The 57,671-nt window shown below is 31.7% G+C and carries 50 protein-coding genes (2 of these 50 cut by a window edge); 21 read left to right on the forward strand and 29 right to left on the reverse strand.

All coding sequences use genetic code 11. The features are described 5' to 3' along the window. From L0U77_RS01830 to L0U77_RS01845, 4 genes are all read right to left on the reverse strand, one after another. Positions 1–687: the beginning of a NupC/NupG family nucleoside CNT transporter gene (locus L0U77_RS01830; protein WP_233896828.1), read on the reverse strand. Its footprint begins 1,128 nt before the window's first position; only the first 687 of its 1,815 coding nucleotides appear in the window; the start codon lies at positions 685–687; the stop codon falls past the left edge of the window. A 31-nt stretch (positions 688–718) separates the two neighbouring features. Then, positions 719–1,321, reverse strand: coding sequence for a bifunctional nuclease family protein (locus tag L0U77_RS01835; protein ID WP_193699587.1), 603 nt, complete (start codon positions 1,319–1,321; stop codon positions 719–721). Positions 1,322–1,463: 142 nt separating this feature from the next. Further along, positions 1,464–2,417: an electron transfer flavoprotein subunit alpha/FixB family protein gene (locus L0U77_RS01840; RefSeq protein WP_233896826.1), complete on the reverse strand. Its 954-nt coding sequence runs from the start codon at positions 2,415–2,417 to the stop codon at positions 1,464–1,466. A 94-nt stretch (positions 2,418–2,511) separates the two neighbouring features. Next, complete coding sequence (locus L0U77_RS01845; RefSeq protein ID WP_233896824.1) at positions 2,512–3,252, reverse strand: electron transfer flavoprotein subunit beta/FixA family protein; 741 nt, start codon at positions 3,250–3,252, stop codon at positions 2,512–2,514. A 215-nt stretch (positions 3,253–3,467) separates the two neighbouring features. On the opposite strand from L0U77_RS01845, the gene L0U77_RS01850 reads away from it, so the two are divergent. The 12 genes from L0U77_RS01850 (at position 3,468) to L0U77_RS01905 (ending at position 17,636) form a co-directional block, all read left to right on the forward strand. After that, the gene (locus tag L0U77_RS01850; RefSeq protein WP_193707140.1) at positions 3,468–4,451 is read left to right on the forward strand and encodes a pyruvate dehydrogenase complex E1 component subunit beta; all 984 of its coding nucleotides are present in this window, start codon (positions 3,468–3,470) and stop codon (positions 4,449–4,451) included. 125 nt (positions 4,452–4,576) lie between these two features. Next, on the forward strand, positions 4,577–7,081 hold the full coding sequence (locus L0U77_RS01855) for a DUF5686 family protein (RefSeq protein ID WP_233900660.1): 2,505 nt from the start codon (positions 4,577–4,579) through the stop codon (positions 7,079–7,081). Between the two features lie 124 nt (positions 7,082–7,205). Then, positions 7,206–7,733, forward strand: a complete 528-nt coding sequence (locus tag L0U77_RS01860; protein ID WP_233885332.1) for an inorganic diphosphatase — start codon at positions 7,206–7,208, stop codon at positions 7,731–7,733. Between the two features lie 289 nt (positions 7,734–8,022). After that, positions 8,023–9,351, forward strand: a complete 1,329-nt coding sequence (locus tag L0U77_RS01865; protein ID WP_233900661.1) for an anthranilate synthase component I family protein — start codon at positions 8,023–8,025, stop codon at positions 9,349–9,351. Positions 9,352–9,415: 64 nt separating this feature from the next. Continuing rightward, positions 9,416–9,649, forward strand: coding sequence for a hypothetical protein (locus tag L0U77_RS01870; RefSeq protein WP_058885970.1), 234 nt, complete (start codon positions 9,416–9,418; stop codon positions 9,647–9,649). Positions 9,650–9,660: 11 nt separating this feature from the next. Next, positions 9,661–10,551, forward strand: coding sequence for an alpha/beta hydrolase (locus tag L0U77_RS01875; protein WP_233896818.1), 891 nt, complete (start codon positions 9,661–9,663; stop codon positions 10,549–10,551). A 2-nt stretch (positions 10,552–10,553) separates the two neighbouring features. Further along, entirely contained in the window at positions 10,554–11,879 is a 1,326-nt protein-coding gene (gene tilS, locus L0U77_RS01880; protein ID WP_233900662.1) for a tRNA lysidine(34) synthetase TilS, read from the forward strand. A gap of 44 nt (positions 11,880–11,923) precedes the next feature. Further along, positions 11,924–13,900, forward strand: coding sequence for a protein-disulfide reductase DsbD family protein (locus L0U77_RS01885; protein WP_233896814.1), 1,977 nt, complete (start codon positions 11,924–11,926; stop codon positions 13,898–13,900). Between the two features lie 117 nt (positions 13,901–14,017). Beyond that, positions 14,018–15,556, forward strand: a complete 1,539-nt coding sequence (locus tag L0U77_RS01890) for a YifB family Mg chelatase-like AAA ATPase (protein ID WP_101918145.1) — start codon at positions 14,018–14,020, stop codon at positions 15,554–15,556. A gap of 61 nt (positions 15,557–15,617) precedes the next feature. Then, positions 15,618–16,625: a TlpA family protein disulfide reductase gene (locus L0U77_RS01895; RefSeq protein WP_233896813.1), complete on the forward strand. Its 1,008-nt coding sequence runs from the start codon at positions 15,618–15,620 to the stop codon at positions 16,623–16,625. A 191-nt stretch (positions 16,626–16,816) separates the two neighbouring features. Continuing rightward, positions 16,817–17,026 (forward strand): hypothetical protein, encoded by a 210-nt coding sequence (locus L0U77_RS01900; RefSeq protein ID WP_058885975.1) that lies wholly within the window; start codon positions 16,817–16,819, stop codon positions 17,024–17,026. A 103-nt stretch (positions 17,027–17,129) separates the two neighbouring features. Beyond that, positions 17,130–17,636, forward strand: a complete 507-nt coding sequence (locus tag L0U77_RS01905) for a ferritin (RefSeq protein WP_233900663.1) — start codon at positions 17,130–17,132, stop codon at positions 17,634–17,636. A gap of 89 nt (positions 17,637–17,725) precedes the next feature. Here the strand turns inward: L0U77_RS01905 and ahcY are convergent, their stop codons facing one another. Next, positions 17,726–19,042 (reverse strand): adenosylhomocysteinase, encoded by a 1,317-nt coding sequence (gene ahcY, locus L0U77_RS01910; RefSeq protein ID WP_101918148.1) that lies wholly within the window; start codon positions 19,040–19,042, stop codon positions 17,726–17,728. Between the two features lie 63 nt (positions 19,043–19,105). Here ahcY and L0U77_RS01915 point away from each other — a divergent pair, with 63 nt between their 5' ends. The 6 genes from L0U77_RS01915 (at position 19,106) to L0U77_RS01940 (ending at position 24,333) form a co-directional block, all read left to right on the forward strand. Beyond that, entirely contained in the window at positions 19,106–19,732 is a 627-nt protein-coding gene (locus tag L0U77_RS01915; protein ID WP_233896809.1) for a 4'-phosphopantetheinyl transferase family protein, read from the forward strand. A gap of 68 nt (positions 19,733–19,800) precedes the next feature. Next, complete coding sequence (locus L0U77_RS01920) at positions 19,801–20,061, forward strand: hypothetical protein (protein ID WP_233900664.1); 261 nt, start codon at positions 19,801–19,803, stop codon at positions 20,059–20,061. After that, positions 20,045–20,695 (forward strand): nicotinamide riboside transporter PnuC, encoded by a 651-nt coding sequence (pnuC, locus tag L0U77_RS01925; RefSeq protein WP_233900665.1) that lies wholly within the window; start codon positions 20,045–20,047, stop codon positions 20,693–20,695. Before L0U77_RS01920 ends, pnuC begins: the two co-directional genes overlap by 17 nt. Then, a complete protein-coding gene (locus L0U77_RS01930; protein WP_233900666.1) occupies positions 20,656–21,276 on the forward strand; it encodes an AAA family ATPase in 621 nt (206 codons plus the stop codon). Before pnuC ends, L0U77_RS01930 begins: the two co-directional genes overlap by 40 nt. Further along, complete coding sequence (arfB, locus tag L0U77_RS01935) at positions 21,254–21,661, forward strand: alternative ribosome rescue aminoacyl-tRNA hydrolase ArfB (RefSeq protein WP_233896804.1); 408 nt, start codon at positions 21,254–21,256, stop codon at positions 21,659–21,661. The genes L0U77_RS01930 and arfB overlap by 23 nt, the downstream gene beginning before the upstream one ends. A gap of 296 nt (positions 21,662–21,957) precedes the next feature. Further along, positions 21,958–24,333, forward strand: coding sequence for a TonB-dependent receptor (locus L0U77_RS01940; protein WP_233900667.1), 2,376 nt, complete (start codon positions 21,958–21,960; stop codon positions 24,331–24,333). An 86-nt stretch (positions 24,334–24,419) separates the two neighbouring features. Here L0U77_RS01940 and L0U77_RS01945 read toward each other — a convergent pair whose 3' ends face one another. The 13 genes from L0U77_RS01945 to L0U77_RS02005 form a co-directional block, all read right to left on the reverse strand. Beyond that, positions 24,420–24,686 (reverse strand): heavy-metal-associated domain-containing protein, encoded by a 267-nt coding sequence (locus L0U77_RS01945; protein WP_233896800.1) that lies wholly within the window; start codon positions 24,684–24,686, stop codon positions 24,420–24,422. Between the two features lie 36 nt (positions 24,687–24,722). Continuing rightward, the gene (locus tag L0U77_RS01950) at positions 24,723–25,109 is read right to left on the reverse strand and encodes a rhodanese-like domain-containing protein (protein ID WP_233896798.1); all 387 of its coding nucleotides are present in this window, start codon (positions 25,107–25,109) and stop codon (positions 24,723–24,725) included. 36 nt (positions 25,110–25,145) lie between these two features. Further along, positions 25,146–26,552 carry an MBL fold metallo-hydrolase gene (locus L0U77_RS01955; protein WP_233896797.1) on the reverse strand — a complete coding sequence of 469 codons (1,407 nt, stop codon included), beginning with the start codon at positions 26,550–26,552 and terminating at the stop codon, positions 25,146–25,148. Between the two features lie 54 nt (positions 26,553–26,606). Then, the gene (locus tag L0U77_RS01960; protein ID WP_101918158.1) at positions 26,607–28,340 is read right to left on the reverse strand and encodes a SulP family inorganic anion transporter; all 1,734 of its coding nucleotides are present in this window, start codon (positions 28,338–28,340) and stop codon (positions 26,607–26,609) included. A gap of 1 nt (position 28,341) precedes the next feature. After that, complete coding sequence (gene ruvB, locus L0U77_RS01965) at positions 28,342–29,400, reverse strand: Holliday junction branch migration DNA helicase RuvB (protein WP_193699580.1); 1,059 nt, start codon at positions 29,398–29,400, stop codon at positions 28,342–28,344. A 207-nt stretch (positions 29,401–29,607) separates the two neighbouring features. Further along, positions 29,608–31,377, reverse strand: coding sequence for a cytochrome c oxidase subunit I (locus L0U77_RS01970; protein WP_233885398.1), 1,770 nt, complete (start codon positions 31,375–31,377; stop codon positions 29,608–29,610). A 27-nt stretch (positions 31,378–31,404) separates the two neighbouring features. Next, positions 31,405–32,412: a cytochrome c oxidase subunit II gene (locus L0U77_RS01975; protein ID WP_101918161.1), complete on the reverse strand. Its 1,008-nt coding sequence runs from the start codon at positions 32,410–32,412 to the stop codon at positions 31,405–31,407. A gap of 31 nt (positions 32,413–32,443) precedes the next feature. Then, positions 32,444–33,985, reverse strand: coding sequence for a quinol:cytochrome C oxidoreductase (locus tag L0U77_RS01980; RefSeq protein WP_233896794.1), 1,542 nt, complete (start codon positions 33,983–33,985; stop codon positions 32,444–32,446). 25 nt (positions 33,986–34,010) lie between these two features. Then, positions 34,011–34,556: a c-type cytochrome gene (locus tag L0U77_RS01985; RefSeq protein ID WP_233885402.1), complete on the reverse strand. Its 546-nt coding sequence runs from the start codon at positions 34,554–34,556 to the stop codon at positions 34,011–34,013. A 9-nt stretch (positions 34,557–34,565) separates the two neighbouring features. Beyond that, positions 34,566–35,093 carry a DUF3341 domain-containing protein gene (locus L0U77_RS01990; protein ID WP_101918163.1) on the reverse strand — a complete coding sequence of 176 codons (528 nt, stop codon included), beginning with the start codon at positions 35,091–35,093 and terminating at the stop codon, positions 34,566–34,568. After that, positions 35,083–36,483, reverse strand: a complete 1,401-nt coding sequence (gene nrfD, locus L0U77_RS01995; protein ID WP_233896792.1) for an NrfD/PsrC family molybdoenzyme membrane anchor subunit — start codon at positions 36,481–36,483, stop codon at positions 35,083–35,085. Before nrfD ends, L0U77_RS01990 begins: the two co-directional genes overlap by 11 nt. A gap of 27 nt (positions 36,484–36,510) precedes the next feature. After that, a complete protein-coding gene (locus L0U77_RS02000; protein ID WP_101918165.1) occupies positions 36,511–39,651 on the reverse strand; it encodes a TAT-variant-translocated molybdopterin oxidoreductase in 3,141 nt (1,046 codons plus the stop codon). Between the two features lie 31 nt (positions 39,652–39,682). Beyond that, complete coding sequence (locus L0U77_RS02005; RefSeq protein ID WP_101918166.1) at positions 39,683–40,978, reverse strand: c-type cytochrome; 1,296 nt, start codon at positions 40,976–40,978, stop codon at positions 39,683–39,685. Positions 40,979–41,193: 215 nt separating this feature from the next. Between L0U77_RS02005 and L0U77_RS02010 the strand changes: the two genes are divergently transcribed. After that, positions 41,194–41,556, forward strand: a complete 363-nt coding sequence (locus tag L0U77_RS02010; protein ID WP_233885408.1) for an SPOR domain-containing protein — start codon at positions 41,194–41,196, stop codon at positions 41,554–41,556. A 119-nt stretch (positions 41,557–41,675) separates the two neighbouring features. Here the strand turns inward: L0U77_RS02010 and L0U77_RS02015 are convergent, their stop codons facing one another. From L0U77_RS02015 to L0U77_RS02035, 5 genes are all read right to left on the reverse strand, one after another. Further along, on the reverse strand, positions 41,676–42,758 hold the full coding sequence (locus tag L0U77_RS02015; RefSeq protein ID WP_233896791.1) for a CNNM domain-containing protein: 1,083 nt from the start codon (positions 42,756–42,758) through the stop codon (positions 41,676–41,678). 101 nt (positions 42,759–42,859) lie between these two features. Continuing rightward, complete coding sequence (locus L0U77_RS02020) at positions 42,860–43,774, reverse strand: DUF3078 domain-containing protein (RefSeq protein ID WP_233885410.1); 915 nt, start codon at positions 43,772–43,774, stop codon at positions 42,860–42,862. An 87-nt stretch (positions 43,775–43,861) separates the two neighbouring features. Further along, positions 43,862–44,377, reverse strand: coding sequence for a DUF2480 family protein (locus tag L0U77_RS02025; RefSeq protein WP_233896788.1), 516 nt, complete (start codon positions 44,375–44,377; stop codon positions 43,862–43,864). Position 44,378: 1 nt separating this feature from the next. After that, positions 44,379–44,699 (reverse strand): DUF59 domain-containing protein, encoded by a 321-nt coding sequence (locus tag L0U77_RS02030; protein ID WP_101918170.1) that lies wholly within the window; start codon positions 44,697–44,699, stop codon positions 44,379–44,381. Positions 44,700–44,750: 51 nt separating this feature from the next. Then, positions 44,751–45,176 (reverse strand): SufE family protein, encoded by a 426-nt coding sequence (locus L0U77_RS02035; protein WP_101918171.1) that lies wholly within the window; start codon positions 45,174–45,176, stop codon positions 44,751–44,753. Between the two features lie 73 nt (positions 45,177–45,249). On the opposite strand from L0U77_RS02035, the gene L0U77_RS02040 reads away from it, so the two are divergent. Both L0U77_RS02040 and L0U77_RS02045 read left to right on the forward strand, forming a co-directional pair. Next, positions 45,250–46,176 carry a PfkB family carbohydrate kinase gene (locus L0U77_RS02040; protein WP_101918172.1) on the forward strand — a complete coding sequence of 309 codons (927 nt, stop codon included), beginning with the start codon at positions 45,250–45,252 and terminating at the stop codon, positions 46,174–46,176. An 83-nt stretch (positions 46,177–46,259) separates the two neighbouring features. Next, the gene (locus L0U77_RS02045; protein WP_233898097.1) at positions 46,260–48,158 is read left to right on the forward strand and encodes an amidophosphoribosyltransferase; all 1,899 of its coding nucleotides are present in this window, start codon (positions 46,260–46,262) and stop codon (positions 48,156–48,158) included. 186 nt (positions 48,159–48,344) lie between these two features. On the opposite strand, the gene L0U77_RS02050 is transcribed toward L0U77_RS02045, so the two are convergent. From L0U77_RS02050 to hflX, 6 genes are all read right to left on the reverse strand, one after another. Then, positions 48,345–51,215: a TonB-dependent receptor plug domain-containing protein gene (locus tag L0U77_RS02050; RefSeq protein ID WP_233900668.1), complete on the reverse strand. Its 2,871-nt coding sequence runs from the start codon at positions 51,213–51,215 to the stop codon at positions 48,345–48,347. A 39-nt stretch (positions 51,216–51,254) separates the two neighbouring features. Then, the gene (locus tag L0U77_RS02055) at positions 51,255–51,962 is read right to left on the reverse strand and encodes an energy transducer TonB (protein WP_193699575.1); all 708 of its coding nucleotides are present in this window, start codon (positions 51,960–51,962) and stop codon (positions 51,255–51,257) included. A 155-nt stretch (positions 51,963–52,117) separates the two neighbouring features. Then, complete coding sequence (locus tag L0U77_RS02060) at positions 52,118–54,817, reverse strand: TonB-dependent receptor (protein ID WP_233900669.1); 2,700 nt, start codon at positions 54,815–54,817, stop codon at positions 52,118–52,120. A gap of 119 nt (positions 54,818–54,936) precedes the next feature. Further along, positions 54,937–55,683, reverse strand: coding sequence for an energy transducer TonB (locus L0U77_RS02065; protein WP_233861294.1), 747 nt, complete (start codon positions 55,681–55,683; stop codon positions 54,937–54,939). A 137-nt stretch (positions 55,684–55,820) separates the two neighbouring features. Further along, positions 55,821–56,507, reverse strand: a complete 687-nt coding sequence (locus L0U77_RS02070; protein ID WP_233896784.1) for an energy transducer TonB — start codon at positions 56,505–56,507, stop codon at positions 55,821–55,823. A 295-nt stretch (positions 56,508–56,802) separates the two neighbouring features. Beyond that, a protein-coding gene (gene hflX / locus L0U77_RS02075; RefSeq protein ID WP_101918179.1) for a GTPase HflX crosses the window boundary here: on the reverse strand, positions 56,803–57,671 show its 3' portion. It continues 337 nt past the right edge of the window; the window shows 869 of its 1,206 coding nt (coding positions 338–1,206); the start codon falls outside the window, past its right edge — the gene reads right to left on this strand; it ends in the stop codon at positions 56,803–56,805.

Here is a 57,671-nt window from a genome sequence, read left to right on the forward strand (position 1 = left end):
TACAAATCCTTTTCCGATAAATTCAAAAATAGCTTGTACAAAAGGAACTTTTAAAACACCAATCGCAATTATTAATTGAAAAGCCAATCCTAGCCCGACTATTTTCCAATCAATTCCTTTTCTATTTGCCGAAAATAAAAAGGCAATCAATACTAAAGAAATCATTCCTAAAAGACCACGCCATAAACTCTGCATTGAAAATCCTTGACTAGGTTTTATTTTCGCTGTATTTATGGTATCAGTTTCATTGTCTTGGTTGCCTTGGTTGTCTTCGGATACTTTTAAAACTGCAACTTCAGCTATAATTTCTTGAAGAGTTTCTTGAGAAGTTTCTTGAGGATTTGAAGTGAAATTATATAAAATATTTTGTTCTGATATTGTTAAAACACTATCGGTCAATTGGATAATATTATAATAACGAACGGTATCTTTTGGTTCTTTATACTTAAAAATCAATAAATTATTTTGATGAATATAATTTCCTGAAGCTTGTAAATTATCTTTATTGATTATTAAATAATTGAATTCACCTTTTGATAAATTTAAAACATCTTTGGTATCGGCAGGTGATGCTAAAGATGTTCCTTTTATGGTTGTTGTTGATGAGAAGTTCCAATTTTTCTCTATACTTTGACCAAAAGTTAGTACTGATGCACAAAGCATTAGAAGCGTAAATAATCTCTTCATTTTAGGTGTTTTATATTTTATTAGGAATTTATTAAGAACGTTTACTAATTTCATCACGAATTTGTGCAGCTGATTCATAATCTTCGTTTGCAACTGCTTCATTAAGTTTTTCGTGTAATTCTGCTATTGTTATTTTCGCTGTTTCTTCTTCGATTTCATCTTCTAAGGAAAATGCTATTTCATCAGTTTCTAAATCTTCTTCAATAATTAATTCTTCGTCTAATTTTAGATATACACCTGCTTTGTCTAAAATATTTTCGTAGGTAAAAATCGGTGCATTAAAACGAACAGCTAATGCGATTGCATCGGAAGTTCGTGCATCGATAATTTCTTCTACGTTATCTCTTTCACAAATTAAGCTCGAATAAAAAACACCATCTACCAATTTATGAATCACAACCTGTGTTACTTTGATAGAAAATCGATCAGAAAAGGTTTTAAATAAATCGTGTGTTAGCGGGCGTGGCGGACGAATCTCTTTCTCTAAAGCAATCGCTATAGATTGTGCTTCAAAAGCGCCAATAATAATAGGTAATGTTCTTTCGCCGTATATTTCACTTAGCACTAACGCATACGCGCCACTTTGAGTTTGACTATACGAAATACCTTTAATAGTTAGTTTTATTAAACTCATATATAAATTTCATAAAATAAATAACAACAAATAACAAAAAAGCTGTCTAATTTTTGGCGATATGCTTCAAATTATTAGACAGCCTTTTAAATGGGGGCAATTTAGTAAAATTTTTACTTAAATAAAAATTCTGGTATTTTTATTACGCTTGTTTAAATGCTTTTAATTTTTCTATTAATTGTGGTACTACTTCAAAAGCATCACCAACAATTCCATAATCTGCTGCTTTAAAGAAAGGCGCATCAGGATCGGTATTGATAACAACTTTTACTTTTGATGCGTTAATTCCTGCTAAATGCTGAATTGCTCCAGAAATACCAATCGCAATATATAAATTAGAGGCTACCGGCTTTCCTGTTTGCCCTACGTGTTCACTATGAGGACGCCATCCTAAATCAGAAACTGGCTTAGAACAAGCGGTTGCTGCTCCTAAAACACTTGCTAATTCTTCAATCATTCCCCAGTTTTCAGGACCTTTTAATCCTCTACCTGCTGAAACTACAATATCAGCATCGGCAATAGTTACTGTTCCGCTAGCTTTGCTTATACTTTCTGATTTTACACCTAATTCAGGTAAAAAAGCTTCAAAACTTTCTACCGAACCACTTACTGGATTTTCGTGTGCTCCGTAAGAATTTTTAGCAACGCCAATTACTTTTTTATCCGTAGAAATCTCCGTATTATTAAATCCTTTGTTCGAAAAAGCAATTCTTTTTACGACAAAAGGACTCGTGCTACTTGGCAAAGCAACTACATTTGAAGCATATCCTGCTTCTAAGGCTACCGCTACTAAAGGCGCTACGGTAAAACCATCAATACTTGAATCGATAATTACTGTATCTGCATTTTTTGCTTGGGCAACTTGCGTTATTATTGATGCGTATGCTTTGGCATTGAATGATGCTACATCATTTTTTACCTCCACAACTTTTTCAGCTCCGTAGGTATATAATTCAGAAGCATCACCTGCATTTATTGTTAAAACAACCAAATCGCTTGCTAATTGTTCGGCTACTTTTTTTCCGTATGAAACTACTTCAAAAGCAGTTTTTTTAAATTTCCCTTCCGATGAATCGGCAAAAACTAATACAGACATATTTTTATGTTTTTTAGATTATCACAAAAATAATTTTGCAATAATATGGTTTTAAATCTTGATTTTTAAAATGACTCTTTACTTCAAAAGATACTTAAATTGCCTTTGCTTCGTTATGTAATAAATCAATTAAAGTATCTACGGTATCTACTAATTTTACAGCGCCTTTTGCTACTGGTTTTTCAAAGTTTTTGGTTGAAGTACTTGCTGTAACGCCTGTTGCTTCGACTACTGATAATGGTTTTTTACGCGCCATCATAATTCCACGCATATTAGGGATACGTAAATCTTTTTCTTCTACCATTCCTTTTTGACCTGCAATAACCATTGGCAAAACTGAAGAAACTTTTTCTTCTCCACCATCAATTTCTCGCTCTAAAGTTACGTTTGTTCCATCAACCTCAACACCTACACAAGCGTTTACAAAGTTAAAATCTACTAAAGAAGCTAACATTCCTGGTACCATTTGCCCGTTATAATCAGCAGATTCTTTTCCTGCTAATACCAAATCATAACCACCATTTTTAACGACTTCAGCTAATTCTTTAGCCACCATAAAACCATCGGTAGGATTAATATTTATACGAATTGCATCATCAGCACCAATTGCTAATGCTTTACGTAAAGTTGGCTCTGTTGAAGCCTCTCCAACGTTTACAACCGTTACACTTGCGCCTTGTTTTTCTTTAAACCACATGGCACGAGTTAAACTAAATTCATCGTACGGATTTATAACATATTGAACGCCGTTTGTATCAAACTTTGTATCGTTATCAGTAAAGTTAATTTTCGAGGTAGTATCAGGTACATGGCTAATACAAACTAATATTTTCATATATCGTTGTTTTTAAGAAACTTAATTTTGAGCCCACAAGTTACGTTTTTTTTTTAAAATTTACTATGCGTGCATAATAAATTATCGTTTACCTTACATTTTAACAACAGTAGCCTATACTATAAGTGATGATTTGTTTATCTTAAAAACCTATTTCTTATCTGTATTTTTATTATTTTTGCTATCTTGATAAACAACAACGACTAATATAAGGTATGAAAACTATACAATTTAGAGAGGCTATTTGCGAGGCCATGAGTGAAGAAATGCGAAGAGATGAAAGCATTTACTTAATGGGCGAAGAAGTAGCTGAATATAACGGAGCTTACAAGGCTTCCAAAGGAATGTTAGATGAATTTGGTGCAAAAAGAGTTATTGATACTCCTATTGCAGAGTTAGGTTTTGGTGGTATTGCAGTTGGATCGGCAATGAATGGAAATCGCCCAATTGTTGAATACATGACTTTTAATTTCTCTTTAGTTGGTATTGATCAAATTATCAATAACGCAGCGAAGATTCGTCAAATGTCAGGTGGTCAATTTAATTGTCCGATTGTTTTTCGTGGACCAACAGGTGCTGCGGGTCAATTAGGAGCAACACATTCACAAGCTTTTGAAAACTGGTTTGCAAACACTCCTGGTTTAAAAGTAATTGTTCCTTCGAATCCTTACGATGCAAAAGGTTTATTAAAAGCAGCAATTCGTGATGATGATCCCGTAATTTTTATGGAATCAGAACAAATGTATGGCGATAAAATGGAAGTTCCTGAAGGAGAATATATCATTCCTATTGGAGTTGCTGACATTAAAAGAGCAGGTACCGATGTTACTGTTGTTTCTTTTGGAAAAATCATCAAAGAAGCTTACAAAGCTGCGGATGAATTAGCCAAAGAAGGTATTTCTATTGAAGTTATTGATTTACGTACCGTTCGTCCGATGGATCATAAAACGATTTTAGAATCGGTAAAGAAAACTAACAGATTAGTTATTTTAGAAGAAGCATGGCCTTTTGGAAGTATTTCTTCAGAAATTACTTTTAGAATACAAGATGAAGCATTTGATTATTTAGATGCGCCTATCAAAAGAATTACAACGGCTGATACTCCAGCGCCATATTCTCCTGTTTTATTAGCAGAATGGATGCCAAACGCAAACGATGTTATTAAAGCAGTAAAAGACGTATTATATATTAACAAATAATTGTTTGTAAATTAATTCAGATATTAAATTTTAAACATATATTTTTTTGATATATTTTAGTATTTTTTGAATAAAAATAAAAATCCTTTTGGCGACTGTCAAAAGGATTTTACAGTCATAAAAAGATGAAAAATAAGCTATTAATACTTCTATTACTCATTACCAACATCTTATACGCACAACTTACGCTAGAAGGAACAATTGTTGATGAATTTAACAATCCGATGCCTTTTGTTAGTGTTTATTTAAAAAATACGGTTCACGGAACAACGACCAATAATGATGGTGAATTTTATCTAAAAACAAAGGCAAAATCTGGGATATTAGAAATTTCTTTTATCGGATTTCAAACTCAAACCCTCCCCGTAAATCAGCAAACAAAAAACTTAAAGATTATCATCAAAGAAGACGCAAACGAACTTGATGAAATTATTATTGTTACCAAACCGAAAAAACGGTTAAAGAAAAAAGAAAATCCTGCCTATCGTATTTTAAAAGAAATCTGGAAACGAAAACGAAAAAATGGACTTGATTTAGTCGATTATTATCAATACAAAAAACACAGTACCACCGAAATTGGACTGAATAATTTAGATACCACTTTTTTAAAAAGAATCTTTAAATCGGAATATCAAGAAACCAAAAACAATGTCAAATACGACAGCGATGGCGTTAATTACTACATTCCTATTTATATCAAAGAACAAATTTCGAACGTTTATGCTGACAATAAAAACAAAACTCTTAGAGAAGATATTGAAGCCGAAAAAATAGAAGGATTAGGCGCAGAAGGCTTTGTTTTTAATCGAATTGCCAATACTTTTGAAGAAATTGACATCTTTAAAAACAACATTACCTTGTTAGAAAAATCATTTGTAAGTCCGTTATCTACGGATGGTTTTGCCACCTACGATTACGTTTTATACGATAGTATCGTTCAAAATAAGAAAAAATTATACAATATTTATTTCTTTCCTATTAGAGATGGCGATTTAGCTTTTCAAGGAAATTTTTGGGTTACCGATACCGCTTTTTCTATCAATAAAATAAAAATGAAAGTACATGAAAGTATCAATCTTAATTTTGTGCGAAGTTTATCTTTTGAAAAAGAATTTAAAGTAAAAAATGATAGCATTTATATTTCCACTAAAAACGGATACGAAGGTGATTTTACGGTCATCGATAAAAGTGATAAAAATAAAGGTTTAACGGTTAAAAAAAATACGATTTTCGAAAAACATGTATTAAATAAGCCGTTGGCGAAAAATTTTTATACGCAAAAACGCGTAAAAATAAAGCCAAATCAATATAAAAAAGAAGCACGTTATTGGGAAGAAAAACAAGATGAAGATAAAAAATCAACCTATAAACTGATTCAAGAAGTTAAAGAAAAAAAGCAAATAAAAAATATTACAGGACTTATCAATATGCTCGCAAGTGGGTATGTTGATACAAAATATGGTATTCAATTCGGTTCGTTATGGAATGTTATTGGAAACAATCAAGTGGAAGGATATCGGGTTAAATTCGGCTTCAGAACCTACAAATCAAGAGAGGATAGGTTTCGTTTAAAAGCACACTTAGCCTACGGATTTAAAGATAAAAAAATAAAATATGGCGCAGAAGCACGCTATCTTTTATCGTACACACCAAGAATTGCCGTGGGTGTGGCGTATCAAAAAGATATCGAACAATTAGGAAGCGTTTTATTAAATACTTCGCAACTTTTAGGAGGAAGCATCGGTACGGGTGGCTTACTTTCAAGAGGTGATAATTTCTTTTTATCTAAAGTTGAAAAAATAGCGACTAATTTTGATTATCAGCTACAAAAAAACCTGCATATTGGTATTAATTTTGCACATTCGCAAATACAATCGGCAGCGCCTGTTGATTTTTCAATCAATTATAGGGATGAAAATAACAACACACAATCTAAAATAACCGACGTAACCTCAAGCACTTATATTTCTTTCACTCCTGGAAGATATGTGTATGGACTTGGTGTTGAAAGAAGTTTTGGAGGAAGCATCTACCCTACTTTTTTAGTAAATTATCGCCGAGGATATAAAGGTTTTTTCAACGGTTCGCATAATTATGATAAACTACAATTCAAATATAATCAGCCTGTATTGTTGGGCAAATTTGGTATTTTTGATGCTACTTTTGAAGCTGGAAAAACATTCGGAACTGTGCCGATAGCCTTGCTAAATATAATTCCTGCCAATCAAACTTTTACCTTGGTTGAAAACACGTTTGCCTTGCTAAATTACTACGATTTTGTAACGGATAAATATGTAGCATCGCATTTTGAGCACAATTTTAACGGTTTTATTTTAAATAGAATTCCGTTATTAAACAAATTAAAACTGCGAAGTTTGCTAACATTTAGAGCTGCTTACGGAACTATTTCTGATAAAAATATTGCGATTAATAAATCGAATATTAATTACAACGCTCCTAATAAAGTGTATTATGAATACGGCGTTGGATTGGATAATATTGGATACGGAAACTTACGTTTTTTACGAATTGATGCGATTTGGAGAAGTAATTATACGCCTCCAGCGGGTTCAATAATAGCGCCTACGCCGAAATTTTCAATACGTTTGGCGATAAAACCAAGTCTTTAATTAGCTTGTAAAATAGGTTTTAGAAATTGAATTAATAATAAGATAACGTTATTTTTTAATTAAAAATGACAATAAATTAGTATTTTTGCAATCCGATTTTAGATAACGAAGAAAAGAAATATATATGACTTCAAAAGAGAAAAAGACAGTAGATGTCTTAATAGAAATTCCTAAAGGAAGCAGAAATAAATACGAATACGATTTTGATTTAGGAAAAATCCGTTTCGACAGAATGTTGTTTTCATCAATGATGTATCCTGGTGATTACGGTTTCATTCCAGAAACATTAGCCTTAGATAATGATCCGTTAGACGTATTAGTTTTAAGTGCAGAACCAACATTTCCAATGTGTGTTATGGAGGTAAAACCGATTGGAGTTTTCCACATGTCGGACGAAAAAGGACCAGATGAAAAGATTATTTGTGTACCTGTTTCAGATCCTATTTGGAATAAATACAATGATTTATCGGACTTAAATCCTCATTTACAAGACGAAATTACCCATTTCTTTAAAGTTTATAAAGACTTAGAAAAGAAGGAAGTAATTATCGGAGCTTGGGGAAATGCTGATGAAGCGTACGAGATTTTAGATACGTGTATCAAGCGTTATGAAGATAGCGAGCACAAAGCAAAAGGAGATTTTAAGATATAAGAATTAAATAAATTCTTATGTATCAGAATAAAAAAAACCATGTAGTTTACGCTAGATGGTTTTTTTTGGTTTTAAAATTATTTGAAGCTATTTCCCGCTTTCCGCACTCGCTTTTTTTGAAGAAAAATCAAAAAAGAGCTCAAACAATTGCTTCAATCGGGGCTAAGTCTATTTATGATATTTCGTTTTTATTTTCTAGAATTGTTTATTTTTATAGTATTTCTGAGAAAACAAAAAAGATAAAAAGAAAGAGATAAGAAAGAGTCAAAAAACCAATTATTTTTGCAAAATGACTAAAAGAACCCAATTTAATTTTGAAGTAACAACACCAACAGTTTTTAAGGAACAATTATTTGCTTGGTCTGCACAATTTGATACGGCTATTTGGTTAGATTCCAACAATTATGAGCAACGTTATTCTTCTTTTGACGCTTGTTTGGCTGTCGAAGAATTTACGGCTATCAAAACAGATACTCACAATGCTTTTGAAAAATTAAAAGAATATCAATCATACACGAAAGATTATCTTTTTGGATATATTTCTTATGATGTAAAAAATGATGTTGAAAACCTTACTTCTACTAATTTTGACGGTTTACATTTTCCTGATTTGTATTTTTTTCAACCTCAAAAATTAATTTTCATCAAAGGAAATACGGTTGAGTTTCATTATTTACAAATGATTGATGATGAAATTCAGCAAGATTTTGAACAAATAAAAAATAGCAATAGCCATAAAATAAGGGTTGCGAATACATCAGAAAAGTATCCGAAGAAAGAAAAAATAACCATAAAATCTCGCATTCAAAAAGAAGAATACCTACAAAAAGTAAGTACTATTTTAACGCATATTCATCGAGGTGATATTTATGAAGCTAATTTTTGTCAAGAATTTTATGCCGAAAACACAAGTATCAATCCGTATGAAATTTACAAGAATTTAAACGAAATATCAACACCACCTTTTGCTACTTTTTTTAAACATGAACATTTTTATCTGCTATCGGCAACGCCCGAAAGATATTTGAAAAAAGAAGGCTGTAAAATAATTTCGCAACCCATAAAAGGAACAGCGAAACGCTTAAAAAATAGTATCGAAGATAAAAAAAATGCCTTCAATTTGGCAAATGACCAAAAAGAACGTGCCGAAAATATTATGATTGTCGATTTGGTACGCAATGATTTATCGAAAACAGCCAAAAAAGGAAGCGTTCAAGTGGAAGAACTTTGTAAAATATATCCTTTTAAACAAGTGCATCAAATGATTTCGACCATTGTATCGGAAATTACACCAAATACACATCCTGTTGATGTTATAAAAGATACCTTTCCTATGGGAAGTATGACGGGCGCTCCTAAGGTATCGGCAATGAAAATAATGGAAAATTTAGAGCAAACAAAACGGGGTTTATATTCAGGAACTGTAGGGTATTTTACACCGAACGGCGATTTTGATTTTAATGTAATTATCCGAAGTATTTTATACAATTCAGACAGCAAATATGTGTCTTTTTCGGTGGGTGGTGCAATTACCGCAAAATCTGTTCCCGAAAAAGAATATGAAGAATGTTTGCTAAAAGCAAAAGCAATGAAATATGTGTTACTTCATTCAAAATAGTTGCCTATATTTCAATAAATAAGAAGAAAACCCTTACAAAAACGTACCTAAAAAAATAGAATTAATGATTATTGACCAAGAAGAAAAATTTAAAGCAGTACTTCCAACTATAGAAGGAAACGTGAATGAACAAAGCTTTTTTAATGCTTTTTTAGACTTGTATCCTGAGGCTTGGAAACAACATAAAATTACTTTTTCTAAATTTAAGAGAAGTAAACAATTTGGAAAAACAATACCTTTGCCAAAACCTGAAGTTTCTTTACGTAAAGATATTAGACAGTGGTTGCAAAAACAATAAAATAATCAAAAATGACGCATCAAGAATTTAATTTCGATTTTTATGATACTAATTTTTACGGTCAATTTTGGAAACCCGAAAATGAAAAATCTATAAAAGCCGTCGTGATAATTGTTCATGGAATGGGAGAACATTCGGGGCGTTATCAAGATGTTGCCCAAAAATTAACCGATGCTAATTTTGGTGTGATTGCTTTTGATCATTTTGGACACGGAAAAACTACGGGAAAAAGAGGACACAATCCTGGTTTTGATGTCGTTCTGGAAAGTATTTCGAAAGTAATCGAAAAAGCATCTGAAGTTTTTGGCGATAAACCACAGTTTTTATACGGACATTCGATGGGTGGAAATGCCGTTGTAAATTATGCGCTTCGAAAAAAAAATCTTCCAAAAAATATTCTGAAAAATAAAAATTTAATAGGCGTTGTTGCGACAAGCCCAATGCTGAAATTAGCCTTTACTCCGCCCGCTTGGAAACTTACATTAGGACGTATTTTACAGAAAATCGCCCCGTCTTTAACGCTAAGTAATGAGCTAAATCCAGCGGATATGTCTCGAGATACATTCGAAGTTCAAAAATATTTGGATGACCCTTTAGTTCACAATAAAATCAGCCCAAATTTTTCGTTGTCATTTATTGATTCAGGAAAATGGGCGATTGAAAATGCAAAATCCTTAGAAATTCCAATGCTCGTTGTACACGGAACTGCCGATAAAATTATCGATTATAAAGGTTCAGAAGCTTTTGCAAATGCGACAAATAACGCAAATTTAAAGCTTTATAAAGGCGGATATCACGAATTACAACATGATTTATGCAAAGATGAAATGCTACAAGATGTCGTTTATTGGCTGGAAAATCAACTGAAAAATCAACTAAAAATTAAAAAAGCTTCGAAATAAAAATGCTACAAGAATTAGCAAAACATATTAACACTGATTTTCCTTTTTTAAAAGATAAAAAACTTTTAATCGCTATTTCTGGCGGTTTAGATAGCGTGGTTTTAACCCATTTATTAGCACAATTAAAATACGATATTTCACTAGCACATTGCAATTTTCAATTGAGAAATGAAGCAAGTAATTTAGATGAAGTTTTTGTTGAAAATTTAAGTGAAAAATTAAAAATACCGGTGTTTTCAATTCAATTTGATACGCTTGAATATGCTAAAAAACAACAATTATCAACCCAATTATCCGCACGGAAATTACGCTACGATTGGTTCGAAAAATTAAGTGAAAATCATGCGTTTGATTATGTTTTAACAGCACATCATGCCGATGATAATTTAGAAACTTTTTTAATCAATTTAACAAGAGGAACAGGCTTGGACGGTTTAACAGGAATCCCTGCGGTAAACGGAAATATCGTGCGTCCATTATTGAAATTTTCAAGAGCCGAAATTCAAAAATATGCCCTAGAAAATAATATAAAATGGCGAGAAGATGCCAGCAATGCCGAAACAAAATACGTGCGAAATAAAATAAGACATCAAATTATACCCGTTCTCAAAGAGCTAAACCCAAGCTTGTTAAAAACGCATCAAAAAACAACCGATTTCTTACAACAATCACAAGAAATTGTTACTGATAAAATACAAGAAATAACCGCTGAAATTATCACTAAAGAAACAAAGCACGGAAATGATTTTATCAAAATTAATATCGCAAAATTAGTAAAACTATCCAACCCAAAAATATATTTATATCAACTTCTAAAAAATTATAAATTTACCGCTTGGAACGATGTTTATAACTTGATGTATGCACAATCAGGTAAAAAAATAATAACAAAAACACATACACTACTAAAAAACAGAAACTTTTTAATACTTTCATCAACAAATAAAACAGAAAACACTACTAATCAAAATATTAGCATCAACAAAAACATCAGAAAAATTACAAATCCAATCCAATTAGTATTTGAAAATAGTTCTGAAAAAATAATTAGTACCGAAAATAGTATTATAGTTGCTGAAAATTTATTAAATTACCCCCTTTACATTAGAACTTGGAAAACTGGTGATTACTTTTATCCAAAAGGAATGACTGGCAAAAAAAAAGTTAGTAAATATTTTAAAGATGAAAAATTATCTGTTTTTGATAAAAATAATACCTGGTTGCTCTGTACAGCTGATAATCAGATTATTTGGATTATTGGAAAACGACAAGACAGACGCTTTTTATCCAATGAAAAAACAACCAAATTAGTAAGAATAACAAATTAAGAATAACCCTTTAAATAAAAACAACCCCTTATAAACTAACTCGAATGAAAAAATTATGTACGCTATTTTTATTATTCTTAGGTTTAACGGTCTTTTCCCAATCCGATGACAATCCAATTGTTATAACACCTACCGTTGAAAAAGTTTCGGAGACAGAATATGACTTGATTTTTGATATTGAAATCGCAGAAGACTGGCACTTATACTCACAATATAATCCTGAAGATGCCTCTTTACCAATGACTATTTCACCTGCCGAAGGACAAAGTGGATACGTTGTAAAAGGAAAAGCAATAGAAGGAGAAACTGAAACAGAATTTAGTGAAATTTGGGGAAAAGAAGAAATTTTCTTTGTCGATCAGGGGAAACTAGTTCAAAGAATTAATGTTTCCGACAGCACTTTAACACAAGTAACGCTGAATTTAGACGCGCAAGTTTGTAAAGAATATTGTTTACCTTTTGATGAAGATTTTACATTTTCGTTAACTGGTGAAAAAGTTTTACAAACCGTGACAGAAGTTGATGATAAAAGTAAAGCAATGTCGCAATCTTTAAACTTAAATTTAAAGAACACTGCTTTATTAAAAAGTACATCAAAAAAATCTAGCGAAAATGGAAAAGAAGGTGAAGAAGCTAGCTTATTTAATATATTTTTACTAGGATTTGTTGGTGGTTTATTAGCTTTCTTAACACCTTGTGTATTTCCAATGGTACCTTTAACTGTATCATTTTTCACAAAACATACCGAGAAAAGAGGAAAAGGAATTGGAAGTGCTATCTTATATGGTTCTTTTATCATCTTAATTTATGGTTTATTAAGTTTGCCTTTTCACTATTTAGATACCTTAGATCCAGAGATTTTAAATAGTATTTCGACCAATATGTGGTTGAACTTATTTTTCTTTACCATATTAGTATTTTTCGCAGGTTCTTTCTTTGGATTTTACGAATTAACATTACCTAGCTCTTGGAGTAATAAAGCGGATACCGCTTCAAATATCGGAGGTGTTATTGGAATATTTTTCATGGCACTAACCTTAGCAATTGTATCATTTTCTTGTACAGGACCAATTTTAGGTTCTTTATTAGCGGGATCTTTAGGAACTAACGGTGGTGCTATGCAATTATCAGCAGGGATGATTGGTTTCGGACTTGCTCTAGCGATGCCTTTTGCTTTATTTGCCATGTTCCCAGGTTGGTTAACTTCTTTACCAAAATCGGGTGGTTGGTTAAATACCGTTAAAGTTGTTTTAGGGTTCCTAGAATTAGCATTCGCTTTTAAATTCTTATCAAATGCCGATTTAGTAGGACATTGGAATTTCTTCAAAAGAGAAATTTTTATCGGAATATGGGCGATAACCGCTTTACTAATGTCACTCTATCTACTAGGGCTTATGGGGAAAAAATATGGTAAAATATCTTTTTTCAGACTTTTATTAGGAGGAAGTTGTTTAGCCTTATCAATATATTTAGCACCTGGTGTTTTAAAAAATCCTACATGGAATCAGAATAAATTATTAAGTGGTTTTGCGCCACCTAAATTCCATAGTATTTATGTAAAAGATAACAAATGTCCGTTAGGATTAAATTGTTTTAAAGATTTTGAAGAAGGAATTGCCTACGCAAAATCGGTGAACAAACCCGTTTTATTAGATTTTACAGGTTGGGCATGTGTAAACTGTCGTAAAATGGAAGAAAATATTTGGGTAAAACCAGAAATTTATTCATTAATAAATGATGATTATGTCTTAATTTCATTATATGTTGATGATCATGAAAGACATTTACCTAAAGAAGAACAATTCGATTTTATCAAACCAAACGGTAAAGTAAAAAGAATTAGAACCTATGGTGATAAATGGGCAACCCTACAAGTTGCAAACTTTAAAACAGCTTCGCAACCATTTTATGTATTAATGAGTCCTGAATTAGAATTATTAAATTCACCACAACAATATAGCAGTCATTCTGAATATTATGACTGGTTGAAAACAGGATTGGATAATTTCAATAAAAAATAATCATAAAAATTATTGAAAATTATCGAATAACAAAAAAAGCCTCTTTATAAATATATTTATAAAGAGGCTTTTTTTATGTTTTTTTCATGAATTTTCTTGAATAAAAAATAAAAAAATATGCTTACAAAAACGTATGGATCGGCTGTTTTTGGTATTGAAGCCACCACAATTACTGTAGAAGTAAATATTGATAAAGGAATCGGATATCATTTGGTTGGTTTACCCGATAATGCAGTTCGAGAAAGTTCGTATCGAATTTCGGCTGCCTTAAACAACAACGGATTTAAACTTCCTGGGAAAAAAATAATTATCAATATGGCTCCTGCCGATATTCGAAAAGAAGGTGCTGTGTATGATTTAACCTTAGCCGTTGGAATTCTTGCTGCCTCCAATCAAATTGACGCTAAAAATATTGACGACTATATTATTATGGGCGAGCTATCTTTAGATGGAAGCGTACATCCTATTAAAGGAGCGTTACTTATCGCCATAAAAGCCCGTGAGGAAGGTTTTAAAAATTTCATATTACCAATTGCAAATGCAAAAGAAGCCGCTATTGTTAACGATATAAATATATTAGGTGTTGAAAATCTTTCACAAGTACTTCAGCATTTGGAAGGCACAAAATTAATTGAGCCAACCATTGTTGATACCCGAGCTGAATTTTATAAACACATCGATTTTCCTGAATTTGATTTCTCTGATGTAAAAGGTCAAGAAAGTATCAAACGCTGTATGGAAATTGCCGCAGCTGGCGGACATAATATTATTTTAATCGGTCCTCCTGGAGCAGGGAAAACAATGTTAGCCAAAAGATTGCCCTCAATATTACCACCGATGACACTACAAGAAGCCTTAGAAACGACCAAAATACACTCGGTTGTCGGAAAAGTGAAAAATACAGGATTGCAATATTCTCGCCCTTTTAGAGCACCACACCATAGTTGTTCGGATATCGCTTTAATTGGCGGCGGAAATAACCTGCCACAACCTGGTGAAATTTCATTAGCTCATAATGGCGTACTTTTTTTAGATGAATTACCAGAATTTAAACGCGGTGTTTTAGAAGTGATGAGACAACCTCTCGAAGATAGAGAAGTTACCATTTCAAGAGCAAAATTTACCGTAAATTATCCTAGTAGTTTTATGTTAGTGGCAAGTATGAATCCTAGTCCATCTGGTTTTTTTAATGATCCTGATTCACCAATGACCTCATCTCCTGCCGAAATGCAACGCTATTTAAGTAAAGTTTCAGGACCTTTATTAGATAGAATCGATATTCATATTGAAGTAACTCCCGTTCCTTTTGATAAATTATCCGAAGAAAGAAAAGGAGAATCAAGTGTCGAAATTAGAAAACGAGTAACAAAAGCACGTGAAATTCAAACAACTCGATTTAATAACTCTGAAACCGTTCATTATAACGCACAAATGAACGTGAAACAACAACGTACATACTGTAAACTCTCAGAACAAAGCAATCAATTACTCAAAATTGCCATGGAGAAATTAAACCTATCCGCAAGAGCATACGACAGAATCTTAAAAGTAGCAAGAACTATCGCCGATTTAGCATCCGAAGAAAATATAAATTCCGATCACTTAACAGAAGCAATACAATATCGAAGCTTAGACCGTGAAGGTTGGCTTGGCTAAAAAAAAATTAGTAATTTAGTAAATTCTTTTAAATCAATTAAATTACCAAAAAATAATCAAAATGAAAAAAATAATCTATTTAATGGCAATTGCCATCACCATGATTTCTTGTAAAAAAGAACCTAATAATTTTGTTACTTTTTCAGGAAAAATAAACAATAAAAATGCCGAATCTGTTGTAATTTCGAATCCACAATTAGAATTTGAAAAAATCATTAAACTTGACGAAAATGGCGCTTTTAAAGATACATTAAACGTAAAAAGTGATTTTTATCGACTTTCTAACGGACAAAAAGCAACAACCTTATATTTAAAAAATGGCGATGATATCACCCTAAATATTGATGCCAAAGATTTTAAAAATACCGCCAAATTTGCAGGAAAAGGTGCTAATGAAAATAATTTCTTAGCAAAAGTAATCCTATTACAAGAAGATTTTTTTAAAGATAAAGATTTATATAATTTATCTAAAGAAAAATTTGATGCCAAAGTAAACAGCTTTGTGGATGATTTTAATACTAATATGAAAAATACGACATTAGATTCTGCATTTGTTGCTTTTCAAGAAAAAAATATCACAGGATTAACAAATTATTTAAACAAAACCTATGCTGATAAATCATATTCAGCAACGAAATTAATAAAAGGAGCAGTATCTCCTAAATTTGTTAATTATGAAAATTATAAAGGCGGAACCACTTCTTTAGATGACCTAAAAGGAAAATATGTATATATTGATATGTGGGCAACTTGGTGCAATCCATGTAAACAAGAAATCCCTTTTTTACAAAAAGTTGAAAAAAAATATCATGGTAAAAAAATTGAATTTGTAAGTATTTCTGTTGATAGTGAAAGAGATTATGAAAAATGGAAAGAAATGGTTGCCGATAAAAACCTATCTGGAGTTCAATTGTATTCTAAAAGAGATCAAACTTTTTCTGGAGCGTATAAAGTAAATAGTATTCCTCGTTTTATTTTAATTGATCCGCAAGGAAATATCGTAGATGCGAATGCACCTAGACCTTCTAGTCCTAAATTAATTGAATTATTTGAGTCTTTGAATATTTAATTCGAAACTGAAAATTTAATGCAAAAAATCCTGTAACTAAGTTGCAGGATTTTTTGCATTAAATTTTATAAAATAAATCATTCTTCTTTAGATTGATTAAAAATAAGTATCTTTGTAGGGTGAATTGTACCGTTAAACATACCTCCTCTCAAATTTTAGTATCTAAAGCTAGAAATAGCTATCGGTTAAACTTGGGCTATAAAGTAATTGATTTTACTTTTTGTCAACTATTAGCCTTTCGAAAAAAAATACTAGACAATTCTTCTTGCCTAGCACTAGAGAATATCATAGCAACAGATAATTTTATACTAATTTTTGTAGCCGATAACAATCATGTTTTGTTACTTGATGTTCCTCAAATTTTAGCACTAAAAGAAGCTTTATTATCTACCTTTAAATAAGTTTTAACAAGTTTACTAAGATTGCTTTTAAATTACAACCTCAATGCTTTTTAATCGCTTTATTGAGTATCTTTATAGTGCCTAATAAATAAAAAAAACTACTATGGAAATTTCAGTAAGAAGAGATATAATTTTGAATCTAGAAGTTGTAGATTTACTAAATAATCAAGTAATGATGGAGCAACAAGCTTCTTCTAAATATTTAGCAATGGCATCATGGTGCGATCAAAGAGAACTTAGAAATAGTGCTACTTATTTTTACAATCAGGCAGAAGAAAAAAGAACTCATATGATGAAAATATTTAAGTTTATTAATGATAACGGAGGAAACGCACAGTCTCCTAGGGTATCAGAAATTACACATGAATATGAAAGTTTACGTGCTGTTTTTGAAGCTTCTTTAGATGCAGAAATTGAAGTAACTAACGCTATTCATCACACATTTAAAACTGCTAGAAAAGTTAGTGATTTTACTTCAGAAATATTTTTACAATGGTTTATCACCGAACAAGCTGAAGAAGAAGAAAAAGTAAGAGATATTTTAGACATGATTAGTTTAATGGGAGATATGCCTTTAAAAATGATTGACGAGCGTATTCCTACTGCTTAAAAGTAATATCAGAAAAACATATTACATAAAAAAAAGGTTCATATTTTCATACGAACCTTTTTTATTTTTAAACTATTAAATACTAATTATTAGTATCTGTAATGCTCTGGCTTAAATGGCCCTTGAACAGTTACACCAATATAAGAAGCTTGGTCTTCACGTAATTCAGTAAGCTCTACGCCTATTTTAGCTAAGTGTAAGTTTGCTACTTTTTCATCTAAATGCTTTGGTAACATATAAACTTCATTCTCGTAAGCAGCTCTGTTTGTCCAAAGTTCAATTTGTGCTAACGTTTGGTTTGTAAATGAATTACTCATTACAAAACTTGGGTGTCCTGTTGCACATCCTAAGTTTACTAAACGTCCTTCTGCTAAAACAATAATATCTTTCCCGTCGATCATATATTTATCAACCTGAGGCTTAATAGTATCTTTTGTATTTCCGTGGTTTTTATTTAACCAAGCCATGTCAATTTCGTTGTCGAAATGACCAATATTACAAACAATAACCTTGTCTTTCATCGCCTCAAAATGACGCCCTTGAATAATATCTTTGTTTCCAGTAGTGGTAATAATAATATCAGAATTACCAACAACAGTTTCTAAACGCTTAACTTCAAAACCATCCATTGCCGCTTGTAACGCACAAATAGGGTCGATTTCAGTAACAGTAACAATAGAACCAGCACCTTTAAAAGAAGCCGCTGTACCTTTACCAACATCACCATAACCACAAACAGTTACACGTTTTCCTGCTAACATAATATCAGTTGCACGACGAATTGCATCAACTGCAGATTCTTTACATCCGTATTTGTTATCAAACTTCGATTTTGTTACAGAATCGTTTACGTTAATTGCTGGCATTGGTAACGTTCCTGCTTTTACTCTGTCGTATAAACGGTGAACTCCTGTAGTAGTTTCTTCTGATAAACCATTGATTCCTGCCGCTAATTCTGGGTAACGATCCAAAACCATGTTTGTTAAATCTCCACCATCATCTAAAATTAAATTTAATGGTTTTTTATCTTCTCCAAAAAATAAAGTTTGTTCGATACACCAATCAAATTCTTCTTCGGTCATATCTTTCCAAGCATACACAGGTGTTCCTGCAGCAGCAATTGCAGCAGCAGCCTGATCTTGTGTAGAGAAAATATTACAAGAACTCCAAGTAACCTCAGCACCTAACGCTTGTAAAGTTTCAATTAAAACCGCAGTTTGAATGGTCATGTGTAAACACCCTGCAATTCTTGCACCTTTTAATGGTTGTTCGTTTTTATACTCTTCACGCAAACTCATTAATCCTGGCATTTCAGCTTCTGCCAATCTAATTTCTTTTCTTCCCCAATCAGCTAAAGAAATATCTTTCACTTTAAAAGGGACGTATGTAGCGGTTTTTTTGCTCATATTTATGTATATTTATGTGTCTAAATTTTTATACTGCAAAATTACGAAATAACTTTCTAAAATATGCCTGTTCACAAAACAATAACAGTAAACCAAAACACTAACGTATTGATTTGGAAGATTGAAGAATCTTTTGAAGAATTATCGGAAAATATTACACTTAACCAACGAAGTATTGATAGGCTTAACAGCATGAAATCGGACTTGCATCGTAGAGGATTTTTAAGCGTTCGTCAGTTATTAAAACAAGCAGGATATACGGATGACGATTTAATATATGATGAATTTGGAAAGCCACATTTAAACGATGGAAAATTTATTTCAATCACACATTCCTTTACTTTTTCGGGGATTATTATTTCTGATGATAAGCCTGTTGGAATCGATATTGAAAAACAGCGGGATAAAATTGTAAAAATTGCTCATAAATTTACGCCGATTGAAGCCTATAAATCTATAGCAAATCATGATGCTTTGGTTAGTAAATTAACCGTTGTTTGGGGTGCGAAAGAAAGTTTATATAAAATTTACGGAAAGAAGAAATTACACTTTTTAAAAAATATTTACATTGATGATTTCTCTTTTGAAACCAATAAAAGTTTAGGAAGAATTTTATACGAAGGAATTACTGATGAATATAGAATCCACTTTTTAGAAACCGAAGGCTTTACTTGTGTGTATGCTATTTAAAGTATCTTTGTTGTTTTAAATTTTTATTATAAAGTATATCAAAAACACAGAAAAACATCAAAAAACACATGAAAATATCCGTAGAACTTACTTTAATGCCACTTCAAAATGAATTTGAAGCACCGATTATCAATTTTATCAAAAAACTAAGAACTTCAGGTTTAACAGTTCTTGAAAACCCATTAAGTACGCAAGTTTATGGCGATTATGATGTTGTTATGAAATTATTAACTTCGGAAATAAAAGATGCTTTCGAATTAATAGACAGCGGAATAATTTTGTTAAAAATTGTAAAATCTGACCGTAGCAAATATGAGCCTACTTTTTAATTTTAATACTGTTTTTGATTTTCTTTTTAGTCAATATAAAAGTTATGATGCTCTAGATATTTGGCTTGAAATTATCGCCGTTATTTTCGGATTTCTATCGGTTTGGTATTCTAAAAAGAATAAAATTTGGGTATTTCCAACAGGAATGATTAGCACAATTATTTTCGTCTATTTATTGTACAAATGGCAATTATTAGGCGATATGATGATTAACGCCTACTATTTTATAATGAGCATTTACGGCTGGTATCTTTGGACGAGAACTGTGGATAATTCACAAGCAAATCCAATTTCAAAAACAACATCAAAAGAAAAGAAAACCAGTGTTTTTATCTTTTTAGGAACGTTAGTTTTTGTCTATGCAGTTTATACTTATTTTGATAAATGGAACAATTGGACAGCTTACGTTGATACTTTTACCACCGCAATTTTCTTTGTAGGAATGTGGCTGATGGCAAAGCGAAAAATCGAAAATTGGATTTATTGGATTATTGGCGATATTATTTCCGTTCCGCTTTATTTTTACAAAGGATTTACCTTTACCTCTTTTCAATATTTAATATTTACTTTTATTGCCGTTAGCGGTTATTTAGCATGGAAAAAAGACTTAAACAACAAAAAAGCAATCTTGTAAAAGTTGTTTTATTCGGACCTGAATCAACTGGAAAAACAACTCTTTCTGGGCAATTAGCACGACATTACAATACTGTTTGGGCTCCAGAATTTGCCCGTGAATATTTACAAGATAAGTGGAATAACGAGCGTAAAATTTGCGAACAAAAAGACATTATTCCCATTGCCGAAGGACAAATAAAACTAGAAAATGAGTTATCAAAAAAAGCTGATAAAGTACTAATTTGCGATACCGATTTACTTGAAACAAAAGTATATTCCGAAGAATATTACGGTGGTTTTGTAGATGCTAATTTAGATGAAGCAGCCATTAAAAACACCTACGACATCTATTTTTTAACCTATATTGATACTCCTTGGGAAGCCGATGATTTACGTGACAAACCAGGCGAACGCTTAGAAATGTTTCAAGCTTTTGAAAATACGTTGATAAAATATAAGCGTCCGTACGTTTTATTAAAAGGCGATAAAGAAACTCGTCTTAAAAAAGCTGTTGCCATTATTGATGAATTACTTGCTAATAAAAAAGATTTATATTCTTTTTCTACTCTTTTAAACGATGAATATTCCCGAACTAATTAAAGAATTACATTTTAAAGCCACTAGAAGTTCTGGCGCAGGCGGACAGCATGTTAATAAAGTATCTTCTAAAATTGAACTTTCTTTTGATATTTTAAATTCAAAGGAATTATCCGAAAATCAAAAAGAAATACTTTACACAAAACTCGCTTCTCGCCTAACAAAAGAGCAGATTTTAATACTTTTTTCTGATGAAACTCGCTCGCAACACAGAAATAAAGAATTAGCGATTAAACGTTTTTTATATATCATTAAAGAAGGTTTGAAAAAACCAAAAATAAGACGTGCAACAAAACCTAGTAGAAATTCAGTGCTAAGAAAACATGAAAATAAAAAACGGCAAGCATTCAAAAAATCACTGCGAAAAAAACCTGATTTAGAATCATAATTCACTTAATTATATCTTCAAAAAATAAATAGCAAAAAATTACGCCGTTCTTTTTATGCCATTCAAAAATTGAATGATACCTTTGCAATGTTCTCTTTAAGGGGTGCCAAATATCGGCTGAGATCACACCCAATGAACCTAGAACAGGTAATGCTGTTTAGGGAGGCGATAATCGCCATTTTGTAAAACAAGTCATTAAAGATTTTCATCTGTTAAATCTTTGTGATGACCTAAATTATTCACTATTAATTACAAGAATAATTGCCTCTTTTTATTCGATTTTTATTCCTAAAAAAATGAGACAACTGTATTTTATTCAACAACTTAAAAGCATTGCTTTTATAATCGTATTATGTACCAGTTTTGCCGTAAATGCGCAAAGTTTTATTTTATCTGGTAAAATAATTAACAACAATCAAGAACCTTTAAATGGCGCTTCTATTGTTCTTAAAAACTCAAAAAAAGGAGTTTCTTCGGATAAAAAAGGAAACTTCAAACTGAATTTATCCAAAGGAACACATCTTTTAGAAGTTTCTTATATCGGATTTAAAACCGCAACAAAAGAAGTCGAAATCAATAAAAACAAAGAAGTTATTATTCAATTATCCGAAGAAAAAAAAGTATTAGATGCTGTTTTAGTAAATGCGGTTCGTGTACAAGCAAATGCTCCTGTAACACACTCTAATGTATCAAAAAAACAACTTGAAAAACGTAATTTAGGGCAGGATATTCCTGTTTTATTAAACTATTTGCCAAACGTCGTTTCTTCTTCGGATGCTGGAGCTGGCGTTGGTTATACGTACATGAGCGTTCGTGGTTCAGATGCTACTCGAGTAAATGTAACGATTAACGGAATCCCGTATAACGACAGTGAAAGTCAAGGAACTTTTTGGGTTAATTTAGGCGATTTTGCATCCTCAACCCAAAGTTTACAATTGCAACGTGGTGTAGGAACTTCTACAAACGGTGCAGGTGCTTTTGGAGCAAGTTTGAACATTTTAACTGATGCTATTTCTGATAAAGCGGGCGGAGAAATCTCCAATGCTTTTGGGTCGTACGGAACAAGAAAACATACCGTAAAATTTACCACAGGAAAAATAAACGAGCATTTTGAATTAGCAGGACGTTTGTCAAATATTTATTCTGATGGTTATGTTGATAGAGCTTCTACCGATTTAAAATCATACTTTTTACAAGCAAGTTACACCAATAAAAATACCTTAATTAAAGCTATCGCGTTTGGCGGAAAAGAAGAAACCTATCAAGCTTGGGACGGAATTTCTGCAAAACAATTAAAAGAAGACAGAAGACAAAATCCATTAACATACGATAATGAAATTGATAATTTTCAGCAAGACCATTATCAATTGCATTGGAACGAAAAAGTAAGCCAAAATTGGACAACAAATCTTGGTTTAAATTACACCAAAGGAAAAGGATATTTTGAGCAATTTAAAGGAGAAAGTGCTGTTTCAAAATATAATAATTTGGTAAAAGCTACAGCAACCGATTGGTACGGAACACCTGCCACCGATTTAATTGTTCGCCGTTGGTTAGACAATGATTTTTATGTAGCTAATTTTAACGCCACTTATAATAATGATCTACTAGAAATTATTTCTGGTGGTTCGTACAGTTACTATGAAAATGACCATTTTGGAGAAGTAATTTGGGCGAAAGAATTTGCTGATAACGCAAACATCAGAGATCGTTATTACGATGGAACATCAACCAAAAAAGATGCGAATATTTTCACGAAAATATCATTTAACATTACCGATGATTTAAGAGCTTTTGCTGATTTACAAGGACGATTTATCAGCTATAAAACAAACGGTTTAACCTCTAAAAGAAAAGATTTAAATGTGGATAAAAACTTTAATTTCTTTAATCCGAAGTTAGGATTTACCTATACTTTAAACAATCAAAATAGCTTTTACACTTCTTTTGCCAGAGCAAATAGAGAACCAAACCGAAGCGATTTTAAAGGCGGAGTAACTACCCACGAAAGTTTAAATGATTACGAATTAGGATGGCGTTTAAAAACCAATACGATCAAATTAAACACCAATATTTACTTTATGGATTATCAAAATCAGTTAGTTTTAACAGGTGAAATTGATGATACTGGCGATGCGTTGCGTAGTGCAAGCGGTAATAGTTACCGAGTTGGTGTAGAAATGGACGCTACTATTGTTGTAAATGATAAATTTTCGATTGGTCAAAATGTTTCGGTAAGTCAAAATAAAAATGTTGATTTCGTTACTAACAGAAACGATAAATTACAAGAATTAGGAAATACCAATATTGCAAATTCTCCAAATATTGTGGCTGGAAATTCATTGACTTATCAAGTATCAGAAAATTTACAACTAGCATTTTTATCGAAATTTGTAGGCGAACAATATTTGAGTAATACCGATACCGAGGCATCAAAATTGAGCAGTTATTTTACCAGTGATTTTAATATCATGTATGAATTAAAAACCAAATCAATTTTTAAATCTATTGTATTTACAGGAGTTGTAAACAATGTTTTTGATAAACAATATGTCGATAGAGGGTATATTTATTTAGATGATTGGTCAAAAGCTGGAACAACCACTGAAATTCAAGGATATTATCCACAAGCTACGATTAACTTTTTAGCAGGAGTTACTTTTAAGTTTTAAGAAATATTTTTCTTTTTATATAAATAAAAATCCCAAGCCTTAAAAACTTGGGATTTTATATGTATTATAACGCAATAACTACTTGATTACTTATTAATCTTACCAACAGCACAACTCACAAACGATTTTGCTTTGTGCAATACTGTGTTTTCACTTCCAACTTCAGGATAGCCTAATTTTGCTAATTTTTCTTTGGATAAAATCAAACTTTCTTCGGTTGTGTTTAAAGTAACCAATGATTTTTCTACATCAACTTTTACCTCATTAACGCCTTGAATTGCTGTTAATCCGTTGATAATTGTATTGGCACAACCGCCACATTTTAAGTTTTCTATATAAATTTCTTGTGTCATGCTTTCTTAATTGATTTCTTTTTAATTTCTTGTTTATTAATTTTTTATTGCTGTCAATTTTTGATATGCTCTATATCCTCCCAACACATTATAGGTATTAAACCCTTCTTTTTGTAACTTTTCTGAAGCCACTAAACTTCTTCTCCCTGAGCGACAATAAATATAAACAGGCATTGTTTTGTCTAATTTTCTTAACGCTATATATTCAAAATCATCAGCAAAAATATTTATCATAATAGCATTATCGAGAATACCTTGTGAACATTCTTCAGGTGTTCGAACATCAAGCAATTGAATCTTTTTTTCAGTTTTTAAAAGTAACTGTAAATCAGAAACTGTAGTATTTTTGATATTATTTTCCTGAGATTTACATGATATCAAAACCATAAAAATCAATGCGATGAATACTAAATATTTTTTCATTTTAATTGTTATTTAAAACAGTTCCTCTAAAAAAAATTATTTTAAAGTTGATGGACAAACAGCAGCTGTTCTCTGAATAGTTGTTTTTCGTATCGCTGCAAAACCTCCTGATACATCAATTACATTATGAAATCCTCTTGCTTTTAATATTGATGCTGCAATTACCGAGCGATATCCGCCTGCACAATGCACATAGAAATCGGCTTTTTTAGGAAATTCTTCAATATGTTCATTTAGAAAATCTAACGGTGTATTTGGCACATTTACAATATGTTCGCTCGCATATTCACCAGGTTTTCGCACATCAAAAACAAGTGCTTTTTGAGCAATTGATTCTTCTAAAGCATCCGCAGAAACCGAACGTAAAGTATCAATTTCTTTTCCTGATGTTTTCCAAGCTTCAAAACTTCCTTCTAAATACCCTAAAACATTATCAAAACCGACACGTGATAAACGAGTAATCGTTGTTTCTTCTTCTCCTTCGGGCGTTACCAATAGAATTGGTTGTTTAACATCTTTAATTAAAGCACCGACCCACGGAGCAAAAGTTCCGCCCAAGCCAATAAATATTGATTGTGGAATAAATCCTTTTATAAATTCTGATTGATGACGCACATCTAAAATAATAGCATCGGTATTGTTGGCTGTTTTTTCAAAATCGGCTACGGATAAACTAATCGCACCTTTTTTGATAACTTCATCAATAGATTCATATCCTTCTTTATTCATTTTCACATTTAAAGGAAAATAGGCTGGCGGCGGCAATAATCCGTCAGTTACTTCTTTTATAAATTCTTGTTTTGTCATGTTTTCACGCAACGCATAATTGGTTTTCTTTTGATTTCCAATTGTTCCGATGGTTTCTTTGCTTAGGTTTTTACCACAAGCCGAACCTGCTCCATGTGCTGGATATACAATTACATCATCTTCTAAAACCATTATTTTGGTACGCAAACTATCGTACAAAAAACCTGCTAAATCATCTTGTGTTAAAGCTCCTTTTTGTGCTAAATCAGGACGACCAACATCGCCTAAAAATAAGGTATCGCCACTAAAAAGAGCATGATTTTTTCCGTTTTCATCTTTCAATAAATACGACGTACTTTCCATAGTATGCCCTGGTGTATGCAATGCGGTAATGGTAATTTTACCGATTTTAAAAACCTCGCCATCAGTAGCAATATGCGATTTATAAGTAGTTTGAGCCGTTGGTCCGTAAACGATTGTCGCGCCTGTTTTTTCGGCTAAGGTTACGTGTCCGCTTACAAAATCGGCATGAAAATGAGTTTCAAAAATATAGTTGATTTTTGCAGTATCTTGTGTTGCTTTTTTGATATACGATTCTACTTCTCGCAATGGATCAATAATCGCAACTTCGCCTTCACTTTCAATATAATAAGCACCTTGTGCTAAACAACCTGTATAAATTTGCTCTATTTTCATATCTATATTTTCTTATTTTTTTGTGAATTATATCTAAATTATTCTCTAACTAAATTATTCATACGCTTGATGAATATATTGTGCGTATTTTTTTTGATTTTGATTATCGCCTGTTTTAAAAAAATTTACAGCGCCATTATCACGCATAAAAAAGTGGTCTAAACTGCTCACTTCTAAAATTCCTCCTTTAAAAAAAGCATCTCTAACAGGTCCTTTTACACCTGCAAAATAGAAGGCAATATTTCTTTTATGATAATATCGAATACGTTCTTTTAGCATTTCGATTCCTGTACTATCAACTCGATTGATACTTTCGGCATCTAATACAATTAGTTTTAGCGAAGTCCCTTTTTCGTGTGCCATTTCGTCTAATTTATCTCGAAAATAATTAGCATTTGCATAAAATAATTGGGCATCAAAACGAAAAATTAATATTTCTTTATCGATAATAACTTCTTTAAACCTATTTTTATTTCGATAAAAATCTGAATTTGGTACTTTTCCTAATTCGGCAACGTAAGGTCTTGAGGTTCTGTAAATCAAAATAATTAATGATAAACTTGCTCCAATTAATATCCCATATTCAATTCCGAAGAAAATAGTGGCTAAAAAAGTAGCAATTAACAACCAAAAATCTAGCTGATTTGCCTTCCAAAGTTTTTTAGCTTCGGATACATTTATCAAATTAAAAACCGCCACAATAATAATTGCTGATAATATCGTTCTTGGTAAATGATAAAATAAAGGTGTTAAAAAAAGCAACGTTAAAACAACAATTATAACCGATACAAATGCTGAAATTCCTGTTTTCCCGCCTGCTTCTTCATTAATTGCAGATCTCGAAAAACTAGAAGTTGTTGGATATGATTGAAATAATGAGCCTACAATATTACTAAAACCCAAGGCGACCAATTCTTGATTTGGGTCTATTCGGTATTCATCTTGCTTGGCTTCGAGCGTTTTTCCTATGGAAATAATTTCTAAATATCCAACAAGTACCAATGTTGATGCTATTGGAAATAATTCTTTTATCAAAGCGATATCAATAATAGGAATGTTAAATTTAGGCAATCCTGATGGAATATTTTTTACAATTGCGATGTCGGTTAATTTTAGATAATCGCCAAAAAAACGAATAACAACAATTCCTAAAATAACGACAATGAGTGCATTTGGTATTTTTTTATTGATTTTTCTAAAAATTATAATCAGCAAACAAGCGATGAATCCAACAATTGTGGTATTTGTATTAAAAGAGGAAATTCTATGAATAATATCTTCTAATAAAATATGTACTTGGTCGCTTTGCAGAAAATCAACACCTAATAAATTCCGAAATTGATTGAGTCCAATAATAAGTGCAACTGCGGATGTAAAGCCAATAATTACAGGTCTTGACAAAAAATTAACAATAAATCCTAAGCGAAATACGCCTAATAAAAGCTGCATTGTTCCGACCATTAATGCCAATAAAATAGCAATAGCAATGTAACTTTCAGAGCCAATTAACGCCAAAGTAGAAACGCCTGTTGCTACGATTAAAGAATCCATCGCCACAGGACCGATTGCCACTTGGCGAGATGATCCAAAAACCGCATATATTAATTGCGGAATTAAAGCGGCATATAAACCATAAATTGGTGGTAACCCTGCAATTAGAGCATAGGCAATTCCTTGCGGAATTAAGACCGTTGCGACGGTAATTCCTGCTATGACATCACCTCTAATTTGCGTTTTCTTGTAGTTGGGTAACCAGTCAAGTATCGGTATGATTTTTTTTAATTTCATTTTAAAAAAGTTCGCCTTTCGTTGAATTTCTCGTTGATTTTTTTATTGAATTTTCAGTTATTTCTCTTGTTCTTCCTAAATGTTTGTATGCTAAATCGGTAACTTCTCGTCCTCTTGGCGTACGCATTATAAAACCTTGCTGAATTAAAAAAGGCTCATAAACTTCTTCAATAGTTTCGGTATTTTCACTAACTGCCGTTGCAATAGTACTCAGCCCAACAGGTCCTCCTTTAAATTTATCGATAATTGTATTTAAAATTTTAGTATCCATTTCATCCAAACCATTGGCGTCAACATGCAATGCTTTTAGGGCGTAAGTTGCTATTTCAATAGTGATATTTCCGTTTCCTTTAATTTGAGCAAAATCTCGAACTCTTCGCAATAGCGCATTGGCAATACGAGGTGTTCCTCTACTTCTGCCTGCAATTTCGATTGCCGCTTCCATTGATATTGGAACGCCTAAAATATAGGCACTTCGTTCGATAATAGTCGTTAATAATTCAGTTGAATAATATTGTAAACGACTGCTGATACCAAAACGAGCTCGCATTGGAGCGGTTAATAATCCTGAACGAGTGGTTGCACCTATTAACGTAAACGGTTCTAAATGAATTTGAACAGTCCGTGCATTTGGTCCTGATTCAATCATGATATCGATTTTATAATCTTCCATTGCTGAGTATAAATACTCTTCAACAATAGGGCTTAATCGATGGATTTCATCAATAAATAACACATCGCGTTCATCAAGATTTGTTAACAATCCTGCTAAATCGCCAGGTTTATCTAAAACAGGACCTGAGGTTACTTTGATTCCAACGCCTAATTCATTAGCTAAAATATGAGCTAACGTTGTTTTTCCTAATCCTGGAGGTCCGTGAAATAAGGTATGATCTAAAGCTTCATCACGTTGATTGGCTGCTTCAACAAATATTTTTAAATTATCAATCGCTTGATCTTGACCTGCAAAATCATCAAAAGAAAGTGGACGTAATTGTTTTTCAACATCTAATTCCTCATTTGATAAATTCGTGTTTTCAGGATTTAAGTTCTCGTTCATATTGGCACAAATATACTTGATATAAAATGGTTGTTTTGTAATAATTGTTACGCTTTACTTAACTATTGCGATAACTATTGCTAAGATACATATTCGTACGTAAAAATTAGAAATACTATATAAAACAGTTCTAAAACAAAAAGCCTTCCAATATTTGGAAGGCTTTTAAACTTTTATAATAGTTTTTATCTATTAAATTTTATATTCTTAAGAAGGTTCTTCGCCTTCTAATAATGGTGTTGTTTGTAACACGAAATCTTTTCCATGAACATACTCATCATTTTCATCAACTTTACTATAATCATATGCCCAACGGTGAACTTCAGGAATAGCACCTGGCCAGTTTCCGTGAATATGTTCTACTGGTGTAGTCCACTCTAAAGTATTCGATTTCCAAGGATTTTGTGTTGCTTTTTGACCTCTGTACATTGAAATAAAGAAGTTTGCTAAGAATATTAACTGAGCCGCTCCTCCTAAAAATGCCATTAAAGTCATAAATACGTTAATATCAGCTAAATCATCAAACATTGGAAAGTTTGAATTGGTGTAATAACGACGTGGTAAACCTGCTAATCCAACAAAATGCATCGGGAAAAATACTCCATAAGCAGAAATTATTGTTAACCAAAAGTGCCAGTAACCTAATGTTTTATTCATCATTTTACCATACATTTTAGGGAACCAATGATATACTCCAGCAAACATCCCTAATAAAGCAGATACTCCCATTACTAAGTGAAAGTGAGCTACTACGAAATAGGTATCGTGTACGTTAATATCTAATGCAGAATCTCCTAAAACCAATCCTGTTAAACCTCCTGTTACGAAGGTAGAAACTAATCCGATAGAAAATAACATCGCTGGATTTAATTGTAAGTTACCTTTCCAAAGCGTGGTTACATAATTAAATGCTTTTACTGCCGAAGGAATCGCAATTAATACCGTTGTAAAAGTAAATACCGATCCTAAGAAAGGGTTCATTCCTGATACAAACATATGATGTCCCCAAACAATTGTTGATAAAAATGCAATTGCCATAATAGATCCAATCATTGCACGGTATCCAAAAATTGGCTTACGTGCGTTTGTTGAAATTACTTCTGATGTTAATCCTAATGCTGGTAATAAAATAATATATACTTCTGGATGTCCTAAGAACCAGAATAAATGTTCAAATAATACTGGCGATCCTCCCTGATAGTGTAACACTTCTCCTGAGATAAAAATATCTGATAAGAAGAATGATGTTCCAAAACTTCTATCAAAAATTAATAATAACGCCGCTGATAATAATACTGGAAATGAAACAACTCCAATAATTGCTGTTACAAAAAACGCCCACATTGTTAATGGTAATCTGGTCATTTTCATTCCTTTTGTACGTAAGTTCAAAATGGTAACGATGTAATTTAACGATCCAATTAATGAAGAAGCAATAAATATTGCCATCGATACTAACCATAATGTCATTCCTGTACCTGAACCTGGAATTGCTTGTGGCAATGCTGATAATGGTGGATAAATTGTCCATCCTGCAGATGCGGGTCCTGCCTCTACAAACAATGAAATAATCATTATTACTGATGATAAGAAAAACAACCAGTATGAAACCATGTTTAAGAAACCGGAAGCCATATCACGAGCTCCAATTTGCAATGGAATTAATAGATTCGAAAAAGTACCACTTAAACCAGCAGTTAATACGAAAAATACCATTATTGTACCGTGAATTGTTACCAATGCTAAGTACATATCTGGATCCATAATTCCATCAGTTTGATGGTTCCCTAAAAATGCTTCTATAATTGAAAAAGAAGTATCTGGCCATGCTATTTGTAAACGAAATAACATAGACATAAAGCCTCCTATAACCCCCATAAATATACCCGTAACAAGATATTGTTTCGAGATCATTTTATGATCTTGACTAAAGATGTATTTAGTTACAAATGTTTCTTTGTGATGATGATCTGACATAATCTATATATACTTTTAAAAAATATCTTATTTAATAACTTGCGCTAATGTTTTTTGTTCTGATAACCACTTGTCGTAATCTGCTTGTTCAACAACAGTGATTTTCATTTGCATATTGTAGTGAGATGCACCACAAATTTTATTACATAACAGTAAAAAATCAAACTCATAAGGATCTTCTCCTTTTGCTTTTCTTATTTTATTAATTCCATCAGTTTTTGCAATAACTTCAGAGTTTAAACGCATTTCAGCTGTGGTATACTTTGGTGTAAATGCAAATTGAGTAACCATCCCTGGAACACAGTTCATCTGTGCACTAAAGTGAGGCATGTAAGCAGAATGTAATACATCTTGAGAACGGAATTTAAAAACAACTTTTTTACCTTTTGGTAAAACCATTTCGGTAACTTTTTTGTCATCTTGTGATTTTGGATCAGACATATCAACTCCCATAGAGTTAATACCTTTTATAAAGTTAACATTTCCTAAACCTAATTCATTGTCTTCTCCTGCATAACGTGCTTGCCAATCAAATTGTCTAGAATAAACTTCAATTACAATTGGGTTTTCGTCATCTCCAACATACATTATATTATTCCAGGCCCACAAACCATACCCTATTAATAGTACAATTGTTACTGCAGGAATAACCGTCCAAATCATTTCTAACTTATGACTATCGGCATAAAACAATGCCTTGTTCTCTTTTTTACCTCTATATTTATAAGTAAAAAAGAAGATTAAAAATTGCATTCCAAATTGAACAATACCTAATAACCAAAATGTAATGTCAAATAAGTTATCATGATGTTCCCCTTCAATAGAAGCAGACTCTGGTAGCATAATTACATTCATTGCTATTAAGCAATAAACCATCATTGCATATAAGAATATTAAAAAACCTATGGCTAATTTACCTTGTGTTTCGTTGTCTTTATCTGTAGCTATAACAGAACGAAGATTCATGATACGTGTAATTTGCCAGAAACTAACTCCTATTGCAATTGCTATGAAAATATAAAATAAAGCGAGCATATTATCTAAACTATTTGTTTATTAATTATTATTAATGTTCATTACTATCTTCACCTCTGTGTTCGATATTATAGTAATGGTGTGTTTCACTTTCGTGTAAAAATGGATTTCCTTTTGCCAATGGATTCGCTTTTGAAAATGCATTAAAAGTTGCAAATATAAACAATCCTAAGAAAAATAAAATACCACTTATTTCTCCAATTCCAAATCCGTATTGAGCACCAACTGTTCCTGGCATAATCATTATAAATACATCTAAATAATGACCCGCTAATATTACAACTCCTCCGATAGTTACAAACCAAGGAATACTTTTAAAATCACTATTGATTAATAATAATATTGGGAAAATAAAATTCATCACTACCATTGCTAAAAATGGTACTTGATATTCATTCATTCTTAGTAAATAATACGTAGTTTCTTCAGGAATATCAGCATACCAAATTAACATGAATTGAGAGAACCATAAGTATGTCCAAAATACAGAGAAACCAAACATATACTTCGCTAAATCATGAATATGACTATCATTTACAAATGGTAAGTGTCCTTTTGCTCTTAAATAAATAGTTACAAAAGCAATTACTGTTAATGCTGATACTAAGAAAGTAGCTAACACATACCATCCAAATAAAGTTGAGAACCAGTGAGGATCTATTCCCATAATCCAATCCCAAGACATCATTGATTCGGTAATCATAAAAAGGAATAAGAAAATTATAGATATATTATAATTTCTCATATGTAATTTTAAATCTCCATTTTCTTGTTTGATAGATCCTTTTCTAATTACAAAACGATATACATTCCATACCGTTAAATAGAAAATACTTCTAATTAACCACCCTGGAGTATTTAAAAACCATTTTTTACCATCTACTACAGCATCATAGTTTGGACTTTGAGGATCAAAAACTCCCTCTGCCATCCATGGAAATAAATGATTCATATGCATAAAAGTAGCAATTAAAAACACTAACATTATAACACTTACGTAGTGTAGATTTGCTGTAATAGCTTCCATTACTCTAAATAATACAACAGACCAACCCGCTTGCGCGACTCTTTGAATTGCATAAAAAGCTAGCACTAATAATGTAACTCCTAAAAAGAACATTAAAGCTACGAAGAATGCTGCCCAAGGACGATTTTGCATTTGATGAAAAGCATGTTCAGCATGTGCGTCATGATTTTCAGTATGCGCCTGACTAGTAATCGTATGTGTTACTTTAGCCTCCTTATGATTTTCTACTACTGATTCTGTATGAGTCGTATCTACAACAGCATGTGCTGATGTGCTATCATTTACGTGATGACTTTTAACTTCTTCAGCCTGTTTTACAACATCAGCATGTGCTGTTGTATGAACATCTTCTTTAGGTGCTGTTTCTTTTTTATGAGCATCAACGGTAGCATGGTTGCTACTATGAGCATCATGCTGTTTGGCTATAATCTCTTTTGCTTCTTCTAATGTTTTAGGTGCCGACATAAAACTGATGGCAGTACCTAAAGCTCCTAAAATCATAAGAGCAATAGCAAGTATTTTTAATTTTCCTGTAAACTGGTACATATCTTAACTATCTATTATAGACTTATTATAATTCGCTTCTTAATTTCTCAACATACTGTACAACTTGCCAACGCTCTTTGTACTGTAATTGTGCTGCATGAGATCCCATTAAATTTTTACCATACATAATAACATGGTAAATATTTCCTGGATTTAAATCTCTCTCTTTATAGTTTGGTATTCCATTAAATTTATCTCTTTGAGATAAAACTCCGTTACCATCACCTTTTGATCCATGACAAGTAGCACAATAAATCCCGTATAATTCTTTACCTTTTGCTAAATTTTTTTCAGTAGTCGCTAAAGGATTCTTTAACTCTAACTTTGCTTTTTCATATCCTTCATTCGTATCCGGAATATCATAAGCTACAATACCTTTTCTACTTACGGTACCAGCAACGGGTAATCTATCTACCATTTCTCCATTTAAACCTACTGCTCCATTTGCATCATAAGGTATAGAAACATACATATCTGGCATATATTGTAATTGTGGTGTACGTTTGTCTCCACATGAAATAACACTTGTTATTACAACTAAAGCGACGATTATTTTCACAAAACTCTTCATATCTCTCTATTAGTGCTTTTCTACTATGTTAATTTCTACTGCACCTGTTGTTGCTAATAAAGCCTTTAACTCTTCTTCATTATCATGAACAGGAATTTCCATTAAAAAATGATCATCAGTAGTTCTTGGATCTGGGTTTTCTGCTTCTTTAAACGGCCATATTCTACTTCTCATATAAAAAGTAATAACCATTAAATGGGCTGCAAAAAACACGGTTAATTCAAACATAATTGGTACAAATGCTGGCATATTTGTAAACCAACTAAAGTTAGGTTTACCTCCAATATCTTGTGGCCAATCTTGAATCATCATGTAATTAGTCATCCAAATAGCAAAGCACAAACCTGTAATTCCGTAAAAGAATGCAGTAATTGCCAAACGTGTTGGAGCTAATCCTAAAGCTTTGTCTAATCCATGAACTGGAAATGGACAAAATACTTCTTCAATGTGATGATGTTCTCCTTTGATTTTCTTAACGGCATCCATTAAGATATCATCATCATTATAAAATGCGTGAATTACTTTACTAGTGCTCATTGTTCTCTTCTCTTAATTTTTTAAAATTCTCTCCTGAAGATTTCAAGATTGTCTTAACTTCTGCTTGTGCAATTACAGGAAATGTTCTTGCATATAATAAGAATAATACAAAGAAAAATCCAATAGTTCCTACAAAAATACCTACATCTACAAATGTTGGTTCAAAACGCCACCATGTTGATGGTAAATGTCCTTTACTCAATACAATTGCGATAATATCGAAACGCTCAAACCACATACCAATATTAATTACGATTGAGATAATAAAAGAGAAGATAAAACTTCTTCTTAATTTCTTAATCCATAATAATTGAGGTAAAATAATATTACATATTAACAATGACCAAAATGCCCATCCATATGCTCCTGCTTCTGCTCCAAATGATAAATACGTATAATTTTCATAAGGTGAACCTGTATACCATGCTATAAAAAACTCTGTTGCATACGCTACAGCCACAATTCCTCCTGTTAAAAGAATTACCTGATTCATATATTCTACGTGTAAACGTGTAATATAAGCTTCCATATTGGTAACCTTACGCATTATACCTAATAAGGTTTGTACCATTGCAAATCCTGAAAATATTGCTCCAGCTACGAAATAAGGTGGAAATATTGTTGAATGCCATCCTGGGTTAATAGAAGTAGCAAAATCCATCGATACAATTGTATGTACTGAAAGTACTAATGGAGTAGCTAAACCTGCTAACACTAATGATACTTCTTCAAAACGTTGCCAATCTTTAGCTCTACCTGACCATCCGAAAGATAATAAAGCATATATTTTCTTTTGAAAAGGCTTTACTGCTCTATCACGAATCATTGCAAAATCTGGTAATAAACCTGTCCACCAGAAAACTAATGATACCGATAAATAAGTTGAAATTGCGAATACATCCCATAATAATGGTGAGTTAAAATTCACCCATAATGATCCAAATTGGTTCGGCATTGGTAATACCCAATATCCGTTCCACGGACGTCCCATGTGAATAATCGGAAATAATCCTGCTTGGAATACCGCAAAAATAGTCATCGCTTCTGCGGAACGGTTAATTGCCATTCGCCATTTTTGACGAAAGAGTAATAGTACAGCGGAAATTAAGGTTCCTGCGTGACCGATACCTACCCACCATACGAAGTTGGTTATATCCCATGCCCAACCGATGTTTTTACTTAATCCCCACACACCGATACCTGTACCGACGGTGTAGAAAATACATCCAAATCCCCAGAGCATTGCTGCCAAAGAAATATAAAATGCGATATACCAATTTTGATTTGCTTTACCCTCTATAGGTCTTGCAATGTCTTCAGTGATATCGTGATAACTTTTGTTACCCAACACTAAAGGTTCTCTATAAGATGATTCGTAATGAGACGACATAAATCTATATACTTGTTAATTTTATTATTAAGCTTCGTTTGTATTTCTTACTTTCACTTGATATACTACGTTTGGTTTTGTACCAATATAGTCTAACACATGGAATGCTCTGTCATCCTCTTTTAAAGAGGCTACTTTATCTTCAGAATTATTTATATCTCCAAACACCATTGCTCCTGTAGAACATGCTGATGAACAAGCTGTTTCAAATTCGTCTTTATGTACTGCTCTACCTTCTTTTTTGGCTTTTAAAATTGTTGCCTGTGTCATTTGAATACACATAGAACATTTTTCCATTACCCCTCTTGAACGAACTACTACGTCTGGATTTAACACCATTTTTCCGTATTCGTTATTCATATTGAAGTCAAACTCATTGTTTTCTGAATAATTAAACCAGTTAAAACGACGAACTCTATAAGGACAGTTATTTGCACAATATCTTGTACCTACACATCTGTTATAAGCCATTTGATTTTGACCTTGACGACCGTGTGATGTTGCTGCTACTGGACATACTGTTTCACAAGGAGCATGATTACAGTGCTGACACATCATTGGTTGAAAAGCTACTTCAGGATTTTCTGCTGAATTTTCTAAAGCATCAAATAAATCTCCTCTACTTAATTCTAAAACTTTTTCCGTATACTTTCGTTCAACATCTTTATTTGCTAAACTAGGGTTTTGAGCTTTAAACTCTTCAATAGTCATAGAAGCTTCATGTTGCTTATCAACAACAGTAGAAGAATAATAACGGTCAATACGTAACCAGTGCATATCTCTACCCACTCGTACTTCATCTTTTCCTACAACTGGTACATTATTTTCTGCATGACACGCTACTACACATGCCCCACATCCTGTACAAGAAGTTAAATCAATAGATAAATTAAAGTGATGTCCTACCTCTCTATTATGATCATCCCATAAGTCGATGCTTTTAGCTTCTACTTCTTGATGGTCATAAGAAACCATTGCTGGCTTATTCCAAGTATGTTTTGGATCTAAGTTTTTATTATTTACCTGTTGTAAAGTTGCTTCTTTTAAAATATCATGACGACCAGCAAGTGTACTCTGTACTTGTGTACAAGCAAACTTATGCCATCCTGAAGTTTTCTCAATAGAAACATTATATTGAACAGCATTTGAGTTTTTATATAAAGGATATGCATTTATTCCTACTTGCATTTCCTCTTTTAAACCTTGTGTTCTACCATATCCTAAAGCTAAACCTACAGAACCTTTTGCTTGACCTGGCTGAATAATTACAGGAACTTTTTCAATAGAAACACCATTTACTGTAATAGTGGCGTAATTACCATCAATAGCACCGTTATCTTTTACAGGATTTTCAAAACCTAATTCTTTAGCATCAGCCATTGAAACGGTTAAGTAATTATCCCAGGCAGCACGTGTAATAGGATCTGGCAATTCTTGTAACCAAGGATTGTTCGCTTGTTTACCATCCCCTAAAGCAGTTGATGAAAACAAGTTTAACTCAAAACCTGAAGCAGTACTTGTTGCTTTTAATAACTGAGATACTGTAGTACTAATAACTACTGTAGATTCAAAAGCTTCTTCTTCTGAAATTATTGCTGATTTGAAAAAACCATCATGCAATGCTTGATTCCATGAAGCTCCTGCTAAAACAGTCGTGCTCCAAAAATTCTTTAAAGTATCGTAATAATTTATAGTGCTACCTGACCATTTTAATAACACATCTTGTAACTGACGTGTATTAAATAATGGTGAAATCGTTGGCTGCATTAAACTATACGTTCCTTTGGTTGCCATTACATCTCCCCAACTCTCTAAGTTATGAGGCGCAGGCAATGTATATTGTGTAGCGTTTGCTGTTGCATCATTTTGAGTAGCTATTGCAACAGATAATTTTAATTTTTTAATTCCTTCTGCTAAATCAGTAGCATTTGATAGTGTATATAAAGGATTCGTATTATAGGTTACTATTCCTTTTACTTTTCCTGATTTAATATCTGCAACTAACTGACTTACTTGTGTATCGTTACCTTGACGTGTTAAATTAACAGCTTTGGTATCGAATATTTCACTTTGTAACTTCTCATTAATTGCAAAAGCGATTAACTGAGCGTTTTTATCATTTAATCCTGTAATTACAACCCCTTTAGAACCTGCTTTCTTTAAATCGCTAGCTAGCTTTTTAATTTCAGCATCTAATTTTGTTGCTTTTGAAGGAAGAGATTCTCCTGTTACAGCATTATATAAATTAACCAAAGCATATACCTGATCAGAAGGTTTTACAACCATTCTTTTATCAGCATTTGCTCCTGCTAACGACATATTGCTTTCTATCTGAACATGGTAAGACATTTTACCAGAATCAGCTCTACGACCATCAGCATATGATTTTTCATAACCACCTTGCCAATCACCAATAAAATCTGCTCCAATAGAAACGATTACCTCTGCTTTACTAAAATCATAATTAGGTAAAGCACGTGTACCGTACATTGCTTCAAAAGCATCAGCGGTAGCACTTTCTGAAATAGCATCATAAACAACGTGCTTTACGTTTGGATATACTGCGATAAAATCAGCAATAACTTTTTCAGTAGAAGGACTTGCTAACGTTCCTGTTAATAACACTACTGATTCGTTTGCTTCTTTTAATTCATTAAGCGTTGCGATGATTTCTTTATCTGCAGCTTCCCAAGAAATTTCAGCGCCTTCTTTTTTAGGTTCTTTTAAACGTAATTGAGCATCATATAATGATAAAACCGATGCTTGCGTACGTGCGTTTGTTTCACCTCCTGCTTGCTTATTAGGCATTACAAGAATAGGGCGTCCTTCGCGTGTTTTCACTAATACGTTTGCAAAATCAAAACCGTCAGCTATTGTGGTTGCGTACCAATCAGCAACACCTACAACAATATCATTTGGTTGTACTACATAAGGGATTGATTTTCTTACGGGACCCTCACATGCTGCTAAAGAAGCGGCTGCTGTGGTAAATCCAACATATTTCAAGAAATCTCTACGTGAGGTTGATGATGTTTCTAATGTATCTTTATCACCTAAAAACTCATCTGTAGGAATATCTTGTACAAACTCATTATTACGTAGCGTTTCAACAACAGAACTATCTTTTAGTTCTTCAACACTTTGCCAGTATTTTTTGTTTAAAGCCATTTATATACGTGTTTTTCTACTTTCTAATTGATTAATAGTGGCACTTACCACACTCTTTTCCTCCTAATTGAGCAATTGTAACTTGGTCAACGCCATACTTTGCTGCTAATTGCTTATGAATTTTAGCATAGTATTCGTTTCCTTTTAAGTCAACCTTTGTTTCTTTATGACAATCAATACACCAGCCCATTGTTAATGGCGAATATTGATATACTTCTTCCATTTCCTCTACAGGACCATGACATTTCTGGCATTTTAAACCAGCAACTGTAACATGTTGTGAGTGATTAAAATATGCGAAATCTGGTAAATTATGAACTCTAACCCACTTGACAGGTTTTGTTATTCCGGTATACTCTAAGTTATCAGCGTCCCAACCAGCAGCTTCGTATATCTTAGCGATTTCTTTATCTAAATCTGTTTTAGTTAATGTATGATCATCCATAACAACCTTAGTATCATCTGCTACTTCTGAAATATTCTTATGACAGTTCATACATACATTTACTGAAGGAATACCTGATGTTTTACTATGTTTTGCTGATGAGTGACAATATTGACAATCAATTTTATTATCACCTGCGTGAATTTTATGAGAAAAAGCGATTGGCTGTATTGGCTGATATCCTTCATCTACCCCTACTTTAAATAGAGTTCCAAATAAGAAATAAGCAGCAACTAACGCTAAAAAGATTACGATTAAAATCTGTAAGAATGTATTTTTCTTAAGTCCTTCCCATAAATCGGCTGTTTGACCAACTGCTCCTGGAGTTTTAGGCGCTCCTTTTAACTCACTAATTGTTTTCAATAAACTAGCGATAATTAAAAAAGCAACAATAATCGCAGCACCTAATATATAGATTAACCACCCTGGAGCTTCTCCTTTCTCAGTACTAACACCATCAGCAGCTACAGCCACATCAGTTGCTTTCTTAATTTCACCTACAGTTGTATAATAAAGAATATCATCGATATTTTTATCAGTTAACTGAGGAAAAGCAGACATTCCAGCCTTGTTATACTCTTCAAAAACCTCTATTGCGTCTTTATCACCAGAAGCTCTAAACGCAGCATTGTCTTTAATCCAAGACTTTAACCAAGCGTTTTCTCTTCGGCTTTCTACGTCGCCTAACTTAGGCCCTACAAGCTTTTTATCTAGCTTGTGACACGAAGCACATAAAGATTTAAATAATTTTTTCCCTTCTTTTTGACGAGCCTCATCAACATCTTGTGAAAAAGCTGAAAAGCTTACTAATAAAACTAAAAAGAAAGCTAAACTCCTTACGAGTGTTTGGGTTAATCCGCTGTGATGTTTCACACTTTTCATACTTTTAAATATAAGTTTTGTATCTGTTTTGGTACAGTTTTTTCTAAGTTGTTATTTTTAAGATAACAAATAGAACCTTATGCAAAAGTACTACTTCTATATAAATTGTGAAATGTTAAGAGATTGGTAATTTATAATTTATATTTGTTCTAAATAAGTAACGCGAACAATCTATTAAATTACAAGTTGTTACTTTTGTATAAAGTTTTAATAAAATGAAAAAAAGAAGAATTTTACTAACCTTAGCACTATCTCTTTCGATAGGTATTTCTATTGCTAAAGCACAAGAAAAACAGCCAGAAAATAATGACATTATTTCTCTTCTAAAAAAGAAAAGAATGTACAATCAAAACAACGGAACTGGCTTTCGAATTCAATTATATAATGGATTAGAAACCAAAGCAAAAAGTTTACAAAGCCGATTTCGTGGTGAATTTCCTACTATTTACACAAAAATTAAATACGATCAGCCTGATTGGAAAATACAAGTTGGCGATTACAGAACAAAACTAGAAGCCGATAGAGCTTTAAATAAAATTAGAGAAAAATTTAACGGTTCTATTGTTGTTCCGCTATAAAAATAAAAAACTCAATACTATAAGTATTGAGTTTTTTTTATAAATTATCTTCGTTTCAACTAGTATCACAAAATATCAAAAGAAAATATTATGTTTTTTTTTAAAAAAAAATTCACTTATTACTTCTCTAATTCACTATTAGATTCGTCAATAGTATCTATGTTTGCGGCTCTTTTTTTCCAATTTTTTCTTGCCAAACTCTGTAAGTCAGCAACGCTATCACTTTCGTCCATAATTTCAAAACCTAATAAGGTTTCAATAACATCTTCTTGAGTTACAAGACCACTAACAGAACCATATTCATCAACAACTAAGGCTAAGTGTTCCCGTTTTTCTACTAATTTATTGAATAATCCAGGAATCGATAAATCTCTATCAGCAATTATAATATCTCTCTTAATTGTCTTTAAAGGTTCATTTCCTTTTTGATCAATTAATGCTAAAAAAAGTTGATCTTTTAAAATATAACCTGTTATTGTATCGGGATTCTGATTAAAAACAGGAATCCTAGAAAAATGTAACGACTTATTAGCATCAAAAAAAGATTGAATTGTTTGATTCTCATCCGCAGTTTTAATAACTGTTCGAGGCGTCATAATATCTTTGACCTGAATATCTTTAAAATTTAACATATTTCGAATCACATTACTTTCATTTTCATGAAAAACACCTTCTTGTTCGGCAATATCAGTCATTACAGAAAAATCTTCTCTACTTAAAACGCTTCCATGTCCACCTTTTGCGCCAATCAATTTGGTTGTCAATTGTAAAATCCATAAAACACCCGTCCATTTTAATGGAAAAATCATAATTTTTAATGCTGTTGTTGTCAATTTTGCAAGCTGTTTCCAATAGGTTGCACCAACTGTTTTTGGTATTATTTCCGAAGCGACTAAAATTAAAATAGTCATCAGTGCAGAAACAATAAAAACACCATAACCATCATCATTAAACACCTTCTTAGCCTCTGTTCCTACTAAAATTGCACCAACCGTATGCGCAAGCGTATTTAATGTAAGAATTGCAATTAAAGGCTTATCGACATCTTTTTTTAAGGTTTCTAATTGTGTTGCAAAAGCTTCGCCTTCTTTCTTTTTGACATTTACAAAAGTGGGAGTTACACTTAGTAATACTGCCTCTAAAATAGAACATATAAAAGAGAAAAAAATAGAAACTGTAGCGTAAATAATTAATAGTGTCATTTAATTTTATTTTATTTTTAGCTAAAATACGTAAAAAAGAAAACCTCAAACATTACTGCTTGAGGTTTCTTATAATTATATTATAATAATACTCTTTTTATTTAGAAACTGTAACTTAAACCAGCCAACCAGTATGATTGAATTTTACCAGGAGTTGCTGACAAAGAAGGATAATTTGTTAAATCTGAATTAAAAGCTTCTTGTTTATTCGCTCTTAATCCTGATTCTAATCCAATTCCAATTCCTTTCCACACGTTAAAACCAATTGAGTTTATCCAAGTTGCGTTCGATAAATCTGATGATTTATAACTTTGAAAAGTCGATAAATTAGATCTGAATTTAAAATCACCAATTTGCTTGTTGTATTCCGCTACAATTTTTGCCCCTAAAGAAGATTCATAATCAGAACCTGATTTACTAAACACAAAGTTGTAGTTTAAAGGATGTGCTACCACTATTAATTCTGGAATAGGTGTCCAAGTAATACCAACGCCAACATCTAAATATCCTGGGTCATTAAAGTTTTTAATAAAAGACGTTCTGTATTCTGCTAAAGTAGAAACAGCTATTTTTTTAGTTAATTTATAACCATATAAAGAAGTGATGGTAAAAACATCAGTAGTTCCTTTAAATTTAGTATCGTCGTTAGCGTTATCTTTATCATCTAACTTAATCCATCCTAAATTTAAATTTCCAGAGTTTCTCCAAAAATACTTTTCACTATCTAAATTAGCGAAACCATTTACCGTTACACCAATATTTCCTGTTGATGAATTAGGAACAGCATTCGAATACCATCTGTCAAATCCAGAGAAATTAGCTCCAATAGTACCAAATGCTCCGAATTTCCATCCTGGAAAAGCATCAATTTTAGATTGTAAAGCACTTGCTTCACCTTCTAATTTACTTATTTCACCTTTTTTAGCTGTAAGATCTTTTTTTAATTCTTCAACTGTTTGAGCTTGCAAAGAAATAATTGAACATACAAATGCTAATGTTAAAACTATTTTTTTCATTTTATTATTTTTTAAGAGCGCAAAACTACGCTTTTTATTAGACAACATTATTTTATAGAAGTCACTTTTTTTCAAAAAAAATTATTATTATTTTTTGATTACTTTTTTAAACAAAGGCACTGTTGAACACGCCTCCCCAAACATGATGCTTTTACAAACAGGTTGAATTTTGCTAACCAACAATGTATAAGCACTTTGCGGAATTGGTTTATCAGAACAGCCTTTTATGATGAGTCGTTTATCTTGATATTCCGTGATATTTAAATTCGTAATAATATCATTAAAAAGTACGGTTTCTAGCAATTCTAAATCGCCAACCACTACTTTTTTAGCGAAATCGGTCAATTTTGTCGTTAATAATAAATATGCCCAAGATGGAATAATAGCATCATCAGAACACTTTAAAGCGACATAATTACCGTCATATTGTTGCCAATTATGATTTTTCACGTGTTCTCGAAAGTCTTTTTCTCGAAGGATGATTCCTTGATATAGCCAATCTTTAATATCAAAAACAACCCGATTTCCTTTCGGATAAAAGTCTTCTAAATCAATAGTTGTTAATTGACTGTTTGCTATTTTATTTATAATTTCTTCTGACATTTTATAACATTCCTAGTTCTAACTTTGCCTCTTCGCTCATCATTTCTTGCGTCCAAGTAGGGTCAAAAGTTATTTCAACTTCGCAATTATTAATCTCTTCTAATGATTTTACTTTATTTTCAATATCCACAGGCAAACTTTCTGCTACTGGGCAATTTGGTGAAGTTAAGGTCATTAAAATTTTAGCGTCCTTCTCCTCGGATACAAATACATCATAAATCAATCCCAACTCATAAATATCTACTGGAATTTCTGGATCGTAAATTGTTTTTAAAACGCCTACTATTTTATCGCCTAATTCGTCTAATTCTTTATCGGTCATCTTTCTACTTCTTTAGATTTTTAATTTGATTTTTTTATTTCGCTATTTAATTTAGCTTGATAATTTTGATTGTTGTGCAATCGCATACATTTTAATTTGTTTAATCATCGATACTAAACCGTTTGCACGTGTTGGGCTTAAATGTTCTTTCAAGCCAATTTCATCGATAAATTTGGTATCGGCATTTAAAATTTCTTGTGGTGTTTGGTTCGAATATACTCTTAACAATAAGGCTACAATTCCTTTGGTTAAAATAGCATCGCTATCGGCGGTAAAATGAATAGTATCATTTTTAAGTTCGGAATATAACCAAACTTTTGACTGACATCCTTTAATTAAATTTTCATCTAACTTATAGGTTTCGTTGATGATAGGTAATGATTTTCCTAAGTCAATGATATATTCATAACGCTCCATCCAGTCATCAAACATAGAAAACTCGTCAATAATTTCTTCTTGTATTTCTTTGATAGTCATTTTTTAAAACTATTTTTGCACTGTGTAAAAGACACGTTATTAAAAGTGCAAAATTACAGTAAAAAAACAAGAAATGAGCAAATTATTAGCAGTTGGTACCGTAGCTTTTGATGCTATTGAAACACCTTTTGGCAAAACAGATAAAATATTAGGAGGTTCAGGAACTTATGTCGGATTGGCAGCGTCTCAATTTGGCGTAAAAACAGGCGTAGTTTCTGTGGTTGGTGGCGATTTTTCGCAATCATATTTAGATATGATGAACGACAAAGGCATTAATACCGATGGAATTGAAGTTGTAAAAGAAGGAAAAACATTCTTTTGGAGCGGAAAATATCATAACGACATGAATTCTCGTGATACTTTAATTACAGAATTAAATGTGTTAGAACATTTTACCCCTGTCGTTCCTGAGGAATTTAAAGATGCTGGGATTGTAATGTTAGGAAATTTACATCCTTTAACACAGGCGTCAGTTTTAGACCAAATGAGCAAACGCCCAAAATTAGTGGTTTTAGACACCATGAATTTTTGGATGGATATTGCTTTAGATGATTTACATACTGTTTTAAAACGTGTCGATGTTGTTACCATTAATGATGAAGAAGCACGTCAATTAAGTGGAGAATACTCGTTAGTGAATGCTGCGAAAAAAATCCATGAAATGGGACCGAAATATGTGGTTATCAAAAAAGGAGAACACGGCGCTTTATTATTTAGTGAAGGAAAAATGTTTTTCGCACCAGCATTACCGTTAGCCGAAGTCTTTGATCCAACAGGAGCTGGAGACACCTTTGCAGGAGGTTTTTGTGGATATTTAGCAAAAACGGAAGATATCTCGTTTGATAACATGAAAAATGGAATTATTTACGGATCTAATTTAGCCTCCTTCTGTGTTGAAAAATTTGGAACACAACGAATGGAAGAACTTACAAAGGACGAAGTGCTAACACGTCTGCAGTCTTTTAAAGAATTAACACAGTTTGATATTGAATTATCATAAATAAAAATCCGCGCTTTTTGCTGCGGATTTTTTAGTCAAAAAAAGTAGAATAAACACAATACCCTTTTAAATATTTTTTTCAAATGAGTGATGCTATTAAACATGAGTGCGGTATTGCAATGGTTCGATTATTAAAACCATTACAATATTATAAAGATAAGTACGGAACCGCTTTTTACGGTGTAAATAAAATGTATTTATTAATGGAAAAGCAACACAATCGTGGGCAAGATGGTGCAGGATTGGCAAGTATAAAATTCAATGTAGCACAAGGAACACGCTATATTAGTAGAATACGTTCGAACCAACCACAACCAATTAAAGATATTTTTGGTAAAATAAACGATAGAATTAACAATGTTCTTCAAGAAAATCCAGAAAAAACAGACGACATAAAATGGCAAGAAGATAATGTTCCTTATTTAGGAAACCTATTTTTAGGACACGTTCGTTACGGTACTTTTGGTGGAAATTCTATCGAAAATGTACATCCTTTTTTACGTCAACGTAATTGGAAACATCAAAATTTACTTGTTGCAGGTAATTTTAATATGACCAACTCAAAACAACTTTTAAATGACCTAATCGAATTAGGACAACACCCAAAAGAAGCAACCGATACCGTTACGGTAATGGAAAAAATTGGTCATTTCTTAGAAGATGAAGTTTCTAAATTATATGTCAAAGCAAAAGAAATTGGTTTTAGTAAAAAAGATGCTTCTGGTTATATCGAAGAACATTTAGATATTCAACGAATTTTACAGCGTTCTGCAAAAAATTGGGACGGTGGATATGCCATGGCTGGTTTATTAGGACACGGTGATGCCTTTGTATTAAGAGATCCATCGGCAATTCGTCCTGCATTTTATTATCAAGATGATGAAGTTGTAGTCGTTGCCTCGGAACGTCCTGCGATTCAAACCGTATTTAATGTTCCTATTGATGAAATTAAAGAAATTGATAGAGGTCATGCGTTAATCATCAAAAAAAGTGGCGAAACTTCTATGAAACCAGTTCTGGAACAACGTCCTAAAAAAGCCTGTTCTTTTGAAAGAATTTATTTCTCTAGAGGAAGCGATGCCGATATTTATACAGAACGTAAAAATTTAGGAAAATACGTATTTCCTGAAGTTTTAAAATCAATTGATGATGATATCGAAAATGCAGTATTTTCATACATTCCGAACACCGCAGAAACCTCATTTTTTGGAATGATGGAAGCTGCTGAAGATGTGTTAAATCAGCAAAAAACAGCCGCTATTTTAGCAGGTGGAACAAAATTATCCAAAGAAAAAGTAACCGATATTCTTTCAAAAAGACCTCGTTTTGAAAAAATTGCCATTAAAGATGCAAAATTAAGAACCTTTATTACTGATGATAGTAGTCGAGATGACTTAGTAGCACACGTTTACGATGTTACTTACGGCGTGGTAAAACCAACCGATAATCTGGTAATTATTGATGATAGTATTGTTCGTGGTACGACTTTAAAGAAAAGTATTATCAAAATATTAGATAGATTAAATCCGAAGAAAATTGTCGTGGTTTCTTCTGCTCCTCAAATTCGTTATCCTGATTGTTATGGTATCGATATGGCGAAAATTAATGATTTTATCGCTTTTAAAGCCGCTTTAGCATTATTAAAAGAAACCAATCAATATGATATTATTAATACCGTATATGAAAAATGTAAACAACAACAAGTTAGCGAAGATAAAGATGTTGTAAATTATGTGAAAGAAGTATATGCTCCTTTTACTGATGAACAAATTTCTACTAAAATTGCCGCCTTATTAAAAACTTCAGATATTAAAACTGATGTTGAAGTAATTTTTCAAAATGTTACTAATTTACACAAAGCCTGTCCTGATAATTTAGGTGATTGGTATTTCACAGGAGATTATCCTACTGATGGAGGAAATCGTGTTGTAAATCAAGCATTTATTAACTTCTACGAAAAGAATGATGAAAGAGCATATTAAATTTTTATAAGCTTAAAAAAAGAGTTTGATTAAAATATCAAACTCTTTTTTTTGCTTACTTTTTTCTTAGACTTTTCTCTTAGTTTTTACTTCAAAATAAAGAGTATAAAATAAAAAAACCTGAACAATATTTTGTTCAGGTTTTTTATTTAAAATCTTAAAAATTAAAAGTAATCTTGAAATAATTTAATTATTAATAATCCAAGAAATATAATATAATTGTCCTACTTGACCAGAACCTGGTGCTACGAAGTACTCTTTTCCAAATAAATTGGTTCCTCCAATTTTAAATTTAGATTTCATAGAAGGAATACGATAATTTAATTGTGCATCAAGTACAGTTCTTGCTGACACATCTCCTTTTACAAAAGTTGAAACCCATTTATATTCATCTTGCCATCTCGCATTAATATTGAAACCGAAATTTCGATACAGTTTAGTATTACCAAACTGTAATTTTACACTATGCTTAGGCGTATTAAAATTAGGATCAAATTGACCATGATCTTTATCTTCAAATTGATAATCATTAAAACTATAGTTTACTCCGAAATCAAAATTCTTAAATAATTTGGTATGCATTCCTAAAGCAAAACCATACGATTCTATTTGAGATTTACTATTCGTTACAATATTAAACTCATTAACATCACCATAGGTAAAAGCCCTATACGCTACTTCGTCAAAGACTAAAACTCCAGCATCATTAGTGTATCCAAACTCATTTTTAGGTTCTAATAACTCGGCAGCTGTTAATTTTCTATTTCCATAAGGATATACTTTTCCTGCATTAACAACAACAACATCTTGTATAAAAACAAAATCATCATGCTGACTGTAATACGCATTAATATCTAAATCAAAATTAGTGCTATTATTGATGCGAAACATACTTCGATATCCTAATTCTATTGTTTTAACAAGCTCTGGCATTACTTCTTTATAATCTGATTTTTCAAAAGTAATATTATCTCCGTATGAAGTTTTAGTAAGCAATGAATTGTTTAAAATCTCTTGTCCAGAAATTGGTCGATACTTACCGATATAAGATTTTGAAGCATCATCCCAAGCTTCATAATAATTATTACCATAAGAAATTCGGTTTAAGTTCTCAGCTACTGTTCCTATATTTTTTTTTCTGGCTGATTCTAAAAATTGATATTGCTCCTGAACTGTTGGATTTCTAAAACCTGTTTGAAATGACGTTCGGAATACATGATTTCTTTCTTTACCAAAAGCATAATTTAAAGCTAATTTAGGAGAATAATTTCCATCAAAATTAGTCGCTTTATCATAACGAAGTGAAGCTGTTATTTTTAATTTCTCTTCCAATAATTTTTTCTGAATTTGAGAATAGAAACCATATTCTTCTATTGCTATTTTCTGAGAATAATCATTAAAAAGTGTTCCTCTAGAATTTGGATTATATTTTCTATAAGAAGCACCTGCTTGTACATCAGCCCAATTATTTAAAAGAGATTTAAAATTATAATTACCATCAATATGTTTATAATTACTTTTTTCATACAAAGCACTTCCGCCTTCCGATATTAATGTAGACGTAATTTTACTAAACTCTTTATTAAAAGCACCTGTATTAGGTTTTAACCTATTTGCATCTGCTAATTTTCTGGCCTCATTAATTGATTTTCCATTAAGATATCTTTGATTAACATATTGAGTTGTCCAATCATAGTTATTAATAGTATTCTCTTCAATTAGCATTCCTGTTTTTGTTAAGTCATATGAATTACCAGAATTATTTCCAGTATAATACCCTCTAAGATAAAAGTTATGTCCTTTCAGTTCTAATTTGTGCTGTTCTGTTTGGTAGTTACGTTGCACGAATCTGTTTGCTCCTTGAAAAAGGTTATTTCGTGACGATAATCTAGAAGATAATTGAATTTCTAAGCGTTCGTCTTTAAAAGGTCTAACATATAACGACCCTGAAAATCGTGCATTATTGGTTTTAAAATCATTTCTCAATAATTCAGCTTCGGTATATCCTGTTCTACTTAAATGTGTTCCAAATGGAATTTCTTTTATGCCCGATTTTTCTTGTTTTAAATAATCATTATAGTCTGATAAGTCACTAAAAACTTCATCTCCATAAATATTTACTCCATCATAATCTAAGGTTTCTTGTCGAGTACCTTCTATTAGTTGATTTGTATCAATTTCTTTATTTCTTAAATCATTTGCGTGCCATTCTTCAGCCTGATAGTATGAAAAATTAACTTTAGCGGCAAAATAGTCGTTAAATTTATACGCCATTCTTATAGATGTATCATAAAAAGGATTATTTCCTCCTTCTTTCTGACTCATATAACCACTTTTAAAGATGCTACTAATACCTGTATGATCGAATGGATTTTTGGTATTCATAAGCATCAATCCGTTATAAGCGTTGGCTCCATATAATGCTGATGATGCTCCTGGTAAAATTTCAACACTAAGAATATCTAATTCTGAAACTCCTGAGAAATTTCCAGTACTAAAACTTAAAGCCTGTGAAGCGGTATCCATACCGTCAATCATTTGTACAAAACGAGAGTTACTAAAATCAGAAAAGCCTCTAGTATTTATGGATTTAAATCCATAACTTCCTTCTCTTGATTGTATTCCTTTTAGATTTACTAAACCATCATAAAAAGAATTAGAAGAAGTATTTTTAATATCAGTTAGTCCAAATCGTTCAATAGTTACTGGAGATTCAATGATTTTTTCAGAAACTCTCGAAGCAGATATTACTATTTGGTCTAGTAATAAATTTTCTTTTAAAATAATATTAATTGATTTTTTATATTCTTGAATAATCAATTCTTCTGTTTGATACCCAAAAGCACTTACTTTTAAAGTTACAGGAAATTTATCATTATACGTAAATGTAAATTCACCAACATCATTTGAGGTACTTGTTTGATTTGCTAATCGAATCTTAGCGTTATAAAAAGGCTCTAGATATTCATCATAAACAGCACCTTTTATTTCTATCTGCGCATAAGAAATGATGCTAGACAATGCTAAAACAATAATTATGAAGTGTTTTTTTAACATTTTTTTTAAAATTTTATTTAAGTATAAATATATAAATTTTTATTCTTCTAAAGAAAAATTAATAGGAAAACCATACTTAACAGAAACTCTTTTTCCTTGTTTTTCTGCTGGCTTAAATCTTGGTAATAATGAAACGACACGAATTGCTTCGTTGTTCAATATTTCAGCATCATCAGGTCCTAATGTTTTAATGTTTTTGACATATCCATTTTTATCAATAATAAAACGAACCCAAACCTCTCCTTGTAAACTCTGTCTAACAGCTTCCCCAGGATAATTAAAATGATCAGAAATATGCTTCATCATTTCGTTATTAAAACAATCCGATACTTCTTCTTTTGTTATTTCATTACATGCACTAAACGAAGGAATTTCATCAACTGTTGGAAATGTTAATGCTTCTTTAATTTCTTCTTTTGATAATTTATTTTTAAGTTCTTCAATATTTTGTTTAAGGTCAATTTTCTGACGTGTCTTTATAATTTCTGAATTAATCCCCGAGCTAACTCCTGAACTAATCCCTGAAGTACTCAAATTATTCGTATTTAACATTTTTTTTCTTGCAGATACTTTAACCCTTATTTTTCGAGATCTTTTATTATCAGATTTTTCTAAGGTACTAACAGCACATTTTGTAATTGTATTTAGGTCAATATCAGCACTCTCGTCTGGAGATTCACAAACTTTTTGAGCTACTGCTACTAAATTTACAATAAGCAACAAGGCTAGGAATAGTAATTTTTTCATAATAAAAAAATTAAATTATTTAAATTATTTTTAGTTTTGGGGGGTAATTTGAGGGGGTACAAAGATACATAAAATTAATCTATCTTGATAATAAAATATAAAATAGATTAATTGTTTAGGTTTTTTTTATTAAATAAGAATATTTTAATTCTTTACTAATTAATAGTCCAAGAAACATAATACATTGATCCTATAAGACCTGAACCAGGTGCTACAACATATTCCTTTCCTGTTAAATTAGTAGCTCCAAGTTTAAATGTTGATTTAAAAGAAGGAATTCTATAATTTACTTGGGCATCTAGAATTGTTCTTGCGCTAACATTTGCATTTATAAAATTAGATTCCCATAAAAATTGATCTTGCCATCTTGCATTTATATTAAAACCAAAATTTTTAAATAAATTTGACTTACCAAACATCAATTTAAACTGGTGTTCTGGTGTATTAAAACCTGATTGAAAATCGAAATCATCTTCTTGGTTAAATAATAATTTTGTTAATGTATAATTCGCACCAAAATTAAACGATTTAAAAACTTTTGTATTTAAACCAATTCCAATTCCATATGAATCTATATCTGCACTGGTATTGGTGTTTAATAAAACGGTTGTAACATCATTATTAGAAAAAGCTTTTAAAGCTGCATCACTTGGCACTCCTTTTCTTACCGATCCGTAATTGGGAATTAACACGGTTTTGTTAGCTACAAAATTTTCATATTGATTGTAATATCCATTAACATCTAATTCCATGACGTTGGTGTCACTTAGTTTTATAATACTTCTGTACCCTACTTCATACGAAGTTACTTTTTCTGATTCGATAGGAGTTGGATTAATATGAACAGGCACTTTATTATTTAAAATAAATGATTTCTCAAAAATATCTTTTCCTGTAATAACATTTTTAGTATTATTTTGATTGATAACTTCTGTCGAAAAACGGTTAATATTTTCCTTTGACGTTCCCAAAAGAAACGTATTTGGTCCTGTTTTTAAACCGATATATTGTTCCAAAGTACTTGGCGTTCTAAAACCTGTTTGATATGAAACTCTTATTATTCTATTTTCTTGTATTGCGTAATTTAAAGCTATCCTTGGTGAAAAGTTGGCTTTAAAATTTTTTGATTTATCATAACGAACAGATCCTGTAAACTTTAATCGATCATCTAAAAATTTCTTTTGTAATTGAGAATATGCTCCAATCATATCGAACTCAATAGAATTATTTTTATCTGTAAATAAAGTACCTTGTGAATTAATCGTATAACTACGATAAGAAGCACCTACTTGAATTTCTCCCCAAGTAATTAGGTCCCTAAAATTATAATTAGCATCAATATTAAGAAGTTTTGTTTTATCTTTTACCCCAGCTCCACCTTCATTAATAGATATTTGTTGCACTTCATCTAATGCTTGATTAAAAGCTGGAGTACCTGGCTGTAGCCTATTTCTATCGGCAAAAGCTCTAGCGTCTTTATCATTTCCTGCTGAAAAACCAGGCACCTTTCCTGAAAATGCAGTTGCATATTCTCCGAACCACTTTTTACTAGGATTATATTTTTCATTTAAAGCAATTCCCACAAAACGTAAATCAGAGCTATTATCAATAGAGTTACCTGTATAAGAACCACGAACAAAGAAGTTTTTCCCTAAAAATTCTAATTTATGCTGTTCTATTAAAAAATCTTTTTGAGAAAATCTATTAGCACCTTGATATAAATTATTTCCTAATGAAAATCGAGAATTTAAAATAACCTCTAATTTATCATTTCCAAAAGGTCTTACATGAAATGACCCGTCAAATTTTACACCATCTCCATTATAATCATAAAGTTGGGTCTCGGCATATCCTGTTCTACTAACATTTCCAATTACGGGTAACTCATAAGAAACCTCATCCCCGTAAAAGTTTACACCATCATAATCAGGCGTATCTTCTCTCGTTCCTTTTTTAAAAACACCTCCAACCCCTGTTGTATTAGTTGCATCATTTGCATGCCACTCTTCAGCCTTATAAACAGTAAGATTCACTTTTGCAGCAAAGTAATTACTAAATTTATATGCCATTCTTATACCTACATCATAAAATTGTTCTGAACCAGCAGTAGCTTCTTGATTTATAAAACCTGTTTTTAAATAAGTACTTATTCCTGCATAATCAAATGGATTTTTACTTCTCATCAATAAAATACCGTTAAAAGCATTTGCTCCATATAAAGCTGATGAAGCTCCTGGAAGTATCTCAACATCTTTCACATCTAACTCCGATAAACCAACAATATTACCTGCCGAAAAATTTAATGCAGGAATAGAAGTTTCAACGCCGTCGACTAATTGTACAAATCGGGTATTATCGAACGTAGAAAAACCACGTGAATTGATTGATTTAAAACCATAACTAGCTTCACGAGAATCGATTCCTTTTAAGTTCGTCAATCCATCATAAAAAGAAACAGAAGTATTATTTTTAATATCAACAACTCCCATTCGTTCAATAGTTACTGGTGATTCAAGAACTCGTTCAGGTGATCTTGAGGCAGAAATTACTACTTCATCTAACGCAGTATTTTCTTTTAAAACAATATTTAATTCTTGCTCTAAATCAGTAATTTCAACAACTTCTTTTCGATAACCAAAAGCTGAAATTTGAATTGTAAAAGGAAGTTTATCTGTTGCGATTAGCGTAAAATCACCATTAATATCTGAAGTTGTAATACCACCATCTAATGAATTGATAATTGCACTAGGAAAGGGCTCTAAGTATTCATCATATACCTTTCCTTTTAAAGTAACTTGTGCTGATAAAGCAATACTAAAGATTACAAAAAAAAATAGTACTATTTTTTTTAACATGTTCTTTGAATTAAATTAGTTGAGATAATTTGGTTCTGACTATAGTTGTAATTTTTTGTGTAATCATTTAAGTTACACAAAAAATTATAACAATAAAGTTAAGAGCGTAAAATTTTAAATTATTGTTCTAAAGCAAATGAGATCGGAAAGCCATATTTTACAGAAACACGTCCGCCATCTTTTTTCGCAGGGATAAATTGAGGTAATTTAGAAACAACTCTAATAGCTTCTTTACTTAATAAATCACCATTTTTAGGAGCTAATGTTTTAATGTTTTTTACCTCTCCGTTTTTATCGATAATAAAACGAACCCAAACCTCTCCTTGTATTGATTCTTGAATAGCACCACTTGGATACTGAAAATGTTTAGAAATATGATGTATCATATTTTCATTAAAGCAATCGGCACGTTTATTTTTATTTACTTTTTTACAAGCATTAAATAAAGGAATTTTATCAACAGAAGTAAATTTCGCTGCTTTTTTTAATTCTTCTACAGATAGTTTACTGTTAATTTCTGCAATATTTATTTTTGAAGAAACCGTTTTTTCAAGAGCTAATTCCTGTATTTTATTTTTAGAAGCATGCTGAACTTCAGCAATACCAACTCCTACTCCTTTGAACTTCGTAACTTCTTTTTTTCTAGAAATTTCTCTTTTCTTAAGGTGTCTTCTATTAGCCGATACGGTAACTGAAATTTGTCTTGATTTTTTATTTCTCTTATTTTTAGATTCTTTAATAGTACATTTAGTAACACTAATACTATTTAAATCCTGATCAATTTCATCTGGTGATTCACATACTTCTTGTGCTACCATGTTGATTGACAAAAATAAAGTTAAAATCAATACGAATATGTTTCTCATAATATGGGGGTATTATACACTAAATTTTAAACTAATCAAATAACACGAATAGAGTTAATTAAGGCAAAGATATTTATTTTTTAGCCTTAAAAAAAATAAACATGCAAGAAAAGCAATAAAAACACTTTAAATATTCTTTAATTTAAGGTGAAATTCATGGGGAATTTATATAATACAGGCACCGTAACTCCTTTTTGTTTCCCTGGTGTAAATTTAGGCAATAATAAAACAATTCTCATCGCTTCTTTTTTAAGAATATCATTATTTTTATTATCCTCTTTATTATCGCTTTTTATTTTGATATTATTTACTTTTCCATGTTTATCAATAACAAAACGAACTTCTAAATTTGCTTCAACACCTTTTTTCAAAGCTTCTCTTGGATACTCAAAATTATCGATAATATGTTTTTCCATTTGATTATTAAAGCACTCCATTCTATCTAATGAACTTTGATTACAAGAAGCAAATAATGGTATATTTTCTACCACATCGAACGCAATATATTCTTTTACTGATGCTTCTTTTAAAACAAGTAATAAGTCGGTATCTATTTTGTTGCTTGTTTTGATAGTTGCAAGGCTATTTTTTTCAAGATTACTTGCTAAATGAACGACTTTATTTAAGTAAACTCGTTTTTTTAAGTATCGTTTGGTTGGGCTTGTTATTTTTTTGGTTGTTTTTACCGCTTTATGAATTTTACATTTATTAAGGGCAAGCGCATGAACATCGACAACAGTTTCTTTTTTAGCGACACAAACTTTTTGGGAAAAAATCTGTGTAATGCTAAAAACAGTAATTAGTATGATTAGTATATTTTTCATCACAATATATTTTAATTTTAAACAAATAATTCATTTTTTTTCTTTGAGAAAAAAGATTGAACGCCTTTAAGCGATTTGACTTATAAATAAAATGTTATTGGAATCTTGCGTTGAAAAGCCATTTCAAAAATTGATTTTGATAGGCTAAAACTGGAATATATTGTTACTTTATTTTTCATTTTTAGGGGGAATAAAATGGTTAAAATAGTTGTTATAAATATGATACTAAATATACTAAAAAAAAGCACATAAAAAAAATTTTTCTAGGTGCTTTTTTGTTTAATAAAATGTTATTTTATTGTAAATCATCTTGATATAAGAAATTATTGTAAGGGAATCGTTGAATATGGATTCTTTTAACTTCTTCATAAACTCGTTCTTTAAACGCTTCTAAATTGTCTTTATTTAGTGCTGATATAAAAAGACTTTTTTCACCTAAATCGTTCATCCAAGTTTTGTTCCAATCCTCTAAAGTGTAGTGATTTTTTGATTTTTCAGTGATTAAATCATCCTCTTCAATTGTATCATGAGTGTAAGCATCAATTTTATTAAACACCATTAGAGTAGGTTTGTTGGCACTTCCTATTTCGTCTAAAATTTTATTTACTGATGCAATATGATCTTCAAAATTAGGGTGTGAAATATCCACAATATGTAATAATAAATCGGCTTCACGAACTTCGTCTAAGGTCGATTTGAAGGATTCAATTAATTGCGTTGGCAGTTTTCTGATAAATCCAACGGTATCGGTCATTAAAAAAGGAATGTTTTTGATAACCACTTTTCGAACCGTGGTATCAAGGGTTGCGAATAATTTATTTTCTGCAAACACATCACTTTTACTGATGACATTCATTAAAGTTGATTTCCCAACATTGGTATATCCAACTAATGCGACCCGCACCATTTTACCTCTATTTTTACGTTGAACTGCCATTTGACGGTCAATCGTATCGAGTTTTTTCTTCAATAAAGTGATTTTTTCTCGAATAATACGACGGTCAGTTTCAATTTCTGTTTCCCCAGGACCACGCATTCCGATTCCTCCTTTTTGCTTATCAAGGTGTGTCCATAATCGGGTTAATCGAGGCAATAAATATTGACATTGTGCCAATTCTACCTGTGCTTTTGCAGAACTTGTTTGCGCTCTTCCTGCAAAAATAT

It is taken from the genome of Tenacibaculum piscium (assembly GCF_021390715.1).
GTDB lineage: Bacteria > Bacteroidota > Bacteroidia > Flavobacteriales > Flavobacteriaceae > Polaribacter > Polaribacter piscius.

What these genes read in the sequence shown, in the direction of transcription:
- L0U77_RS01835 (WP_193699587.1), bottom strand. Translation starts at nt 1,321, where the DNA reads ATGAGTTTAATAAAACTAACTATTAAAGGTATTTCGTATAGTCAAACT.
- L0U77_RS01840 (WP_233896826.1), bottom strand. Translation starts at nt 2,417, where the DNA reads ATGTCTGTATTAGTTTTTGCCGATTCATCGGAAGGGAAATTTAAAAAA.
- L0U77_RS01845 (WP_233896824.1), bottom strand. Translation starts at nt 3,252, where the DNA reads ATGAAAATATTAGTTTGTATTAGCCATGTACCTGATACTACCTCGAAA.
- L0U77_RS01850 (WP_193707140.1), top strand. Translation starts at nt 3,468, where the DNA reads ATGAAAACTATACAATTTAGAGAGGCTATTTGCGAGGCCATGAGTGAA.
- L0U77_RS01855 (WP_233900660.1), top strand. Translation starts at nt 4,577, where the DNA reads ATGAAAAATAAGCTATTAATACTTCTATTACTCATTACCAACATCTTA.
- L0U77_RS01860 (WP_233885332.1), top strand. Translation starts at nt 7,206, where the DNA reads ATGACTTCAAAAGAGAAAAAGACAGTAGATGTCTTAATAGAAATTCCT.
- L0U77_RS01865 (WP_233900661.1), top strand. Translation starts at nt 8,023, where the DNA reads ATGACTAAAAGAACCCAATTTAATTTTGAAGTAACAACACCAACAGTT.
- L0U77_RS01870 (WP_058885970.1), top strand. Translation starts at nt 9,416, where the DNA reads ATGATTATTGACCAAGAAGAAAAATTTAAAGCAGTACTTCCAACTATA.
- L0U77_RS01875 (WP_233896818.1), top strand. Translation starts at nt 9,661, where the DNA reads ATGACGCATCAAGAATTTAATTTCGATTTTTATGATACTAATTTTTAC.
- tilS (WP_233900662.1), top strand. Translation starts at nt 10,554, where the DNA reads ATGCTACAAGAATTAGCAAAACATATTAACACTGATTTTCCTTTTTTA.
- L0U77_RS01885 (WP_233896814.1), top strand. Translation starts at nt 11,924, where the DNA reads ATGAAAAAATTATGTACGCTATTTTTATTATTCTTAGGTTTAACGGTC.
- L0U77_RS01890 (WP_101918145.1), top strand. Translation starts at nt 14,018, where the DNA reads ATGCTTACAAAAACGTATGGATCGGCTGTTTTTGGTATTGAAGCCACC.
- L0U77_RS01895 (WP_233896813.1), top strand. Translation starts at nt 15,618, where the DNA reads ATGAAAAAAATAATCTATTTAATGGCAATTGCCATCACCATGATTTCT.
- L0U77_RS01905 (WP_233900663.1), top strand. Translation starts at nt 17,130, where the DNA reads ATGGAAATTTCAGTAAGAAGAGATATAATTTTGAATCTAGAAGTTGTA.
- ahcY (WP_101918148.1), bottom strand. Translation starts at nt 19,042, where the DNA reads ATGAGCAAAAAAACCGCTACATACGTCCCTTTTAAAGTGAAAGATATT.
- L0U77_RS01915 (WP_233896809.1), top strand. Translation starts at nt 19,106, where the DNA reads ATGCCTGTTCACAAAACAATAACAGTAAACCAAAACACTAACGTATTG.
- L0U77_RS01920 (WP_233900664.1), top strand. Translation starts at nt 19,801, where the DNA reads ATGAAAATATCCGTAGAACTTACTTTAATGCCACTTCAAAATGAATTT.
- pnuC (WP_233900665.1), top strand. Translation starts at nt 20,045, where the DNA reads ATGAGCCTACTTTTTAATTTTAATACTGTTTTTGATTTTCTTTTTAGT.
- L0U77_RS01930 (WP_233900666.1), top strand. Translation starts at nt 20,656, where the DNA reads ATGGAAAAAAGACTTAAACAACAAAAAAGCAATCTTGTAAAAGTTGTT.
- arfB (WP_233896804.1), top strand. Translation starts at nt 21,254, where the DNA reads ATGAATATTCCCGAACTAATTAAAGAATTACATTTTAAAGCCACTAGA.
- L0U77_RS01940 (WP_233900667.1), top strand. Translation starts at nt 21,958, where the DNA reads ATGAGACAACTGTATTTTATTCAACAACTTAAAAGCATTGCTTTTATA.
- L0U77_RS01945 (WP_233896800.1), bottom strand. Translation starts at nt 24,686, where the DNA reads ATGACACAAGAAATTTATATAGAAAACTTAAAATGTGGCGGTTGTGCC.
- L0U77_RS01950 (WP_233896798.1), bottom strand. Translation starts at nt 25,109, where the DNA reads ATGAAAAAATATTTAGTATTCATCGCATTGATTTTTATGGTTTTGATA.
- L0U77_RS01955 (WP_233896797.1), bottom strand. Translation starts at nt 26,552, where the DNA reads ATGAAAATAGAGCAAATTTATACAGGTTGTTTAGCACAAGGTGCTTAT.
- L0U77_RS01960 (WP_101918158.1), bottom strand. Translation starts at nt 28,340, where the DNA reads ATGAAATTAAAAAAAATCATACCGATACTTGACTGGTTACCCAACTAC.
- ruvB (WP_193699580.1), bottom strand. Translation starts at nt 29,400, where the DNA reads ATGAACGAGAACTTAAATCCTGAAAACACGAATTTATCAAATGAGGAA.
- L0U77_RS01970 (WP_233885398.1), bottom strand. Translation starts at nt 31,377, where the DNA reads ATGTCAGATCATCATCACAAAGAAACATTTGTAACTAAATACATCTTT.
- L0U77_RS01975 (WP_101918161.1), bottom strand. Translation starts at nt 32,412, where the DNA reads ATGCTCGCTTTATTTTATATTTTCATAGCAATTGCAATAGGAGTTAGT.
- L0U77_RS01980 (WP_233896794.1), bottom strand. Translation starts at nt 33,985, where the DNA reads ATGTACCAGTTTACAGGAAAATTAAAAATACTTGCTATTGCTCTTATG.
- L0U77_RS01985 (WP_233885402.1), bottom strand. Translation starts at nt 34,556, where the DNA reads ATGAAGAGTTTTGTGAAAATAATCGTCGCTTTAGTTGTAATAACAAGT.
- L0U77_RS01990 (WP_101918163.1), bottom strand. Translation starts at nt 35,093, where the DNA reads ATGAGCACTAGTAAAGTAATTCACGCATTTTATAATGATGATGATATC.
- nrfD (WP_233896792.1), bottom strand. Translation starts at nt 36,483, where the DNA reads ATGTCGTCTCATTACGAATCATCTTATAGAGAACCTTTAGTGTTGGGT.
- L0U77_RS02000 (WP_101918165.1), bottom strand. Translation starts at nt 39,651, where the DNA reads ATGGCTTTAAACAAAAAATACTGGCAAAGTGTTGAAGAACTAAAAGAT.
- L0U77_RS02005 (WP_101918166.1), bottom strand. Translation starts at nt 40,978, where the DNA reads ATGAAAAGTGTGAAACATCACAGCGGATTAACCCAAACACTCGTAAGG.
- L0U77_RS02010 (WP_233885408.1), top strand. Translation starts at nt 41,194, where the DNA reads ATGAAAAAAAGAAGAATTTTACTAACCTTAGCACTATCTCTTTCGATA.
- L0U77_RS02015 (WP_233896791.1), bottom strand. Translation starts at nt 42,758, where the DNA reads ATGACACTATTAATTATTTACGCTACAGTTTCTATTTTTTTCTCTTTT.
- L0U77_RS02020 (WP_233885410.1), bottom strand. Translation starts at nt 43,774, where the DNA reads ATGAAAAAAATAGTTTTAACATTAGCATTTGTATGTTCAATTATTTCT.
- L0U77_RS02025 (WP_233896788.1), bottom strand. Translation starts at nt 44,377, where the DNA reads ATGTCAGAAGAAATTATAAATAAAATAGCAAACAGTCAATTAACAACT.
- L0U77_RS02030 (WP_101918170.1), bottom strand. Translation starts at nt 44,699, where the DNA reads ATGACCGATAAAGAATTAGACGAATTAGGCGATAAAATAGTAGGCGTT.
- L0U77_RS02035 (WP_101918171.1), bottom strand. Translation starts at nt 45,176, where the DNA reads ATGACTATCAAAGAAATACAAGAAGAAATTATTGACGAGTTTTCTATG.
- L0U77_RS02040 (WP_101918172.1), top strand. Translation starts at nt 45,250, where the DNA reads ATGAGCAAATTATTAGCAGTTGGTACCGTAGCTTTTGATGCTATTGAA.
- L0U77_RS02045 (WP_233898097.1), top strand. Translation starts at nt 46,260, where the DNA reads ATGAGTGATGCTATTAAACATGAGTGCGGTATTGCAATGGTTCGATTA.
- L0U77_RS02050 (WP_233900668.1), bottom strand. Translation starts at nt 51,215, where the DNA reads ATGTTAAAAAAACACTTCATAATTATTGTTTTAGCATTGTCTAGCATC.
- L0U77_RS02055 (WP_193699575.1), bottom strand. Translation starts at nt 51,962, where the DNA reads ATGAAAAAATTACTATTCCTAGCCTTGTTGCTTATTGTAAATTTAGTA.
- L0U77_RS02060 (WP_233900669.1), bottom strand. Translation starts at nt 54,817, where the DNA reads ATGTTAAAAAAAATAGTACTATTTTTTTTTGTAATCTTTAGTATTGCT.
- L0U77_RS02065 (WP_233861294.1), bottom strand. Translation starts at nt 55,683, where the DNA reads ATGAGAAACATATTCGTATTGATTTTAACTTTATTTTTGTCAATCAAC.
- L0U77_RS02070 (WP_233896784.1), bottom strand. Translation starts at nt 56,507, where the DNA reads ATGAAAAATATACTAATCATACTAATTACTGTTTTTAGCATTACACAG.